The organism is Paenibacillus sp. 05T425 (assembly GCF_056396205.1).
Window position 1 is genome coordinate 403701 of record NZ_JBFTLA010000001.1, and the last position, 57671, is coordinate 461371.

Below are 57671 nucleotides of genomic sequence, written 5' to 3' on the forward strand. Positions count from 1 at the left end.
GTGTGCATTACCGGCGTATCGGGCTCGGGCAAAAGTACGCTCATTAACGAAGTCATGTGCAAGCAGCTCTATGCAACCTTCCATGACGCCCGCATCGTGCCGGGCGAGCATGACGCGCTGGAAGGACATGAGCAGCTTAGCGGCATTATCACGATCGACCAATCGCCGATCGGCCGCAGCTCCCGCTCCAATCCGGCCACTTACGTCGGCTTCTTCGACCGCATTCGCGAGATGTATGCCGAGGCGGCAAGCGCGGAAGGCAGTCCGCTCACGAAGCATGACTTCAGCTTCAATCAGAAGAACGGCGGCCGCTGCGAGCATTGCCAAGGCGAAGGAACGGTCACGACGCAGCTGCAGTTCATGCCCGACGTCGAAGCGGTATGTCCGGTATGCAAGGGCGCCCGCTTCAACGAAAGCGTGCTCGATGTACGCATTAAGGAGAAGAACATCGCGGAGGTGCTCGATATGAGCATCGAGGATGCCGTTGCCTTCTTCGACGATCAGCCTTATATCGCGCGCAAGCTGGCGGTGCTGAACGATCTTGGTCTTGGCTATTTGCAGATCGGCCAATCATCGGCTACCTTGTCCGGCGGCGAAGCTCAGCGTATCAAGCTCGCCACCGAGCTGAGCAAGGTGAAGCGCGGCTCGCATAACCTGTACGTGCTCGACGAGCCGACAACGGGCCTCCACCTGCGCGACATTCAGCGGCTCATCGACTGCCTGAACCAGCTCGTGGATGCCGGCCACACCGTCGTTATCATCGAGCATCATCTCGATATGATCAAGATTGCCGACCATATTATCGATATGGGGCCGGACGGCGGACATAAAGGCGGTACGGTCGTCGCCTCCGGTACGCCGGAAGAGGTTGCGGCCAGCAGCGACTCCTTAACGGGCCGCTACTTGCGCGAGATGCTTGCCCCTCAGCATACTTATGCGCGTTAGGGTGCTAATCTTAATCTAGTAACCAAAGAAATCCGTCCTTTTCCAAGTAACCTCACTAGGTTTGCTTGGATCGGGTCGGATTTCTTTTTTAGGAAGCGTTATTCATCCTATTCTTACAATCTTGCTAATTCGGCATCTAATAGGATGGATTCTTCTGCTTATTCTGCATGAAGCATCTCTCTTGGAGCTTCTGACACCTCATAAGTTCAGCAATAGGCTGAGTATCCATCTTATCCTTTCTACTTTTACTAGACTGGCTGCTGTAAGATGGATTTCACCGCTTATTATTAACACTGCTCGCGGCTGCTTCTGCCGCTGACTCAGTAGCTCTACTATATGAACTGCTTCGCCCCGCCGCTCCCCTTCCTGATCTTAAGCGTGTCGAACAGCCTGCCTTCGATATCGATTGCTCGAAGATCCAGGCAGTCGCCTGCCGCCGTCACCTGTACAAAATGCGGTACGGCGAGCGACTGCGACGTATGCCATTCCCGCTTCGGGAGCTGCCAGCTCGGCATGGCGCCCGCTCCTCCGGCCACGACATAGACAATCCCGTTGTCGAAATCCAGCTTCCCTTCCCGCAGCGGATGGCTTCGCTCGTACACGATCGTATGCGAGCTGAATACGACATCGACGCCGTACTTCTCCATGACCGGCGCGAGCTTCCGCAACGCCTCCACCTCATAACCTCCCGATACGAAAGGCGAGTAATGGATGAACACGATCCGCCATTTCAAAGCCTTATTCTCTGCAGCTGCCTGCAAATCACGCTCCAAAAAATCGTATTGCGCATGGCCGGGGCCAATCGATCCATCACCATCCGGATAAAAGTCATCCTTAATGAAATCGGTGCTGTCCAGCGCTATGAAATGGGCATCTCCATAGTTGAAAGAGTAATAATTGCCCGGATGCGGATAAGCGGAATAATCGTAAAACCACGAGCTTTGATACTCATGATTGCCTAAGCAGCTATAGAACGGTGTCGCTGCAAGCAATTCCTTTCCCGGCCCGAACAAGTACGTATGCCAGTCCTCCTGCCTGCGTCCATCGTCCACCATATCGCCGACGAATAGAGCAAAGTCGGGCCGATACTTGCTCATTTGACTGAACAGCGACCTATTAATATCTCCACCGCTCTGGTCAAAATAATGATAACCTCCCGTCTCGCTCGTCACGACGAACGAGAAAGGAACGCCGCCCGGCGCAGCTATGCGGAACGGATGCGGCCCTTCCTCCACGCTCCTCCCCTCGGCACTATCCGCATACGCCTTATAGAAATAAGTCGTTCCCGGCGTCAAACCATCCACGGTAAGCCGCTGAATCCGTCGATGCGATCCTTCTTCGCTATGCACGGTCATCATAGGGTGATCATGGAGCACGTAATTGCCCCGCTCCCCGCTATGTATACGATTCGCGGCATAGATCTCAAGCTTTCCAGTCGCCGGCTGCGACGTCTCCCACATCATCGTCATGCCGCGCTCGGTCGGCCATTGCAAATAAGGACCGTTCACGAACGTCAGCTCCGAAGCCAAGGAGCTGGCACTACGCTGCGTCTCCGCCGCCGCCTGTGCCCGAAGTACGAGCTCTCGCGCGCTCGCCGGGCTGTCTTCGCCCTCTTTGTTTTTGACAGGCGCGAACTCCCCTTCCCTCCCTGCCTTCAACACCGTCATTCCGTCTGACATCGGGAAGAAATCGAATATAAACCGCTCCAGCTTATAAGCGTTAGGCTCGGTTGGCTCCACATAACGCCCTTCCGCATCGATATAGTCGATTTTCTTCTTCGCGACATGGTAGGGAAGGTCGGTATCGGCATGCTTCTCTATGAAATCTAGCCGGAACAAATGAATTGAAATGTTGCCTAAATGATACGTAAGACTGCCGTCCAGCTCTCGCAATTCGAGCATGGCATGCGGAATTTCGGTATACTCAACAACCGCAGGTCTGCCATTCCTCGTACATAGAATGCCGATCTTCTCGTCGGGATTCGTCCTCTCCACAACTTTGGTCGCGATCGGATGCCCGCCGGCAACCGCTACCCCGATGAAAGCCGGATCAGCGATCTGGATGAGCGCGTTATCGACGTTATAATAAAACACCCATTGAATGCCCCGCCGCTTCATATCTTCAAGCGCCCCCGAGCTTCGCAGGGAAGAGAAGCATTCCCCGTTGCCGCTCGGCGCGAAGTTCAGCTCGGACTCCGACGAAAACAGCAGCTTGCCGCTGTAATCAACCGCCGGCATCGTATGCTGCTGGAAGAAGCAGCAATCCTGCTTCGGATAACCAAAAAATCCCGCTTCTTCGAAAAAAGCTCTCGTCTCCGCATCATTATCGGGACTTGTCATGATATACCAGGGAATAGTGACGCCTGCCCTGCGCGAGAGTTCCGCCAGCCGATCCGCTTGTAACTCGAACAGCGACTTGCCTGAGGGCAGCCCGATGTCGATTGTTCCTTTCGGACCGTCATGGCCTAACCTGCTGCCATGTCCTCCCGCTACGACGAGAGCGGCTATTTTGCCATTCCGTAATTGGTCCAAGCCTAGCTGTATATAGTCATCGCGCTCCGCTTGGCCAAAGCTGTCCCATTCTTTATAGGCGATTGGAGCAATCATTCCCATGTCATCGTTATTGGAAGCGCGATGCTGGTTCACTATTTTTTTCAACCGATCCAAATCCGCGCGAAGCACTTGCTCGCACAATCGCTCACGCTCCGGCATGTCCAAACTTTTCATGACATGAAGCACATGCTCCTGCTTATGCTGAATAAGCACAGCCTCCGCCTGCTGCAACAAATGATCCATTTTATCACCTCTTCGGCATCGTTCCGCTAGGGTATGTAGATTAAACTTTATATTTAACTTTTACCTTGCGCCTTCCATTGGTCTCCCCCTACTATTAGAACATATATTGGATGAATTTGTCTTCTTTGGAGGAAATCGCGTTGAACATACCTATCAAACAATATTGGCGCTTGCTCAGCTCCTACTTGCGGCATGAACGCGGTAAGCTGGCAGCACTCGCGCTATTGCTTATAGCCGGAATCGGCCTGCAGCTCTGGAATCCCCAGATTATACGCCAATTCATCGACGAAGCGACGAAGCCGGGCGTCTCGCTCGGCAGCCTCATCGGCGGCGCGGTCCTATTCATCGTGCTTGCTCTTCTCTATCAGCTCGTTACTGTCTGCTCCGGATATGTGGGCGAACAGGTCGGCTGGACGGCGACGAACGCGCTGCGGGGCGATCTTGCCAAGCATTGCCTTCATCTCGACCAGTCGTTCCATAAAGAACGAACGAGCGGCGAAATGATTCAGCGGATAGACGGCGACGTGAACGAGCTGTCCAACTTTTTCTCCAGCTTCGTATTTTCTTTGTCTGTCAATGTACTGCTCATATCAGGCGTGCTAGTCATGATGTTCCTTGAAGATTGGATACTTGGGCTGGGCATGACGCTCTTCGTCATAGCCGCCGTTATCGTGCTGCAGCGAATCCGTTCCTCTTTCTCGTCCGCATGGGTCAAATCAAGCGAGGCCTATGCCGAAATGTACGGTTTCCTTGGCGAGCATATGGCAGGCACCGAGGACACCCGCGCGAACGGCGCAAGCTCTTTCGTCATGCGCCGCTTTCACGGCATTTTGCGCAAGCTGCTTCCAATCCATATGAAAGCAAGCTTCGGCGGCTACACGATGTGGGTATCGACCATTTTCGTATTCGCGCTTAGCCGTTCCCTTGCCCTTATTTACTGCGGTTATTTGTGGGCTACCGATGCCATGACGCTCGGAACGATTTATTTGGTGTTCACTTATACGGAGCTACTAAACCATCCGTTGGAGCAAATCCGGACGCAAATTCAGGATCTGCAGCGTGCGGACGCCAGCATTGTTAGGGTCAGCCAGTTGTTCGCGACGAAGTCTGCACTCGTGGAAAAGCACTCGCCATCGCAGATGGCAGACGGCGCGCTGGCCGTTAAGTTCGAGGACGTCAGCTTCAACTACAGAGGGCAAGACAGCAGCGAGACCAGCGCTGCATCCGTGCTGCGCAATGTCAGCTTCGAGCTTGCTCCAGGCCGAGTGCTCGGCCTGTTAGGGAGAACGGGAAGCGGCAAAAGCACGCTTGCCCGCCTGCTTGTACGATTCTACGACGCAACGGAAGGCACTGTGCGCATCGGCGGCGAGGACGTCAGAGAAGTAGCCCTGTCTCAGCTCCGCGGCAAGATCGCCATGGTCTCGCAAAATATTCAATTATTCCAAGCGACTGTCCGCGACAATCTCACTTTATATGACTCTTCCATCCCGGATGCTCGCCTCATCGAGGTGTTGACCGATCTAGGCTTAGCTTCATGGCTGGCATCCCTTGAGAACGGGCTCGATACGACGCTCGCTTCGGGCGGCAGCGGTCTCTCGGCCGGAGAAGCGCAGCTGCTTGCGTTCGCCCGCGCATTTCTAGCCGATCCAAGCCTCGTCATTCTGGATGAAGCTTCATCCAGGCTTGATCCCGCGACGGAATCGCATATGGAAAGAGCCATCGATAAGCTGCTCGCCGGACGAACGGCCATCATTATCGCCCACCGGCTCGCAACGATAAAGCGCGCTGACGACATCCTCATCCTGGATGCGGGAACGGTTGTTGAAGCCGGATCGCGTACCGAGCTCGCGGCAGACAACAGCTCGCGCCTCTATCAACTATTAAGAACGGGGACCGAGGAGGTGCTTGCATGAACATGAATAGAAGTATGAAAAAGAACGGCAACAACATCCAACCTTCGACGCTGCAGTCGATGTGGCGGCTCATTCGCTATCGCCCGGTTCTCTATACGGCAAACGCGGTTTTATGGATTGGCGTTCACTTATTCCCGCTATTTCCGGGGTTAATTATACAGCAGTTTTTCGATAAACTGACCGGCCAGTCTACATGGACCTTGAGCGCTTATGGCTTGGCAGCGCTGTTGATGGCCATATCCGTCGCCCGGATCGTCAATATATACGGCGGCGCTTGGACCGATTCGCTCCATCGCTTCCATATGGGGGCACTGCTCCGCACGAATATGCTGCGCCAGATTTTGAAGCAACCGGCAGCAGCGGCGATTCCCGGTTCGCCGGGCGAGGCGCTCTCCCAATTCCGCGACGACGCCGGGCAAGCCGAGGATGCCATTAGCTGGACGCTTGATCTCATCGGCAAAATCGTCTTTGCAGCAGCCGCTATTGTCCTTCTGCTCCGTGTCGATGCCATGATTACCTGCTACGTCTTCCTTCCGATCATTCTTATCGTCTCGGTCACTCAGATCGCAACGAAACGGGTGCAGGCTTACCGCGCGGAAAGCCGCGAGGCGACGAGCAGGGTATCGGGACATGTCGGCGAAATGTTCGGCTCCGTGCAGGCGATTCAGCTCGCGGGAGCAGAAGAGCGATTCATCGAACGTTTCCGCGACCTGAACCTGAAACGCAGGCAAGCTGCATTGAAAGACCGGCTGTTCAGCTCCTTGCTCGCTTCCGTCTTCTCCAACATCGTCAATGTTGGAACAGGACTCATCCTTCTGCTTGGAGCAGCTTCGTTACAGCGCTCCGAGCTGACGGTCGGCGACTTCGCCTTATTCATCTATTACTTGGCGTTCGTAACGGACTTTACGTCGTTCTTCGGCAACTTCCTGTCGCACCTGCAGCAGACAGGCGTATCGTTCAAACGAATGTACGCATTGCTGCAAGGCGCTTCTTCCGACTCACTGACGGAGCATCGTCCCCTGCTCTTAGGGGGGGAATGGTCGGAAGAGTCCGCCGTGCCAATCGACATTGCTAATGGTCGAATAGACGGCGATGCTCCATTCCAGTCATTAACGGTAAGCCATGTTAGCTACCGCTACCCGGATTCCGGCAGAGGCATCGACGACATTAGCTTGGAGCTGCGACGAGGCGGCATTACCGTCATTACAGGGCGCATCGGCTCTGGCAAAACAACGCTGCTCCGCTCCATACTCGGACTTCTGCCGCTTGAGGCTGGCGACATTCGCTGGAACGGACATATCATCACGGATCCCGCTTCCTTCTTCGTTCCGCCGCGAAGCGCCTATACGTCGCAGGTTCCGAATCTCTTCAGTGAGACGCTGCTCACGAATATATTGCTTGGATTGCCCGCCGCGAACGAGGATAAACGCGAGCGCGCTATCCATACGGCCGTGCTCGATCAGGATATTCCAAGCCTGGAGCACGGACTGGACACCATGATCGGCCAACGAGGCGTGAAGCTGTCCGGCGGTCAAGCGCAGCGCACGGCAGCGGCCCGCATGTTCATTCGCGAGCCGGAGCTGCTCATCTTCGACGACCTGTCGAGCGCGCTCGATGTGGCGACCGAGCAGCTGTTATGGGAGCGCGTTGCCCATACGCCGCATGCGGCCTGCCTCATCGTCTCCCACCGAAGAGCCGCACTTCAGCGCGCCGACCATATTATCGTCCTTAAGGACGGCCGCGTCGAGGCGGAAGGAACTTTGTCCGAGCTGCTCGCACACTCGCAGGAGATGCGCCTGTTATGGAATCAAGAACAAGAGCAAGAACATGAAGAAGCAGCCCATTCTCGCTGAGACCAGGCTGCTTCGTTTTTTATTTATAGTTGAAATCAAATCGTACTGCCTTCGTCGCTTCTGTATTCTAAAATATCCCCCGGCTGGCAATCCAAAGCTTTGCAAATCGCCTCTAAAGTAGAGATCCGAATTGCTTTTGCTTTTCCGTTTTTCAGTATAGAAAGGTTAGCCATCGTAATTCCAACCCGCTCGGCAAGCTCGGTCACGCTCATTTTCCGCTTAGCCAGCATCACGTCTATATTAATAATAATCCCCATATCATTCACCTCAGACCGTCAGGTCGTTTTCTGATTTGATATCGATAGCTTCTTTCAAGAGCCTTTGGAGAACAGCGGCAAATACGGCAATCACCATGGAGGCAAAGACCAGCACCATTCCAATTACGATGACACCCGGCGCGTCGTCCCTCTCCGCAAAAAGATAGAAGATCGGCAAACCTAACACGAAGATGCAGCTGATGATGATCGCGCAATATTTGATATTTTTTAATACGCGTACGGATAGTTCCGAGAAAGCATTGTTCTTGTCGATATAGTTCAAAAGCTTAAATGCTTGATACAGGGCAACGTAAAACGGGATCGCCGCTCCATAAAAAACGATATAAACAAGATATTTCAAATACGAATGATCCGGATACATCTCTACTAAATAGTTCGCTATCTCCGGCACTGCAAATATGCATAAAGCAAGTATTGGCAGACCAATAACGATAACAGCCGCTTTCAAAAATAGTGTCGTTCCCCGTTCCATAAAAAAGCCCCTCGCTTTTTGTAAATTTCAATTCATTCAGACCGTTAGGTCATTTTCTATTTTGATTCTTATGGCATCTCGCAAAACCTTCTGCAGAAGCGCAGCAAAGGACGCAATGACGCTTGAAGCAAAAATGAATACGACTCCCAGCGTAATAATGTGCGTGACTTCATCGTCTATGAACAGAATGACGAACAGTTCGCCGAGCGTTATAAAGATACTTATCGTAATGCCGCAATGCTTGATCGTCCTCAAAGCTCTAACCGATGATTCCGAGAAAGCATACCCCCGATCAATGCAGCTTAAAAGCTGCAACGTCTGAACCAATGCTGCAAAAAACGGGATAGACAATACATACGAACACACCAAAAAAGGATATTGCAAATAACTGTCCTCCGGATGGGCTTCCGCATCTCCGCTCGCAATCCACGGCAACAAGAAGATGCATACTGCAAGTGCCCCAAGGCCAAGTAGCACGACAACCCCCCTCAGGAACAAGGTAGAACCTCGTTTCATCAAACACACCTCCCTTCGATATCTCGATATTGAATTTAACACATTATTTATCGTTTTACAATATATTTTGATTGTTATTAGATACTTAATTATTGTTTTGAATGGTTACACAAAAAAAGAGCAGCGCAAAAAACCGCTACGCAAGGATTTCTCCTCAAGTAGCGGCTTTCACATTTATGCCCTGCCAAACCAAACTCGCTGTTTTGAGTGGAATTTGTCCAGCCAAACAGCTCCTTTCGACGAATCATTGACTTTTGACTGGAAAATCTCCAATCTAATCGACCCAAATTACTCATTTCCTCCAAAACGCCATCATTAGCCTGTACGAAATCCAATCAGACTGTTGATTTCGCGTTCTTTGGCCTGTTTGGTTGGATGAAATCCATTCTCTAACTTGCCTTTGGGACAGCCTACTTATGCGTTATAGAATTTAACCAGTTCACTTACAACGTCCGGCAGCGAGCCGTCGACCCGAGTCTGACGCTGCTCCTTCTCGAACAATGCCGAGATTTGCTCCGGATATTGCTGCTCGATGCCGCAGAGGCGGATCGCCTCATCGAACTTAGCGGGATGAGCAGTCGCCAGCGATATCGTCACTACGCCGTCGCCGCTGTATTTGTTAGCTGCTGCAACGCCGCATGCGGAGTGCGGATCAAGCAGGTAACCCGTATCCGTTTTGTACGCCGATATCGTGTCGAGGCATTCCTGTCCTTGCACGCCATGCGCGCCGAACTCCGATTGCACCTTCGCAAGCGCATCTCCGGAAATGACGATTTGCCCTTCCGACTTGAATTGGTTCATGAGCTCGCCGATCTTCGCCGAGTCTTCGCCCAGCACATAATACAAGTAACGCTCGAAGTTGCTTGCTACTTGAATGTCCATCGACGGGCTGTAGGTCATACGGAAGTCGCCCGGCTTGTACACGCCCTCCAGCACGAAACGCTCCAAAATATTGTTTTCGTTCGTCGCCAAGATCAGCTTGCCTACCGGCAGGCCCATCCGCTTCGCCACGTAACCTGCAAAAATATCGCCGAAGTTGCCTGTTGGCACGCCGAAGTTCACAACAGCTGCACCCGTCTCCTTCTTCACTTGGAAGTAAGCATAGAAGTAGTAAACAATCTGCGCCATGATCCGAATGAAATTGATCGAGTTAATCGCCGCCAAATGATTGTTCGCTTTGAAGTCCAGATCGGCGAACAGCTCCTTGATCATGCCTTGGCAATCGTCGAAGTTTCCTTCAACCGACAAGTTCAGCACGTTGCTGTCCAATACCGTCGTCATTTGCAGCTCTTGCACTTTGCTTACTTTGCCATGCGGGTGAAGGATACAAATTTTGATGCCTTCCTTGCCCTTCACGCCCTCGATCGCCGATGCTCCCGTATCGCCGGATGTCGCGCCGAGAATGTGAATCTTTTTGCCCTGCTTGCGGGACACGTACGTGTACAGCTGGCCCATGAATTGCAATGCAATATCCTTGAACGCGAATGTCGGACCGTGGAACAGCTCCAGCAAGTACAGCTCGTCCGACAGCTTGCGCACCGGCGTCACTTCCGGATCGCGGAACGTCGCGTAGCTGGCGTACACCATTTCCTTCAAGTCCTGCTCTGGAATTTCTTCATTCGTGTAATAAGAGAAAATAGCAAGTACCAGCTCTTGGTAGCTAAGCTTCTCCCATTGTTCAAGCGTGCTTGCGGGAACTACCGGGATCTCGCTAGGTACGAGCAAACCTCCGTCATCGGCAAGTCCCATCAGGAACGCGTCCAAAAAGCCGATTTTCCCAATCTTGCCCCTCGTGCTTACATATTCCATCTGTCTATATCCTCCTACATCATAGTGCAACGTCAACTTTATTAGCTTTAATCATTATATGTAAGACAGGCCCTTCACCTCAAGCATATTCGTAAATATCCTCGTCTTTTTCTTTGTATTGTAAGCTTTCTAGTCCTCATTCACAACTAAACCGAACATGGTCGCGAACGACGACGCTTGAAGCGGCGATATCATACACCCTTGCAAATCTTCTATATTCACGCTCAAGCTTGCAAAATCGCAATTGCTGAGATCAACGCCGCGAAGCTTCGTTTGGGCGAATTGCACGCCATCAATATTGCATTCGTGAAGTGAGGTTTGAGCATGCGTCATATTGGACAAGTCCGCTTTGGCAAGCGAGCACTTCTCAAACTTCACCTGCTTCGTATTCGAGAACCGCAGCACCGCGTAATCCCCGTAACACTCATCGAACAAGACGTTGCGCAGCGTCGCTTCGGTCAAATCCATACCGAGCAGCTTGCATTCATGGAAAGTCACTCTATGCATAATAGCCCCGTTCAAATCGATGTTCGACAAATCGCAATTATCGAACCGGACGTCCGTCCATTCCGACTTCGGCAGACTCGTTCCTCGGAACGCGACATTTTGAAATAGGATACGATCCAAACAGATCCGATATCCGGTCTGATTCTCCACTTCGCAATCCCGAACGACGCAATCGCTGATCGCATATTCATCGCATAGCTCATAAGCATCGATCGTTCTAGACTCCAGCGCTGCAGGCAATTTCGGCGCCTCTACCTTCACTTTTGACCCTGACATCTCTTATCCAGCTCCTCTCACAGCGGCATCCCTCTTGATTGCTGTGCCGACCCTTATTATATAATGGATGGAGAGACTAAGCACATATCCGAAAATCATTTTACGAGGAAGGGGCAACGAGGGCGATGAGCTATGAACTTACGATTGAGCAGCGCGATGTCATAATGGCCCAACTGACCGAAGAGCAGCGGCAATTCATCCACCACGAGCTCGTGAGGGGCAGAAGAACGTTGTTCGCCAGGCAATTAGCCCGTGTTAAAGTCCAATTCATTCCCGAGGATGCCGAATTCGAGGAAATTCAAGCCTTTATAGAAGAATGGGACTACCAAGGTTTCACCGACAGCGGCGAAGTATCGCCCGAGACCAAATGCGAATGCGGCAGATCGCTGCGCTATCAGCACAAAGTACTTCACGTGCCAACGAATACAATCCGTTACTTCGGCATCGAGCATCTGCAGCTCCATACGGGCATTGATGCCAAGGCGGTAAGCGCGATTCTAAAAGGGTTCGACGTGCTCGACGGCGAGATGAACGAGGTGCTCGGCAAATATCGGGACGGCTGGCGAATCGAGCATCAGGTCTATTTGCCCTTCCCGGAAGAGCTCGTCGTGCCGCCGGACATTGAGGCTCATATGCGGGTGAAGCTGCCGCTGCTAGGACGACAGCTGATTCGGCTGCGCGCCAAGCTGCGCGGGCTCGAGAAGCAGGACAGGCTGGAACGTATCGCTGCGCTGCCGCGAGAAACAAGCGCCGCATACAGACAACCGTTCGGCACTGACTACAACACATCCGCTGCTATGGAAGAGCCTGCTCCATTGCCTGATCCGGAGCCTGAAGATTCTAGCTTCATGGCGGATGAACAAGGTCAAGGCATGTTCTTGTTCGATCTGTTCGAGGATGAACCAACACCCGCGGCGCCGCCCGCGACTGCGCCTGCTGCTGCACCCGGCTACGTTCCTGTAACCGAGCCTTCTAACGCCAACCTCTTCCGGTTAGGCGCCTCCTCGCAGCGCATCATCGACGACGCGCTCCATCGGGGCCGAATAAGCGCCCGTTCCGTATCCGAATTTCTGATCGAGCAGAAGCTGGTGAGCGATAAGCGAATGTCTTCCGGCAAGCCGGATATCTACATTGCCGTTGCCGCTTATTTGGACAAGCTGACCTTCGAAGGCCGTTGCAAGCTCGTTGACTTCAGCGCGGAGGACCGGACATATAGCTCCGCGTAGCTGGTCTGTGGCAGGGTGGAAAGAGAATAACAGCAAAGCCCGCCTACAATTAGGCGGGCTTTGCTTATAATTATTTCGAGCCTGCGAGAATTAAATCAGCTCGGACTTTTGCAAAAGCTTTTGAACCATTATAGCAGCCTCTGCTCGTGTCAAAGTCCCCTGAGGAGCAAGCTTATTCCCTGTTCGCCCGGACACAATTCCTGCTTGCAAGCATTCGGAAATGCTCTCTTGTGCCCATTTGGCCACGTTATCCGCATCTGTAAATGCACGTAAAAGATCGGCTGCATCGACAGGTTTAAGCTTCTCCTTCAGTCCGCTGAGCGTCATCGCTTTCGCAATAATCGTCATCGCTTGCTCCCGTGTAATGTTGTCCATCGGATGGAATCGACCATCGTTATATCCGCTGATCAGACCGTACGAAACCGCGGTTTGTACGGCAGAACTATACCAATCCGAAGCGTGGACATCCGAGAACGAACGGTTTCCGTCCTCCAGCTTTAACCCCAGTCCGCGAACGAGAATAGCGACAAACTCAGCACGTGTAACATCTTGATCAGGATTAAACAGGCCGTTGCTCGTTCCCTGGGCGATCATACGCGAGCCCATATCGTTGATCGCTGCTTGGGCCCAATGCGCGGAGACGTCCGAGAATTCCACCGGATGCCAGACGATGGAATAAACGCTGTTCGTCATACTCTTGATTACGGCATAGTACATGCCGTCCATGAAAACAATTTTGGTCGGCACATGACGAACATTGCCATCCGGGTCAATGACGATACCGGTCGTAATTTTCTTCGGATCGACGCCTTCCGGAATTGCAATGGTACGTTCCACATAGCCGCTGAACTTGGAGATTTCCACGGTTTGGTTGCCATAAATGGCACGCACCAGAAACTCAAGCGGCGGCACGACAATGACAAATTTTCGTTCAACTGCCGAACGTTCCACGACTTTCAAAACGTCATCTGTCGGTATGCCGATTTCAATTTGAATTTTGATGTCTTGAAGATCTTTCTTCCCTCCGAGTTGACCGGCAATCGCATCCATGTTGATTTGTTTAGAATCGATCTCATAGCCGGCACGCTTGGTGACAATTTTTAAAATGCCTTGCTTCTGTTCTATTTTTTTGATCATCTGACCGTTAAGCTCTGCGATAATAACATCGGATTGTGAACTAATCATAATCGTAATAACTGCACGTGGCCCTTCCGCTTCCAGTCTGCTGTCAAGCGCTGACTGATCGACAACCAGGGTCGTTACGATCTTCCCATTCACAGTCGTTGTTGTAATCTTACCGGCGGCAATCGGCTTGCCGTTGACCAACACTTCCGCTCCTGTATCGGGTTCAGAAGTCCCTTCTCCGGATGAACCTCCTGAATGTCTGCGTGTCGGCAAGTTCACGGCGGAGCTGACGATCTCTGTCAGTCCGCTCGCATTAAAAGCGAGCTGCGCCCCGTTCACTGCAGCCGCATTAGCTGCGGCCAGATTCGTAAACGCAACGATACCTGCGCTAGCCGTTTTCGTTGCCGTTCCTGATAGCGACCAGCTGCCGCCGTCTTTCTTCGACGCCGTCACGCTCGTGCTGTGGTCGTTTACACTAATATTGCCATAGGCGTCGAACAGCTTCACGACCGGCTGCTGCGCAAACTTGCCGCCATTAGTCGAAGGCGCGACTATGTTCGTCGTCAGCATCATCGAGACTGCGCTTCCAGCAGCAGGCGTCACAGTCAACGTATTCGTCGCGGAAGTGTTCACGCCCGCCACGCTGAAGCCGATCGTCTGCGACGCCGCGTAGTTCAATTGCAAGTTCACCGTGGCAACGCCGTTCGTAAAAGTAACGCTTATCGCATTCGGCGATGCCGTCAGCGCCGTACCGTTAAAGCTGCCGTACGTGCCGTCAGGCGCTTCCGTGTAGCCGGACACCGTCACGTCGTGTACTCCCGTATAGCTCGTATCCGTATTGCCGAGCTCATCCTTCACCGTCAACGTAATCACATCATCAACACCGACATCCGGTGTTAATGTAGCGGCTGCCGCACTTGCCGTCCACGCTCCCGCCGGAGCAGGCAAATTCACCGTGCTGCTCAGCACTTGCGTAAGCCCGCTCGCGTCAAACGCAAGCTGTGCGCCTGTTACCGCCGCTGCGTTCGTTGCGCCAAGACCGCTAAACGTCACGACCCCAGCGACCGCTGTTTCGGTTTTTGTTCCCGTTAACGTCCACCTATTGGCATCAGCCTTCGATACCGTTACCGAAGTGGTATTGTCGTTCACGTCAACATTGCCGAATGCATCGCGAAACGTAATGACCGGCTGCTGCGCGAACATCCCGCCATTGCTGGATGGTGCAGCAACACCCGTCGTCAGCACCATCGAAGTTATCCCAATTGCTGGCACAATAGTCAGCGTATTCGCCGCAGGCGTATTTACGCCTGCTACGCTAAAGCCGATCGTCTGCGACGCCGCTTTGTTCAATTGCAAACTTACTGTTGCAACACCGTTCGTAAAGTTCACGCTTATCGTATTCGGAGATGCCATAAGCGCCGTACCGTTAAAGCTGCCGTACGTACCGTCTGGTGCTGCCAAGTAGCCGGATACAATTACGCTGTGTACTCCGGTAAAGCTCGTATCCGTGTTGCCGAGCTCATCTTTCACCGTTAACGTTATTACATCATCATCACCGACATTCGGTGTTAATGTAGCGGCTGCTGCACTTGCCGTCCACGCCCCCGCCGGAGCAGGCAAGTTCACCGTGCCGCTCAGCACTTGCGTCAGCCCGCTCGCGTCGAACGCAAGCTGCGCATCCGTTACCGCCGCCTCGTTCGTAGCGCCAAGGTCTGTGAACGTCACAACACCGGAATCTGCTGTACGAGACAGCGTTCCTGTCAGCGTCCATGTGCCTCCATCAGCTTTCACTGCCGATACAACAGTCGTGCTGTCGCCTACGCTCGTATTGCCGAACGCATCGATAAGCGTAATGACCGGCTGCTGAGCGAACGAGCCGCCATTGCTGGACGGTGCGTTGACGTTCGTCGTCACTGCCATCGAAGCTGCGTCGCCAGCTGCCGGCTCAATCGTCAGCGTATTCGTAGCAGGCGTATTTACGCCCGCTACGCTGAAGCCGATCGTCTGCGACGCCGCTTTATTCAATCGCAAGTTCACCGTTGCTGCGCCGTTCGTAAACGTAACGCTTATCGTGTTCGGAGATGCGGACAGCGCCGTACCGTTGAAGCTGCCGTATGAACCATCAGGTGCTGCCGTATAACCGGACACGGTCACATTATGCGCTCCAGCAAAGCTCGTATCCGTGTTGCCGAGCGAGTTTTTGACCGTCAGCGTTATCGCGTCGTCAGCGCCGACAACGGGTGTTAATGTAGCGGCTGCTGCACTAGCCGTCCATGCCCCTGCCGGAGCAGGCAAGTTCACCATGCCGCTCAGCACCTGCGTAAGCCCGCTCGCATCAAACGCAAGCTGCGCGCCTGTCACCGCCGCCGCGTTCGTAGCGCCAAGGTCGCTAAACGCCACTACACCAGCGACCGCCGACACTGTTTTGGTTCCCGTTAACGTCCACGTATTGGCATCAACTTTCGATACCGTTACAGAGGTGGTATTGTCGTTTACATCAATATTGCCGAACGCATCGCGAAGCGTAATGACCGGCTGCTGCGCGAACGAACCGCCATTGCTGGAGGGTGCAGTAACCCCCGTCGTCAACCCCATCGAAGTTATCCCGATTGCCGGCACAATAGTCAGCGTGTTAGCCGCAGGCGTATTTAATCCCGCTACGCTGAAGCCGATCGTCTGCGATGCCGCTTTGTTCAATCGCAAGTTCACCGTTGCTGCGCCGTTCGTAAACGTAACGCTTATCGTGTTCGGAGATGCCGTCAGCGCCGTACCGTTGAAGCTGCCGTATGATCCATCAGGTGCTGCCGTATAGCCGGACACGGTCACATTATGCGCTCCAGTAAAGCTCGTATCCGTGTTGCCGAGCGAGTTTTTGACCGTAAGCGTTATCGCGTCGTCAGCGCCGGCAACGGGTGTTAATGTAGCGGCTGCTGCACTAGCCGTCCAAGCTCCCGCCGGAGCAGGCAAGTTCACCGACCCGCTCGACACTTGCGTAAGACCAACCGTATTAAAGGCGAGCTGCGCACCGGTTACCGCCGCCACGTTCGTAGCGCCAAGATCGCTGAACGTTACAACGCCGGAAGTCGCTGTGCGCGTCAGCGTTCCTATCAGCGTCCACGTGCCTCCATCAAACTTCGATGCCGTTACAGCAGTCGTGCTGTCGCTTACGCTCGTGTTGCCGAACGCATCGCGAAGCGTAATGACCGGTTGCTGTGCGAACGTACCGCCATTGCTGGACGGCGCGGTGACGTTCGTCGTCACTGCCATCGAAGCCGCGCTTCCCGCTACAGGCGTTATGCTCACCGTATTCGCCGCAGGCGTATTTACGCCAGCCACGCTGAAGCCGATCGCCTGCGATGCCGCTTTGTTCAATCGCAAGTTCCCCATTGCTGCGCCGTTCGTAAAAGTAACGCTTATCGTATTCGGAGATGCCGTAAGTGCCGTACCGTTGAAGCTGCCGTATGAGCCGTCCGGCGCCGCCGTATAGCCTGACACGGTCACGTTATGCGCACCGCTAAAGCTTGTATCCGTGTTGCCCAGCGCATCTTTCACCGTCAACGTAACGGCATCATCAACTCCGACATCCGGTGTTAATGTGGCGGCTGCCGCGCTAACTGTCCATGCCCCTGCCGGAGCAGGTAAGTTCACCGTGCCGCTCAGTACTTGCGTCAGACCGCTCGCATCGAAAGCGAGCTGCGCGCCTGTTACCGCCGCCACGTTCGCAGCGCCAAGGCTGCTGAACGTCACAACGCCGTTGGCCGCCGTGCGCGTCGCCGTTCCAGTCAACGTCCACGCGCCTCCATCGGACTTCGATGTCGTTACAACAGTCGTGCTGTCGCCTACGCTCGTGTTGCCGAACGCATCGCGAAGCGTAATGACCGGCTGCTGCGCGAACGAACCCCCATTGCTAGGCGGCGCGGTGACGTTCGTCGTCACTTCCATCGAAGCCGCACTTCCCGCCGCAGGCGTTAGGCTGACCGTATTCGTCGCAGGCGTACTCACACCCGCTATGCTAAAACCGATCGTCTGTGACGACGCTTTGTTCAGTTGCAGGTTCGGCGTTGCTACGCCGTTCACAAAACTTACGCTTATCGTATTCGGCGATGCTGTAAGCGCCGTTCCGTTAAAGCTGCCGTACGAGCCATTCGGCGCCGCTGAGTAACCCGACACCGTCACGTTATGCGCTCCGGTAAAAGTCGTATCCGTGTTGCCGACCGAGTTTTTGACCGTCAGCGTTATCGCGTCGTTCGCGCCAACTGCAGGGGTACCCGTCGCTGCCGAAGAAGTAGCCGTCCACGCCCCTGTCGGAGCAGGCAGGTTCACTGCCGAACTCAGCACTTGCGTTAGCCCGCCCGCATTAAAGGCGAGCTGCGCACCGGTTACCGCCGCCGCATTCGTAGCGCCTAGACCGCTGAACGTCACGACGCCGGAAGCCGCCGTCCGCGTCGCCGTACCTGTCAGCGTCCACGAGCCTGCATCGGACTTCGATACCGTCACAGTGGTCGAGTTATCGCCCACGCTCGTGTTGCCGAACGTATCTCGAAGCGTAATTGCCGGCTGCTGCGCGAACGAACCGCCATTGCTGGCTGGCGCGGCGACGTTCGTCGTCACGGCCATCGAAGCCGCACTTCCCGCCACTGGCGTTATGCTCACCGTATTCGTCGCAGGCGTATTCACGCCCGCTATACTAAAGGCTACCGTCTGTGCCGAAGCTTTGTTCAGTCGCAAGTTCGACGTGGCAACGCCGTTCGCAAAACTTACGCTAACCGTAGTAGGAGATGCAGTAAGCGCCGTACCGTTATAACTTCCGTATGAGCCGTTCGGTGCTGCTGTATAGCCCGACACCGTTACATTGCGCGCTCCAGAAAAGCTCGTATCTGTACTGCCTGTCGAGTCTTTCACCGTCAGCGTAATCGCGTCATCTACGCCAACTGTAGGAGTCGCCGTCGCTGCAGAAGCTGTAGCCGTCCACGCCGGCGAAGCTGCCTGCACGTTAGAAATCGTAATATTTTCGATATTCAAATTGGAAGGTGCGCTAGTATTATTGAAGTGCCAGTTAAATGTCAATGACGCAACGTTCGCATCATTGTACGCACTGCCGCCATTCAGCAGCGATCCAAGCTGAACAACGCTAGTGGTCAGAGCTATGTTTTGCCCCAAGCCGCTTGAGATAGTCCTTATTACACCCCCGCTGCTGTTATACAAGGTTACGGAAATCGACTCCAGGCTTAGTCCAATGTTATCGTAAGCACTGATGCCGAGGTTTTGAAACGTAAACGTTTTGTTCAAGACCCCGCCTTCCGCCTTGATCGTCAAAGTTCCCGTTGTATTGGCAGTCTGCTGATTTTCCGACCATATCCTAGTTCCATCTTGCGCAAAGCCGTTGCTAACGACGAATAGCCCATTGCTAATCTTACTGAAGCCTGATCCTCCGCTATCCGTCCCGGAAATCCCGCTAAAATCATACGTCCCGTCTGCCGCCGCCGCATCGGCCGTGCGCGGTGCGACTTGATAAATCAGCGATAACGCCAACAAAAGCGATAAAAAAATGCGCGCGACAGCCATAGGCTGCCCGCGCAAAGGAACGGCGCTATCGCTATCACGAATTATGCTAGCGATTGGTTTCATAATTAGTCCTCTCTCCTATAACTTGCATCATTTTTATAGTTAAGTCCCTATTAAGGCCGCGGCGGAAAAATGCCGCTCAAACAAATGATGTAGTTCAAAACCAAATATGGCTGCATGTTGTTGTGCGGCCCTGAACCGCCTGTCACTCCTATAGCCTGCGGAGACATCGGCACATTAGACGCCGCATCATAAAGCGGCCTTGCTACTGGAGGCCTTCCTGCCGGAGAGAGCTCTCCCCAATAGTTGTTGGCTGGACTTTCTGAATTGCCTACATTGGTAACGGCCGTCGGTATGTGAATATGAGCAGGCATTTCCGTGCTAAGCAACGTCACGCTTGCATTTCCTACCGGTTCCCCGACATCGCGATGGGTTAATCCAGGACCGGTTCCTTGCCCCATCGGTGCGGTTCCTCCCAAGTTAGGCAAAGCAAACGTCCTCTGTCCGTCTCCGCCATATCTATTGCCTATAATGGAATATAGCGTTGTATTTTGAGCTATATTCATAATCTGTCCGTTACAGAACGCCCAGTCTTTCGGAGCAAAGCTCCCTGCAAACAAACGAATTTCACCAGTATACGGATCTGCCATCTCTTATCGCCCCTTTTAGCTTCGACTTGGGTAAATTCCCGTTGTTGCAATACAAAAAGACATGGCCAAATACGGCTGCATGTTGTTATGAGGCTGACTGCCGCCCGAGTTCGCAAGCGCCTCCCGATTCATCGCCACAGGTGCTCCCGTCCCGATTGTATAAGGGCTTGTTACTGCAGCCCACACGTTATCGGTAGGCGCATTTAATAAGTTTTTATCGTTCGAAGAGGCGCTCACCCCATGATTATGGGCTGGCATTTCATTAACAGTCAGCGTGTGTGCTGCCTCTCCCGCCGACTGGCCTTGCAAATAAACCGTACCTTTACCGGGATCAAGGTTGAAACCTATCGGTACGCGCCCCCGTAAATCGGGAAGATTGAACGTCGTTGTTCCATTTCCGCCATATGTCACTCCGAGCAACGAAAACAACGCCGAGTTGCTGGCGATCGAGTACGTTTGCCCTTCGCAATAGACCCAGCCTTTTGGAGCAAACCCGATCGGAAACAAGCGAATCTCGCCAAGAAATTGCTCTCCCATTATTAAATTCCTCCTTCATACGAAAAGTAGTTGATTAAAAGCTGCTAGTTCGGTTGCGGAAAAATGCCGTACAGCGCAATAATATAAGTAATCGTTAAGGACGGCATCATATTGTCGTGCGGCAAATTACCGCCCGCAACGCCAATCGCCCGGCCGCTCATCGGTACTTTATTGATAGGGGGTAATGGTGCCGGGGCAAGGCCGTCCGAATACGTTTTCAACGGAGAGGCGGCCCACACCGCATTCGCCGGCGATGAAGCTTCGCCTGTCGTTGAAGAGCCGATGACATCATGCGTATGTAACGGAAGCTGAGTCTGCGTCAACGTGACTTGTTCCGTTCCGCCAATGAGGCCAATAGGAGTCGTGTTGCTCTTATGAATCGGAACACGGCCTCTCAAGTCCGGCAAAGCAAACGTCATTTGACCGTCCCCGCCATATGTCGTGCCAAGAAGGGTATACAAAGCCTCATTGTCAGAAATTCTTATTAGAGAGCCATCACAAAGCGCCCACCCTACAGGAGCATAAGCACCCGCAAACATGCGAATTTCACCTAAATACGGTTCAGCCATTCCTTCATCTCCTCGTTAAAATTTTGACTGCTCCCACTGCATTTCAAGCTGAAAGCCGTTGTCACCTGTCGCGCGAAACCCTAATCTCTCATACAGTCGCCTAGCTGCACTTGTCGCCACGACATGAAGGACAATCGTTTTGCCCGATCTTCCGGCTTCCCGCTGCAGCTTCTCGATGAATGCCGTACCGATTCCGCCACCGCGAAAGTCCGGCAGCAGCGCGATATCGACCAATACCATCCGTTCTACCTGCTCCGCCACCAGCATGTGACCTACAGGTTGATCGTCAACCAGTATAATCTGATAACTCGACTCGGGATAATTCGTCTTATAAGACTGTTGCTGCATTTCGAACTGCATACGTAAAAAAGTTTCCAACTGTGATGTCTCCCAGTTCAAAGCAGAGAACTCCTCAAGTCTCGTACTCGCGTACACTTGAAATCGAAAAACTTCTTCCTGCGGAGCTGCCTCTTTGATGTGCAGAGAGCTTTGAGTATAATTTTGAACTGGACGCACCCTCCCAACATCTTCATAGAAAATCTTGGTATAAATTCTCCAAAAATATCTATTTTCCTGCTAAGGTTTTACAATTTTCATTCTTCGCTTAAGGCATAGCTCATACAATTCGGTCCGTGTATCAAATCGCAATAAACCCTTGCCGGGTATCGTTTCTCAACCCCTACGCCAAAATAATTGCATACCTTCCCAAAAATTTCATTGCAACAATTGTCGAACCTTGCTCGTTTGAGGCTATGAGATAAACCTCTATCGAGGTCTTTCGAAGATGAGCGACCGCGTTTAAAGGTTGGTTTATTCGCCAATAGGAAAGTTTAAGTTCGCTTTGACGCTTCAGCGAACTTAAACTTTCCTAAGTGGTAAGAAATTCAAAAAAAACAGACAACAAGGAGATTCCACACATGAAAAAAATGTACATGGCACTGCTGCTCACGATCGTATTAGGACTTATGCTTACTGCTTGCTCGGGCGGCAACGGAGGCAATAACAACGGCGCGAATGACGGATCGGGCAATAATACACAGCAAGAAGAGAAAGTCGTTGAACCGACGCAAACGACGAAAGAAATGATGGATGCATTGCTGGCGAAGGTCGAGCAACCGGCACTTATGGAGCTGCAAGGCGACATGCTGACGCAATTGTATTACCTCGACGCTGCATTGCTTGACCAATTCACGATAATGACGCCGATGATGAATGTGAAAACGAACGAAATTGCGATTATTAAAGTGAAGGATGCTAAGGATGTTGCAACGGTAGAGGAAGCAATCAAGAAACGTGCCGGCGACGTACAGAAGCAATTTGAGACTTATCTCCCAGACCAATACGAGAATGCCAAAAACTATAAGCTGATCACGAAAGGCAACTACATCTTCTTCGTGATTGCCGATAGCGCGGATGTAGATAAGCTAACAGCTGAATACGAAACCTTCTTCGCTCAAAAATAACCGTTATGGTATTTAGCAGCCTATTATTCCTATTTATCTTTCTGCCTGCGGTACTGCTGCTCTACTTCAGCTCGCCATGGCGCATCAAAAATTTAGTTCTGTTCGCCGCAAGCCTTATCTTCTACGCATGGGGCGAGCCGATCTACATTGCGATCATGCTGCTGTCGACGGTCACCGACTACTGCTTCGGCCTGCTGCTAAGCAGGCCGAATATGAGCGCAGGCAAGCGCAAAGGCATCGTCGTATTCTCGATCATTATCAACCTGGCGCTGCTCGGCTTTTTCAAATACGCCGACTTTCTGATTCATAATGTCAACGCATTGCTGGGTACGAGCATTCCGCCGACTGACCTGCCGCTGCCGATCGGCATTTCGTTCTATACGTTCCAATCGATGTCCTATATCATCGACATCTACCGAGGCACGGCGAAAGCGCAGCGCAACTGGCTCGACTTCGGCACATTCGTTGCTCTATTCCCGCAACTGGTGGCTGGCCCGATCGTTCATTACAAGACGGTCGCCGAGCAGTTGAAGCATCGTACCGTCACGATGGACATGTTCGCTGAAGGCGTTCAACGGTTCATCATCGGTCTTGCCAAGAAGGTGCTGCTGGCGAACAATATCGGCCTGCTCTGGGACGGCATCTCAAGCAGCAGTCCAGGCTCGCTGCCCGCCTTAACCGCTTGGATCGGCATTATCGCCTTTGCGTTCCAGATCTACTTCGACTTTAGCGGTTATTCCGATATGGCGATCGGACTCGGCCTTATGTTCGGCTTCCGCTTCAACGAGAACTTTAACAAGCCGTATACGGCGACAAGTATTACCGACTTTTGGCGGCGCTGGCATATCTCGCTCAGCACCTGGTTCCGCGATTACGTGTACATCCCGCTTGGCGGCAATCGCCACGGCATTTGGAAGCAGCTTCGCAACATCATGATCGTATGGCTGCTGACGGGTATCTGGCATGGCGCAAGCTGGAACTTCCTGCTGTGGGGTCTTTATTTCGGAGTCGTGCTTATTTTCGAAAAATGGATCGGACTGCGGTTATTGCAACGCGTACCTGCCTGGGTTCGGCATACGTACGCGCTTGTATTGATCCTAATCGGATGGGTGTTCTTCGCCTTCGAGGATTTAGGGGAGATGGGTGCTTATTTCGCCGCGATGGTCGGCGCGGGCGGGCAGCCGCTGTTGGATAACAACAGCTTGTACTTGTTGTACACGAATGCGATCTTATTAATACTGCTAGTCGTAGCATCGCTGCCTGCAAGAAAAAGAGAAAGCAGCAGCGGCGGTGGCGTTCGCCTCGTCTGGCACGGCATTTTATTTTTCTTGTCCGTCGCTTATTTGGTCGATGCAACGTTTAATCCGTTTTTATATTTCCGCTTCTAGGAGTTGTTACAGCAATGAAGAAGACAAATGCCGCATACGTATGGGGGTTCACCGGCAGCTTGCTCGTCATGTCGGTCCTGTTCTTCTCCCTGCCGATGCAAGCTTTCTCCGACATGGAGAATCGGAGTTTGCAGGGCAAGCCTGAGCTTACTTGGGACAATATTTGGAACAAGAAGTTTTCGGAGCAGACGGAGAGCTACATCACCGACCATTTTCCGTACAGGGATAATTGGGTATCCGTCAAATCTGCAATGGAGCAGCTTCGTCTGCAGCAGGAAAACAACGGCATATACAAAGGCAAGGACGGCTACTTATTCGAGAAGTTCGACAAACCTGACTTCGAGCAAATCAAGCAGTTGACCGATGCCGTAGCCGCTTTCGCCAAAGCTCATCCGGAAGCGGATATGTCCTTTCTGCTTGCTCCGGGCTCTGTTGGCATCTACGGAAAGAGACTGCCATGGCTCGCTGAAGCGTACCCGCAGACGATCGTTAACGGCTACATTGAGAAGCAGCTCGCTGACAGCTTACATTTCATGAACGGCTTTGACATTCTAAAGCCGCATGCTGCCGACGAGAAACCGATCTATTACCGGACTGATCACCACTGGACTTCATACGGTGCCTACTTGGCCTATGCGGCATATGCGGAACAGATGGGCTGGGCACCGCTGCCTGAATCCGAATTCCGCATCGAGACGGTTACGAGCGATTTTCTCGGAAGCTACCATACACGCAGCCAATTCAGTGGCCTGAAGCCGGACTCGATCCAAGTGTATAAACCGCTCAATGAGGCGTCTACGCAAATGTACGTCGCTGATTCAGAAGAGACGTTCGATAGCATGTACGACGCAAGTTACTTGGAGAAGAAGGACAAATATTCTTACTTCCAAGGCGGCGTCCACGCGCTTATGACGCTGACAACGAATATTGATCCAGCCTATGCAGATAAAGAGAAACTGCTCGTGATCAAAGATTCGTACGCGCACAGCATGCTGCCTTTCCTGACGCAGCATGTCTCCGAAATCCATGTCATCGACATCCGTTACTACAACGGCAGCATCGCCGACTACATGGAGCAGAACGGCATCGAGGATGTCCTGCTGCTGTTCAACACCTCAACCTTCATCACCGAGCGCAACATGCTGAAGTTGAAGTACTGATGCAGTCCGCTGAGACCGCACCTTGTCCAACTCACTTTCATGGGCGATAGGTATATTTTCTATACCTATTCCCCTCGAACACACTCGAATTTGTGATATACGTATACTTTCTATCCTTATGTAGGCGCGCGAGGCTGGGTTGGAGCACTTGGACGTTACTTTCATAGGAGGTAGGTATATTTTCTATACCTATTCTCCTCCAACACACTCGATTTTGCGATATACGTATACTTTCTATACTTATATCGGCGCGTGGTGACGGGCTCGAGGACATGGGCGACCGTCAACGCCACAATAGCGAAAAGTCTTTTCGCTATTTGCACCAATTGATGCCCTTTCTCAGAAATAGTGAAACAAGCTTTCTCTATTTCCCACCAATCGAGCTCCAACCACTATTCAAGCACTCTCCCGCGCCACCATAGCGAAAAAAACTTTCGCTATTTGCACCAATCGCCGCCTCTACTCTAAAATAGCGTAACAAATTTTCGCTATTTCCATGCAATAAAGGGCTGTGCCAGCTAATGGCACAGCCCTTGTTATGTTATTTGTAGAATAGCAGCTTAGATTCGGCTGCTTCCAGTGTAACGACGTGCTCGGCCGTGCCCGGCGTCAGACTGTATTCGTCGCCCGACCATAGGTCGCGGACGAATAAGCCGTTAGCGGCGTCAATGCCGACGCGAGCGAGATCGATTGTCTTCGACTGGCCGCTCTCGGCGTCGAAGTTGAATACGGCTACGTATACGCCGCCGTCGCCGGCCAGCGTGAACAGGTGCTCGCCCTTTGTACCGCTGCGGCCTTCCGCAGGACGGAATGTCTCGCCGCGGCGGGCGAGCGTCATGACCGCCGTGTTCGTCATCCATTCCTTCGCGCGGCGAGCGGCCTCCTCCATGCGGTAGTCGTCGCCAAGCAGCAGCGACGTGCCTGCGATGACGCCCGCATTCAAGCGGCTGCGACCCTCATGCTCCGAGGTGGCGCGCTGGTTGTCGCTCTTGTACAATACGATATGGTCGGGATCGTTGAAGCGATATAAGTTGTCGCTAATCCACCAGCCATACGTCAACGCGTTCAGCATATATTCCGTATCATCGATTGTTCCGAACGCATCGCAAGATACGCGTCTGCTATGCGCATAGCCATGAGGGAAGAGCGGAGCAATCGACAGGTTAATAAGGAACTCGCGGCCGATTCGATCTGGACTGAGCGCCTCTGCAATGGCAGCCATGCCAAAGTTGTACGCTTGAATGCCGGTCCGCACGGCCGAATCGTAATGAACGCCTTCCATCGCGCCATGCGCGAGGAAGTCCATTTTCAAGTAGTCGAAGCCCGCGGCAACAACCTCATCGAGCTTGCGCATAATCCGAGCGATCGCTTCCGGATGCGACGGATCGATGGGGAATGCGCCATCCAGCTTCGGCAGCGGGTTGCCGCCGGCGTCCTTAAGCAGTATTTCGCGGTACAGCACAGCGCCGTCCGTTCCTTCCACCGGCGTATCCGGGTTGCTTCCCCAGAACGCGAACGGCGTATAATACGTGCCCGGCTTCTGACCGTTCGCCTTCACCCGGCGCACCGCATCCGTAAGCTGCTCCGCCGGCAAATTGTCCGAGAAGGCGTCGAAGTTTACATACAAGCTGCCGCTGTCGTCGGCGAAGCCTTCGCCTTGAAGTGCCGATGCGAAGAAGTCCGACGTATGCGTGTATACGTCGTAATCGAGCTTCGCCATAACGGCCGACCAGCTGTTCCAGCCCATCGGCACGCCGCTGGACCAGCCCAGCGCCGGCTTCACGATAGCGTTCGCCTTGCCGTAGGCTTCCATGCCTTCGCGGTAATCGAGATACGCGCCAACGAATATCGTCGGCGAGACGATGCTCGTTCCGCGCAGCGAGCCGTGCGGAACGGTATCGCGAGTCTGCAGGTCCGCAGCACCGGCTTGCACACGCACCCTGCCAACCGTCGAAGTGAATGTACCCTCCACGTCGATCGCCGTTTTCCAAGTATCATGCGTCACCGAACCGAAGACGAAGCCGCGGCGCGATTCCGAACGGTAGACCGCCGTCACTTCATAGCTGCGTACGCTGTTCTGATTCGCATGCGAGGCGAAGCGCACCCACTTGTCGTTATCGTACGGAATGAACAACGCCCGAACTTCCGCCTCTCCGGCGTCATCGCCGAAGTCCAGCACGCCGCCGTCATTCAAATAGGCGGCAAGCGGAGTCAGCTCGTTCGTCTCCCACTCATGCTCACTCACCGCCTCCAGCTCGACAAGCGCATACGGCAGCCCTTCGTACAACCGAATATGCTGACGGAGCTGCGGTTTACCCAGATCCTCATGCACGAAGCTGAAGCGCACGCCTTCGCCGAAGCCGTCCGCAATCGGCTTCACCGATTCAGCAGGCACGTCATGCTTGCTATACAGCGAAGAACGCACCGTCTCCCAGCCATAACGTGCTTCAGCGTAAGTAGCGCTTAACGACTGTCCATCCTTCCATGCATACGAAAGCGTACCGTCCGCAACATTCGCCGTTACTTTTACGATGCCGTTATCCGCCACGTAAGCGTTGCCATCCTTCTCCAACTTAATTTGCCCAATAACCGTTGTCATGTGTAATCCTCTCCCCGTTGCCCGTATTCGTTAAGTTATGAAGTTTCATCACTGTAAGGAATCGTTGAAACCTTAATTGCTATTTCACGCTGTAATCCGTAGGTTAGCGAATCCAGAACACCTTATTTCACTCTTATACTTACATTTGGACGCTATTTCGATTAAATAAGATTACCTAAGTTCCTAAGAAAGCTCCCCGCTCCCGATAGTCACTAATAAGCGCTTCTTGATTTCTTTCGGAGGCAGGCGAAAGCAAGATATAATCTTCTAATAGAAAAGGCCAGCAATGCTGGCCTCCCATTCGTACGTTTGCTCCTTGCCGCTCGCTTCTTACTTCCACAGCTCCGAACGAGATGCGAAGTTCGTCGTATAGACCGCTTCTACTTTCTCGTCGCCGGCTGCTTTCATGTCGGACAACATTTTGTCGAAGATCGCTCCCGCTTCTTCAGCAGAAGGCGCCATGATCGCTTTCGTGATCGCCTGCTTCGTAATGTCGTTGATCTTCTGCTCGTTCAGCGCTTCCGGCGTGCCGCCTTGCGGGCTTAAGCCGTCATAAATCGCCGTGTCGAAAATCGAATCCGACAAGTTCTTGATCGCCATTTGGTCGATCGGGGAACGCTCGTAACGGCCAGGAAGATCGTACGGCGTACCGTCGGCGCCTGGTCCGTTCTTGATGAACCAAGTCCATTTGCGAATGCCTGTTTCTTTCGTATAAGCAGCCCAGTCGTCCTTGAAGCTTTGCAGCACTTCCGGACGCGGCGTATGCTTGCCGTCCTTCATATCCCAATGCGTGCCTTCAATGCCCCACATGAGCAAGTATTGGCCTGCTTCGCTGGCGAGGAAGTTGATGAACTGCATCGTGCGTTCCGGATTTTTGTTTTTCTTCGTAATCGCGATCGCGTCCCAGCCAAGGGAACTGCGGCCGCCGTACGTTGTTTTCGACGGGTCGAGACCGTCTGCAACGACTTTGTAAGCGAACAGCTGCGATTCCTCGCCGATGTCCTTTTTAATGATTGTATTGGAGTTGCCCAGATCCCAGTACGCGCCTGTCGAGGAGAAAATCGTGCCTGTCGCAATTTTTTGCTCCCATACTTGACGCTTGTTGATTGCCCATTCTTTATCCATCAAACCCGAGCGGTACAGATCGTTCATGTACAGAATCATGTCGCGATATTTCGGATTTTTCACGTCGTATTGCAGCTTGCCGTCCGTCTCATAGTAGTTGGTCAGACCGAACATGCCTTTGAACGTTCCCATCGTGCCGCCGAAGTTCTCGCCGTCCATCGTCAGGGCAATCGTATCCTTGCCTTCGATTTGCGGATATTTCGCTTTGAAGTCGCTCAGCAGCTGCTTGAATTCCGTCGCCGTAAACGGCACGCCGCCGTCGGCTTTGTCCGGAGCAAGCTCCTTCACGATATCTTTGCGCATATTGAAGCCGAATACCGGCTCATGCTCAAGGCCGTACCAGTTGGATAAGTAGTAGTTGTTGCCGTCCTTGTAACGCGTCTTGTTCAGCACATCGCCGTACATTTCGGATACGTCATGGCCGTAATCTTCGATTAGTTTATTAAGAGGAATGATAGCTCCTGCCTCGATATACTTTGCTACCAGATCGCTGGAGCGGTCGAACATGATCATATCCGGCAAGTCTTCGCTCGCCAGCATCAGGTTCAGCTTTTCTGTCGGGTTGCCGGTAGGCTGCTGAATTTCGATCGTCACACCAGTCTGTTTCGTAATCTCTTTGGCAATCAGGTTATCGAATTTGTCGCCCGTGTTTTTATCGAAGAACGTAATCGTGATCGGATCGGTACCCGGTTCCTTCGTTCCTTCGGCACCGTTCTCCGTGTTGTTGCCGTTGCTAGGTTTATTAGATGAGTTCGAAGCGCATGCGGACAATACGGATACCAACATTACAGCCGTAAGCATCGAGAGCAGCCATTTCTTTGCGTTCATGCAAAATCCCCCTTGTTCGTTGTCGTCATTTTAACAGATAAACGTTCCGTACTCCTAATACTAGTAGCCGCAACACCTCCCAAAAGAAATTCGCATTGATTAGCTCTTAACCGCGCCTAACGTCATGCCTTTGACAAAATATTTCTGCAGGAACGGGTACACCATAATGATAGGCAGCGTAGCGACCATCGTGGCCGCCATCCGGATCGTATCCGGCGATACGGCAAGCCGCTTAGCGGAGTTGGCCATCTGCTGCGCGTCTCCAACCATCGAACCCGTCTGATATTGGTTCAAAATCTTCACGAGCACGGCCTGCAGCGTCTTCAGCTCCGGATCGTAAGTAAAGACGTACGAGTCGAACCACGAGTTCCAGTGGCTGATAGCGGTGAACAGACCGATCGTTGCCAGTACAGGCGTCGTGAGCGGAAGGATGATGCGGAAAAAAATTTGCAAGTAGTTCGCGCCGTCGATTTTCGCCGATTCGTCCAACTCCTGCGGCAGTCCCTGCATGAACGTCCGAACGATGATCATATAGAACACGTTCATTAGCCCAGGTACGATGAAGACCATGAAGTTGTCGATAAGGCCATAGTTTTTGAGCACCATATAATAAGGGATCAGGCCGCCGCCAAAATACATCGTGAACACGAAGTACAGCGTCCAGAAGCGGTTCGCAACCAGCTCCCTCTTACTCAGCGCGAACGACAGCATGCTGATCGTCATGACAGCCAGCGGCGTACCGACTGCCGTCCGCAGCACCGTCACCTTGATCGCCGTCCATATTTCGCTGTCGGTCAGGATCTGCGCGTAGCTTGCCAAGCTGAATTCCCTCGGCCATAAGTACAAGTTGCCCCGCAGCGTATCCTCCGCGCTGTTCAGCGAAATAATGAATATATTCCAGAATGGATAGAAGGTCACGACGAACACCGAAACGATAAACGCATAAACGGCGGTCATAAAGAGAAAATCTTTTTTGTCTTTCACCATGGCGCGTTCTCCTCTTCGTTTTTGCTAGAACAGTGACTGTTCGTTCATTTTTTTGGCCATCTGATTCACGCTGATGACGAGTATGAAAGCGACGACTGATTTGAATAAGCCGACGGCCGCCCCGTAGGAGAACATGCCGTTCTGCAAGCCATACTTGTACGTGTACGTATCGATGACTTCGGAATATTGCAGTACCGTATTGTTTTGGAGCAAATATTGCTGATCGAACCCGGCATTCAGAATGCCGCCAACCGCTAGGATGGCCAGGATAATGATCGTCGGCCGGATCGACGGAAGCGTAATATGCAGCATCTGCTTCAGCCTGCTCGCTCCGTCCACCTTGGCTACCTCATACAGTTCGGGGTTGATCGCCGAGATCGCGGCCAAATACATAATCGCATTGAAGCCCATATCCTTCCACGTATTCGAGAAGGCGATGATCCACCAGAACAATGGCCCCTTCTGCATGAATTGAATCGGCTCGTCGACGATTCCCAGTCCCGTGAGCAGGTTGTTGATAACACCGCCGGAGGACAGCATCGTGACGATAATGTTCGCCGCGATGACCCATGAGATGAAGTGCGGCATGTAGGAGACGGTCTGGAACGTTCGCTTGAACCAGCCATTGCGCAATTCATTAATCATGAGCGCCAGTATGATCGGCATCGGGAATCCGAACAGCAGCGACAGGAAGCTCTGGGCGATCGTATTGCGCATGATTCGAACGAAGTCGCCGTTCGTGAAGAAATATTCGAACCATTGCAGCCCGACGAAGTCGGTTGTAAAAAATTGCTTGAAGAACGACCCGCCGCCCGGCTGATAATTAATGAATGCCATATACAGCCCGAACATCGGCACGTAGGAGAACATTAAGGTCAGAATGATCGCCGGCAGCATGAGCACGTACAGCAGCCGCTGCTCCTTCAGTCTGGCAAGCAGTCCGCCCCTTTCGGGCTTACGGACGGCAGGTGCGCTGCGCTGGTTAGGTTGCGCTTTCGATAGCATGTTCATCGTGTTGCCTCCCGTAAATTGATTGCGCTTTCTTTGCTTCGTGTCCTCATTATAGGTCCGGTACTAAAGCCGTTCTATATAAGGATTTAACAATTCGTGCTCCAAAAGCACACACTTCCTCTCCTTCCGTTGTTGAATAACGGCATTGCCGTTACACTGGAGGAAAGAGCATCATTTTCACAGAAAGGCGGTGGCTAGATGTACAGTGTGCTGCTGGTCGACGACGAAACAATCGAGCTGGAAACGATGGTTCAATACGTTCCTTGGGAGCAAGCGGGCATTCGAGTAGCCGGAACGGCACGCAACGGCAAGGAGGCGCTCGGCAAGCTCGCCGAGCTCAAGCCCGACATCATCGTTACCGATGTCCGCATGCCGATTATGGACGGTCTTGAATTCGGACGCCGGGCGAAGCAGATCGACAAAAGCGTCAAGCTTATCTACTTAAGCGGTCATAATGAATTTCAATATATTAAGTCGGCGCTTAACATTGAAGCGGCCGGCTACGTGCTGAAGCCGATCGATATGGAGGAGCTGCTAGCCCTCCTTGAGAAGGTGAAGAAGAAATGCGACGAGGAGCAGCTTGCCGGGCAAGGCGGCGGATGGCTGCTGGAGAAGCTGCTGCTTCGCATCGTGCGAGAGCCTTTGGAGGAGCGAAGAATCGAATGGACTCGCCAGTGGGAAAGCCAGGCAACGGGCTTCACGGCTCACCTGCCTTACGGCGCTGCCTATATAACGTTCGAGCCGCCAGCTTTCCCGGACGGCATGAGAGCCGCCGTCGCTGCCATTCGCGTGGCCGCTGGCGATACCGACACGGAATCAGCAAATGCAGCCTACGAGCTTGCTTACGATGCGGCTGAATATGCACGAACCGTACTTGGACCCCGCCTCGACGCCTCCATTGTGCTGGAGACCAGTCCGAATACGCTGTTCGTCCTCTTCCAAGGCAAGCCCCAGCAATGGGAGCACGCTTATTGGGAGCTTCTGCGAGAAGAGCTGTCGCGAGCAATAGGCGGCAAGGCAGACTTGTCGATCGGCTTGTCCAGTCCATACAGAGGCTTCAACCTGCTGAGGGAAGCTTACGAGGAGTCGAAGCGTTGCAACGACGAGAAGCTGTATCGGCAAGCAGGAGCCGTCATCAACCCGGGAACGGTGACGCCCGTGAAGCAATCGGAGGAGCTGAGCGCGGAGCATGCCGCCGCCGCTCTCATCGGAGCGATTCAAGCGTCCGACTCGGATCGGACCGGACAGGTGCTGGGCGACTGGTTCGCCGCCATGCGGCAAGAGCGAATCGAGCGCAACTACGCCGTCAGAGCTAATATTCAGCTGCTTACCGCTTTGGAGCAGCACTTCACGACGCTGATGGCCGGAACGTTCCGCGACCATCTGCTTGCCGACCATTGGAAGGAGCTGTCGCAGCTTCCGACGATCGCCCACTTCCATGCCTATACGCTGCGCTTCTGCGGAGAGCTTCTGAAGGCGGCCAGCGAACGCGATCTCGACCGCAATCAATCGGTCGCCGACCAGATCGCGAAGCTCATTGCCGATCGTTATCATCTGCCGATAACGGTCGAGGACATTGCGAAGGAGGTATTCTTGTCGCCGAACTATGTTCGCTCTATTTTCAAAGACAAGACAGGTGAAACGATCCTCGATTACCTGACCCGCATCCGCATGGGGCATGCCTCCGAGCTGCTCAAGGACCGGTCGCTCAAGGTACGCGAGATCGCTCATAAGGTCGGTTACGAGAACGTATCCTATTTCTGCTCTGTGTTCCAGAAGCATAAGGGCAGCACCCCAAACGAATATCGCAAAATGCATCTATAGGCTGGAGTGGAGTGAACGCGCATGAGAAAACTGTCCGGCTGGCTAATAAAGCCGTTATACAACTGGCGGCTCCGCGAGAAGCTGTTCGTCATGTTCCTGCTCGGCGGCATTCTGCCGCTGTTGTTCTTCGTCCTGTATTCCTATACGACGATTCGCGGCGAGCTGTCCGATCAGATGGTGACGAATAGCGCTTCTACCGTGGCACAGATTAACTCGAACCTTGAGAACAAGCTCGACACGTATACGAAGCTGTCCGCCACGTTTTATTTGGATAGCAATATGCGCGCCTATCTGACGAACGACTATTCGAAGGACGCGTCCTTGTTCGTCGATGCTTACAAATACATCAATAACTCGTTCGTTAATATGCTGACGACGAATCCGGATATTGATTCCATGACCATCTATATTAACAATGACACCTTGCCCGCGGACGACCTTTTTATCAAAAAAATGGACAAGACGTTTCGCGAATCGCTTGCCTACAAGTCGCTCAGCGGCAGCTTCGGCAACGTTCGCTTCGTGACGTCGCCCTCCGAGCCGGATAAGCCGCCTATATTCACGCTCTCGCGCATGCTGAATATCAACAGCATGAACAACGCGTACGGCGTACTGACGATTAATATTTTGGAATCGGATATTTTCCGGCTTATGGAGAAGGAATCGTCGGACAAGACGGTGCTCATCATTAACGAGCAAGGCATCATCATGTCCGCCAAGGACAAGAGCCTGCTGAATCAGCCGCTCGCCCTGCCGGACTCCTTCCCGGTAGATAGCGGAGGGAGATTCGACAGCACGTATAACGGAGAGAATGTGCTCGTCGTCTACAACACGACCAAGTACGGATGGAAGAGCGTATCGCTCATCCCTTACAGCAGCTTCCTGTCCAAAGCGAACTTGGCCGCCAAGCGGATCTTTATCTACGCGATCGCCAGCCTTGGCGTTATGGCGCTGCTGATCTATGTTACGGCGCGGCTGTTCACGAAACGGGTAGAAACGCTCGTCGGCATGATGAGGCGCATCGAGAAGGAAGAGTTCGAGCTCGCCGACATCCGGCCGCTCGGCCGCGACGAGATCGGCCAGATCGGCAATGCGCTGCGCAAGATGGGCCAGCGGCTAAGCTCGCTCATCTCCGACGTCTACAAGAAGGAGATCGACAAGCGGGAAGCGGAGCTGAACGTGCTGCAAGCGCAGATTAATCCGCATTTTCTGTACAACTCGCTCGCGTCGATCTCGTCTCTCGCCATCCGCAACGCAGACCCGCGCATGAACAAGATGGTGACCGATCTGGCGAAGTTTTACCGCATTTCATTGAACAAGGGCAAGAACACGTTATCCATTCACGAAGAGCTGCAGTTGACCCGTTATTATATTTCAATCCAGCAAGTGCGATTCGGCAACCTGCTTCGCGTTCACTTCGACGTCGATGAAGCGGTGCTGCCATGTCCGATCATTAAGCTCACCCTTCAGCCCTTCGTCGAAAATTGCATCAATCATGCGATATGGGATCATGAGCTTGGCGTGAACATTACGATCCGCGCCTGCCGCGACGGCAGCGATATCGTGCTCAAGGTGATCGACGACGGCATGGGCATGCGCCTTCGGGGCGATAGCGAGCTGCCGCAAAGCGGCGACAAACTGTCCGGCTACGGCATTCGCAACGTCGACAACCGGATCAAGCTGCTGTATGGCGAATCCTACGGCGTCTCGATCTACAGCAGGCTCGGCATCGGGACGACCGTGATGATTCGAATTCCGGGCAGATGAACAATAAGCTAAGAAGTTGTGCAAGTCCCATAGGCTCCCCTTACGGTAGACAGGTGAAATCAATGAACCTACTGCTGCAAGGGGAGCTTTTTCATGGTGAGAAATCCTCTATCGAGGCCTATTCAGGATGATCGACCGCGTTTAGAGGTAGGATTTATCGCCAAATAGAATTTCAGATTCCTGTACCTCGAAAACCTATAAATTCTATTGTGGGCAAACAACCATTTTTCAAGCAAAGTATTTTATTTAAAATACTACCTTGACAGTCATGGTAGTATGCCGTATTATACAGACATGGAGGTTGATTACATGAGCGAGAACAAAATAACATCCGACTTGCTGCGAGGACATACCGATACGATGATTTTACGACTCTTATCCGAAGCTGACCGCTACGGCTACGAGATTGTAAAGCTGATTGCGGAACGTTCGGACGGCGAGTATGAATTAAAGGAAGCCACCATGTACTCGAGCGTCCGGCGGCTTGAAGCCGACGGTGATATCGAGTGGTATTGGGGCGATGAATCACAGGGCGGCCGGCGTAAATATTTTCGGATTACCGAAAAAGGCAAAGGTGCTTACGTCCGCAACAAAAGCAATTGGGAGTACGCGAAGCGCGTGCTCGAAAACTTACTATAGGGGGATTGAATGTTATGAATGAAAAGTTGACTAGCTACTTGAACGGCGTTTTCGCACCATACGATGGGGTTAAAAGCGTCACCGAATTAAAGGCCGACCTGCACTCCGATTTACAGGAGCGCTTCCGCGATCTCAAAGCCGAGGGCAAGGACGATGAAACGGCTTTTGAGATGACCGTTGACAGCATAGGCGATATCGAGCAGACGGTACTGGAGGTCGCTAACCTCTCCCGCTCGCTGGAGCGGCAGCTCGTGACGAACTTTAACGCGAGCGACCTGTCAGAGAGCGATTTTGCCGGCGTTACGGCCCATAAAGGACAATTTAACGCTAGCGCGTTACGCGGTGCCTACTTTGCGGGCGCAGACTTGACTGGCAGCTCGTTCAAGGCCAGCGACGTACGCGAAGCCAATTTTGACGGCGCGAATCTGACGGACTGCACCCTATCCGTTGTTGACCTTGCGAATGCAAGCTTCAATAAATCGATCCTTGTACGCACCAACTTCAGCAAGTCGGGAATGGAAGGAACAACATTCACGGGCGTCAAACTGACCGACGTTACGCTAAGCATGATCGACCTTAGAAAAACGATCTTTGAAGGTTGTTCCTTTGACGGCGTAGACTTCGAAAAATCCGACCTTAGCGGGCTGTGTTTTGACGGTCAGACCTTTACTGGCGTTAAATTTGACAAGTCGGCAGTAAACGACGTCTCGTTTAGAGGCGCTACACTCAAGAATGTATCTTTTCAGGCGTATTTTTCGTTGACCAATAAGTATTACCGTACCATCAAAACGATCTGCTTTGACGGTGCATTGATGGATAAACTGACCTACGCCGGGCTTAAAGGCATGGGAGCCGATTTATCGAAGGTTACGATTATTAAATAAGGAGTGGTTCCTATGCAAACGAAGTCGATTCAAGTGACTGGACTGCAAAAGTCCTACAAACAGCTTCATGTGCTGAAGGGCGTAGATTTCGAGGTGGAAAAGGGCAGCATCTTCGCCCTGCTCGGCTCTAACGGAGCTGGCAAGACAACGGTTGTCAAAATCCTCTCCACGCTGCTCAAACAAGACGGCGGCACCGCCACCGTAGGCGGATTCGATGTTGCGTCAAAGCCCGACCATGTGAAGCAGGCGATCAGTCTGACCGGACAATTCGCCGCCGTAGACGAGATACTGACCGGTCGGGAAAATCTGATCATGATTGCCAAGCTGCGACACCTGGGCAATCCGCGTCAGATTGCAGACGATTTGCTTCAACGCTTCGGCTTGACCGAAGCCGCCGACCGCAGGGCTTCCACTTATTCGGGCGGCATGCGCCGCAGGCTCGACATCGCCTTGAGCCTTGTCGGCAAACCGCAGATCATTTTCCTAGACGAACCGACCACCGGGCTTGATCCCGAGGCGCGCATCGAGGTTTGGAAGGTAGTCAAGGAGCTCGCCGACGGCGGTACGACGGTACTTCTAACGACGCAGTATTTGGAGGAAGCCGAGCAGCTTGCCGACCGAATCGCCATTCTGCACGAGGGAAGAATTATCGCGAACGGCACGCTCTCGGATCTTAAAAAGTTGTTCCCGTCCGCAAAGGTGGAGTATGTCGAGAAACAGCCGACCTTGGAGGAAATATTCCTCGCGATCATCGGCAACAAGGAGGGAAAGTAAATGGAGCGGATAGAGAAACATTTTTTCAGTGATATGGGCGTTATGCTTGGACGTTCCATGCGTCATATTACCCGCAGTATGGACACCATCGTCACGGTCTGCATCACTCCGATTGCAATGATGCTGCTGTTCGTCTATGTATTCGGCGGCGCAATCCAAACCGGTACGGATAACTATGTGAACTACCTGTTGCCCGGCATTCTGCTGATTGCGATTGCTAGCGGTATATCCTATACGGCTTACCGCTTGTTTTTGGATAAGCAGCGAGGCATATTCGAACGGTTTCACACCATGCCGATTTCACGTTCCACCTTACTGTGGGGGCATGTGCTGACCTCTCTGGTATCCAACGCCATCTCGGTTGTCGTCATCATTCTCGTAGCGTTGATTATGGGCTTTCGTTCGCCGGCAGGGATATTGCCGTGGCTTGCAGTGGCCGGCATCCTCATGCTGTTTACGCTGGCATTAACTTGGGTCGCAGCAATTGCCGGACTGACGGCCAACACGGTGGAGGGCGCAAGCGCCTTTTCCTATCCGATCATCTTCCTGCCATTCATCAGCTCGGCGTTCGTGCCGACCGATTCGATGCCGTCAGTCGTTCGCGCCTTTGCCGAGAACCAGCCGGTAACCTCGATCGTGGAAGCCATCCGTGCCCTGCTGTCGGATCAGCCGGTAGGCAATGATATTTGGATCGCTCTTGCGTGGTGCGTCGGCATATTGCTCGTAGCTTATTTCTTCGCAATGAGGGTGTATAAAAACCGGGTTTAATAAATATGGTTTATAGCTAACTATCGCAGCATCTCTATGCAATATGACAAAGGAACCGCCTACAGCGGTTCCTTGTCAGTCCCAACATTATTTAAGCAACTCGTCAACTTTGGCTCTCATTGAGGATATTGTCGTTTTTTTATATTGGAGTCCCAATCGGAGAACTTTGATTTGCTGCGACCGGGTTAAGTTTTTGAAACGAGGATCTTGTTTGAGAAATCTTTTTATAATCGACCAGCTGCTTCCAACGAACCGTTCAGGTTTAATGTGGGGAACTTGATCAAGCAGCTTTTGCTTCCGGAAGTGTTGCATAAACGGGAATAGCCTTGAGGATACCTTGCTTTCATCAACCAGACATGCCGCGGTCATTTTTTTCGTATGCTTTTTGAGGTAATCCAGGTTACTGTGCCCGCTTACTACAATATACCCGCCTTCTGATTTGCTTTTGCGAACAATGAGCATGTGCACGCAATCCTGGGCTGTTTTACGCAATTCCTTGATCCGCCGAGTAAGCTTGGACGAGATGCCGCCTTCTTTTATTGTGTTGAGAGGTATATACCTTACTGTATATCTCATAGGGTAAATTCGCCTCCTTTTTAACATTTATGTAGCTTATGCCGATCCTTCGCTTTCGAACACTCTATCTTACACTCCCCTTTACTCAGCATCAGACTTAATCCGGCTTATTCAACCATTGGAATTGTCCGATCTTACGGACTGTATGGACCTTAGCAGTGAAATATACCTCTTGTTTGTTCCGTTACGGACTCCAGAGTGTTTATACGTATGTTTTTGGCATTCTGAAGACTAGTATGGCGCGGTAAAGGTCTCCTCGGTCCGTTAAATTTGTCACAAAAGCATTTTAAGCCTAATAGTGTCGCCTAAGTCCGTAACCAGGTTTCGCATACTAAAATAGGCCAACCAGTATTAACTGGTTGACCCATTCTAACCACGGATCTCATCTCGATACTTTGTACAACTTCGATTGCGCGCCTTCTAGGCTGACTTCAAGTGTTCCCTTCGCTTCCAGTTTCGCTCCTGTCCACGCATCCGTCAACTGCAGCTTCGCCGCCAACTTTACGCCGAGCGCGCGCGTCAGATCAATGGACTTCACTGCCGCTTCGTTCGTGTAGTTGAAGACTGCGATATAGAATTCGTCTTTATCCTTCATGACGAATACGTCGGCTGCTGCCGAACCCGTATTGCCTTCGACCGGCTGGAATGCCTTGCCTATTGTCGCAATGTCGATCACGCGCTTGTTCGTAAGCAGCGAATTCATAAGCTGCTGCGCGTTCGGATCATTAACGTCGTCCGAGCTCATGAAGACCGTTCCCGAGATCGCCGCGGCGTTTACTCTCGTCTGCGCGGCGTTATACGAACCGCCTTTCACAAGCGTCATATAATCCGGATCGGTGTAGCGGTAGATCGTATCGTTCTGCCACCAGCCGTACGTCAGGTTGTTCAACTGATATTCGGTGCGGCCAAGCGAGCCGTCGATGTCGCAGGATATGCGTCTCGCATGAGCGTATTGGCTTGGGAACAGAGGCGCGATTGACGCGCTGATGAACATGCGGCCTCCGAGCACTTTGTTGATGTGCGCCATGCCTTGATTGTACGCTTGAATACCGGTCTGCGCCTTCGGATCGTAATGCTGCCCTTCGAACGAGCCATGGCTCAGGAAGTCGATCTTAATGTATTCGAAGCCGTAATCGATGAACTTTTTGAAAATATATTCGACGCGCAGCTTCGAGCCCGGATGCGTCGGATCGATGGCATAAGCGCCGTCAACCTTCGGCAGCGGATTGCCGTTCGCATCCCGGAGGATGATGTCGCCATACGTATACTTGCCGTCCGTTCCTTCGACCGGCTGCGCCATATTGTCGCCCCAATAAACGAACGGCCCATAATAGATGCCGGCCTTCTGACCGTTCTTGCGGATCACCTTAACCGCGTCGCGCAGCTGTTGCTCGGTCAAGTTGTCCCAATACGAATCCATGTTAATATAGACTGTTCCTTTGTTCGAGAACGACTTCTGCAGATTGGCCTTGAAGAAGTTCGATACGCTGACGACCTTATCGTAGCTCAGCGAGCTCTCATACGCGCCCCAGCTATTCCAGCCGACAGGTACGCCCGATGGAACGCCGCGGTCGAACTTCAGCGGTGGCGCTACTGCAGCATTCGCCTGCCCATAGCTCGTCAGTCCGCTGCGATAATCTTTGTAATAACCGACCGCGATCTGCGGCGACGTTATCGTCTTACCCGACACTTGGCCATGCGGCAGCGTGTCGTGGGTAGAAGTCTGCGAAGTAAATCCGCCGTATACCTTCAGCTTGTTCAAACGATCATTCGACCCGCTCCAGTAAATGCCGGTCTTCCACGTATCATGCGTCACAGAGCCGATCACTAGACCGCCGCGGCTGACGTTGTCATAGATCGCCGTCATCTCCGAGCTTACGTAATTGTTGTTATTCAACGGCGTATTGATCGTCCGCGCTTGGTAACGGGACCACATATCGTTGTCGAAAGGCGTGATGAGTACGCGGTTGTCGCCATAGCTGCCGATGTCCACGCCGCCCTTCGCGTTAACAACGATTGGCGCTATATCGCTAGCGCTTACCGTCGTACCGCTGACAATCTGCTGCGATACGAGGAAATAAGGCTGATCCTCGTACAGCTGATACGTCTGCTTCATCGTCGGCAGTCCTTCGCTGCGGTTCTCTACCGTGATGCGAACGCCTTTGCCGTGTCCATCCTTAATCTTCGCGACCTCGCTAAGCTTGAAGCGATGCTCGCCGTACTTGCGGCTGTCGAGCAGTTGTTCATTCAATTGCGCGGTTGCATAAGCGCCCTTAACGAGCGTCTTGCCTCCCCATGCATAAGCGGATAAGCCCGATTCCGTATTGTACGTAATGCTGTACGACTTGGTCGAGAACACGGCTCCTTTCTCATGCGCGCTCACTTTAATCGATCCATGCTTTGCCGAACCGATAACAGCACCGATGAGTCCGATATCGTCGATCGGTCCTGGATCCTCTCCCGAACCGCCCGTCTTCGCGAGCTCGATCTTGTCGATGTCCGGCGACCAGCCGCCGTCGTCATCGAACGTGATCGTATTCATGCCGGCCTGCAGCTCCACTTCGACGGTAAATACGCCAAGCGTGTCCCAATCCGCCGTCTTCGGCAGCGCATAGTTCTCGGACTGTCCTTCGTTCACCTTGATGGACACCGGACGAGGATCGCCCGATACGTACGAGACGCTGAGCGTATAGATGCCGGCTTCCTCTGCGGCTATATCTCGGAACTGCAACGTCGATCCGCCCCATAGATTGCCTACCTTAAGGCCTCCCGAACAGCCGGTAGCAGGTTGACAGCCGGATACTGCGGCGTTGCCCGTCCGCACGTTCACGGCAGCTTCCGCTTCGTAACCGGTGGCCGGTCCACCAGGCTCGCCCGTGCCGGATTCGCTGAGTACGATTCGATCGATATCCGGCGAGTAACCGCCCTCGTCATCGAAACGAATCGTATTGCTGCCCGCCTGAAGCTCAATCTCGATCGCATACGTGCCAAGCGTCTCCCAATCCGCCGTGCGCGGAAGATCGTAATGATCGCCTGCACCGCCGTTCACGCTGACGGCGAACGACCTCGGATCGCCCGAGATGTAATGCACCGTCATCGTATAGATACCTGCTTCCTCCACCGTAATGCCGTTCATCGTTACCGACGAGCTGTCCCATAGCCCTCCAACGACCCCGGCGCCCGAACATCCGGTAGCTTCCGCGCATGTTTTGCGCTCCGCTCTCCCTGACAGCACATTGCCTTCCGCCTCTGCTTCGAACGAGTAACCGTCAGTAGCCAGCGCAGCCGACAAGTCTTGCGTTTCCTCGGCAATCGGAGCAGCAGCTTCAACGTTCGAATCGGCACTCTTCCACGGAGACAAATACACGGTCTGCATAAGCAATACAGCCGCGAGTAGTACGAGCCAGCCTCGCGCGAAACGCACCCTATCGTTCTTAACCATTCATCATTTCCTCCTATTCGCCGCGTCAATTGGTAAAGCGCTTTCAATCGCACTTCCAATGTAAAACAGCGGACAGGCCCGAACAATCCCAATATTTAACGATCAATAGCTCAAACCGCCGTATTTGGGGGCAATGCTTCATATGCCCCCAGATTCAGCGCACCATCCATTTAGTCGATCTTTGCTGCCATATCCATTACGACGTTAAGTCCGCCATCCACTCTGCGTCTTATTCCAGCTTCAAGCGTCAGCTTAACGACTTGGCCGCCGTATCTTACGCTCACCTCGCATGCTTGGTTTGCCGTAAGGGCAGCCTCCGTTAGCCTGCCGTTCTCCCAAGCCGCATTCACCTCTATACCGCCCTTCGCGCGAAGACCGCGATAGGAGCCGATAGCCCAGTCTTGAGGAAGCGCCGGCAGCAGATGAACCTCGCCCGTATGGCTTTGCAGCAGCATATCGGCGATTGCGGCCGTACCGCCGAAGTTGCCGTCGATGACGAAGATGTTCGTCTCCGCCCCGGCCACGCCCGGCTTGGAGTACGAGAGCAGATTGTCGAAGCACAGCTCGCCGATCAGATGGCGGACATGACTCGCGGCGCGATCGCCGTCATGCAGACGCGAGAAGCCCGACGCGAACAAAGCTGCCGTGAACTCGATATCCTCCAGCTCGCCTTGCTGCATACGCCCGATCAGCGTGTTGCGAGTAGCGTCAGCAAGCTCCGGCGTCTGAAGCGGATCGATCTGGCTTCCCGGATACAAGCCGTACAGATGAGATAAGTGACGATGCTCCGGTTGCGCTTCCTCGTAGTCTTCCAGCCATTCCTGCAGTTGTCCCCGCTTGCCGATCATAAGAGGCGGCAGCAGGCGGATTGCTTCCCGCAGCTGCGTACGAAGCTCAGCATCGACTTGCAGAAGCTCTGCTGATTCCAGACAGAAGACGAACAGGTCATGCACCAGCATTTGATCCATTGTGCTGCCCATCGACAGCTGCTGCGCTCCGTTCTCCTGCGCGCCCGGGTAGAAGCTGTTCTCCGGCGAATTCGAAGGCCCGGTAACGAGCCAGCCATACTCGGGATGCACGATCATATAGTCGAGGAAGAATAGAGCCGCCTGCTTCATGACCGGATAAGCCTGCCGAGCGAGAAAATTTCGATCCTGCCCGTATTCGTAATGCTCTTTCATATGCATTGCAATCCAGAGGCCGCCGGTTACGTTAAGCCCCCACGACGTTTCCCAGCCTGGAGACGCGAAGCCCCATGCATTCGAGAACACATGCGCGACCCAGCCCTCGGCGCCATAGAAATCTTCTGCCGCTGCCCGTCCCGCCACCGACAGGCGTTCGATATAATTCATCAACGGAACATGGCATTCGGCCAGGTTGCTTATTTCTGTCGGATAATAGTTCATCTGCGTATTTACGTCGAGGTGATAGTCGCAGCTCCAGGCCATCCGATTCGCTTCCCCGTCGTTCCAAATGCCTTGAAGATTAAGCGGCAGCCGCGAATCTTCGCGTGATCCAGCGATCGTCAAGTAACGCCCGTATTGATAAAACAGTGCAATAAGCGCCAGGTCGTCCGTCTGTCCGTTCCGCAGTCGGTGAACCCGCTCGTCGGTATGCAGCTCGGCTGCCTCTTTCGATCCGCCAAGCTCCAAGCTCACGCGTCCGTATAGCGCCTGATAGTCGGCAATATGTCTCTCCTTCAGCTTATCGAAGCCTAAATGTATCGCGGCATCGACCTTCTCCTCACTCTCCTTGAGCCAGTCTTCATCGCCTTCTCGTCCATAATCCGTTGCAACCGCAAAATAAATGACTGCCGCATCGGCTCCCTCCACCGTCAATTGCCCGTCTTCGCTGTGCAGCCTTCCGCCTTCGATGACAACTCTCACCAACCCTTGAGCCAATACGCCGCATGTTCCGTCGCTATGAATATTTTCCGTCGCTTGGGACCGAAAGCCGATACTCTCTCCGTCTTCGCCGCTCCACACCGTGAACGTATCCGACCGTCCCTGCAATCGCAAGGTAAAGGATACGCTTCCGTTCCGTTCGCCCGCGATACGGGCAGCTACGAGGCCATCGGCATGGGAAGCGATATATTCGCGCCTCATCGGCTTCGCATCCTGATCACGATACGTAACGGCTGCTACCGCCGTATCGAGATCCAGCTCGCGTACCAAGTCTTCGCCCTCATTCCCATAAGCAAGGAGGACGTCGCAAAGCGACAAGTTCGTTCCGAAGTTTCCTTTCTTCGGCTGCAGCGTCTCCTTGGCCAGCTTGTCTCCTTCGGCATAATCGCCGCGAAAGAAAGCTTCCCGCATCTGAGACAGCTTCTCTTTGGCGTCCGGCGTTCCGCCGAAACGCTCGCTTTTGCCCGACCAGAACGTGATCTCCGTCATATTCCACGTTTCGCTGCCAATTCCGCCGTGCAAAACAGCTCCTAGTTGTCCATTGCCAAGCGGCAGCCCTTGCGACCAGCCTGTTGCCGGTCCGTTGTATCGTAATTTCATATCTCGTATCCCCTCACTTATTTGATTGATCGTCCTTTTCCATGAATCAGCCACTATCACAAAATTCGCCATTATTGTACCATTGAAGAGCGATTGCGTATTTGACCCCACATCCTATAAGTTGACGAATAATCCGCTATCATAAGGAGAAGTTTGATGAAGACATTGAACGAATTGAAGCCTTTTCTCGGGGATTCCATGCGCTATCTGTATGACGGGAGCTGGAACGAGAAGCTGCGCGTATGCAGCGTTTACGCCTTTCATCTCTTCGAAGACGGCCCCGGCGAGATGGAAGTGAACGGCAAGCTGTACCCGATCGAGCGTAAAACGCTTATTTTTTTGCGGCCCGGAGAGCCCCATGCCTTTCATGTAAAAGCAGGACAGCCGCTCTCTTCTTATAATTTGTATTGCGATATGTGGACAACGGACGCGGCGAGCCCCGTCTCGCTTAACCGGCATTTCATTCATGCGCCCGAGCCGTTCTCGTTCGAGACCGTCTCCACCGAGGAGGATTGCCCCGAGCTTGCCATGCTGCCAAGCCGTTTCTCGCTGCAGCCGTTCCCATGGCTATTCGATTCGTTCGTCACGCTTGCCAAGCTATTCGAAGAGACACGTTACTACCGCGCCGAACTGGCGAACAGTTTGCTATACGCCTGGATGCTCAGCTGGTATAACGCCGTTCATACCCGTCAGCCGAGCGATTACCGGATCGTCAAGCTGCTCGCCCATCTGGACGCGCATCCTGAAGAACGCTCATCGGTTGATGCATGGGCGGCCATGTGCGGACTGAAGCGCTCGTATTTCCACGCTCTGTTCCAACGCGAGACCGGCTACTCACCAAGCGTCTACCGGCATCGCCTGCTCATGAAGAGGGCGGCTCATCTGCTCATCGAGACAAGCCTCTCCGTAACCGACATCGCGGACAAGCTCGGTTACACATCTATCCATCCGTTCACTCGCCAGTTCGGCGCCTTCCACGGCATCAGCCCGCGCGCTTACAGACTTCAGTCGGGAGCGGATCGGTAGCCAATAGCTGTCGTGGCGCGATTAGCGTCCTTTTGGGCAACTATTTGTCTGACCATGACAAAAAAGCTTTGAATAGCTCCATTTCGGGAAGCTATTCAAAGCTTTTTTCGCACAATGCTATTTTAAGCCGATTTAGTTGCCTGAAAGAACACTATTCGGCCTCATTACGCATACAACGTCCGATTAGTTGCCCAAAAAGACACTACGGCTTCCGCCATCACGAATTATTCAAGTCGAATAAATCTAATTGCTCTAGAGCAGGCAACTCCCGCTCCTTCGGTTCGAGCGGATCGCCGCCGTCGGGACGGCGCTGGCCCAGCATCGCCATGAGCTGCTTGGCGTTGTCGGCGGCATCCCCGCCGGAATTGTTGTTGAAGATAACGCTAACGTGACGGCTGCCCTGCTCTAACAGAAGAAGTCGCTCCGCCCACTCCGTAAGCTCGGCCTCGTTATAGCAATACAAATATCTCACGTCCCGCCAATTCGGCGCGTTGCTCTGCTTCCAGCCGGACGCGTTGCGCCCGTGCATCCGCACAATCGTCACTTCTTCATCCGTCGTCTCAAGGACGGTCGGCACCGAGCCCGGATGCACCTGCGGCTCATCGCAAACGCTGTGAATCCATTGCTCCTTCTGCATGAATTCAATCGTCTTAGCACGCATCTCCGGCGCGAACCAGCTTTGATGGCGGAACTCAAGCGCGCAAGGAATGCCCTCCATCCGACGCTTCGCTTCACGAAGCAGCTGTACGTTCTCGCGCGTGCAATCGAACCACGGCGGATACTGGAACAGCGCTGCCCTTAATCGCCCAGCCTCAATCGCCGGCTCCAGCATATGGCGGAACGCGCCGAACATGCCGTCCTGCAGCGCCCCGTTCTTGGCGACGGCTGCTGCCGCACCCGCTCCGCGCAGATGCCCCGTCATCCCTTGATACGCCTTCACCACGAAGCGAAGCGTCTCCGGAGTATCGGTCACCCACTTGGCGAACCGCTCCCTAGGCTGAATCGCGTAGAAGGTACTATCCACCTCGACGACCGAAAAATGCTTCGCATACACGCCCAGCTTCTCATTGACTCTCGTGCCGGACTTGTACAGCCGATCCTGATCGCCCCAGCCGGCCAGTCCGATTTCAATCGGCATTCCCTTCACCTCAACCGTTTTTTCTTTTCCCTTTACTATAAATGGAAATAAGGACGCAATCAAATTTCTAATTCCCCACTTTACAGGTAGGAATTATTATGATATTTTATTTTTACATCAAAATAAATTTGGAAACAGGAACGCCTACTGGACCACCAATGGCTTCCGAACAGATATCGGTATGAGGCTTGCTTGCGCACAAAGCGCTGCTTCCTATACCCGATGCGTTCGGAAGCCTTTTTTGTTGGGCTTTTCTGGAGGAGGGACAATGACCGCTAAGCTACCGTTGGACATAGAACTGGACGAGACATTCCGCAAAATGATCCGAAAATTCGTTGTCGAGCGCGATAAGGTACTCATTAACGACGAAATATCGCCGCCTCAGCTTGTCGTACTATCGAAGCTGTACATGGAAGGACCGCAAAAGGCGGGGGCACTATCCGAAGCGCTCGACTTCTCGCCGGGAGCGACGACCGCGCTATGCGACAAGCTCGTAGACGGCGGATACGTCTTCCGAACCCGGCCCGACAGCGATCGTCGCGTTATGATGCTGCAGTTAACCGATCGAGGAATACAGTTCATTGAGCGATTGCATGGCAGCAAATCAGACTCGAGAGGCATCTTGTTCCAAACCTTCTCGGAAGACGAGAAACTACTGATGCTCGATTTTTGCAAAAGGGTCGTCGGGCAGCTGCATGGCTATTCCGATGTGCTCATGAAGGAATTCAATGAAATTTTTAAGGAAGAGACCGTCCATGAGTGAGCAGCTTCAGCCATCTTGTTGCTCGGCTAAGCGGGACGTTGTCACCCCCTTGCCCAAGAAACTGTCCGTATCCGCCGCAGCGACGATTGCCTCACCTGCCCGCAAGCCTGAAACGTCGCAATCGATGATTTATTTGGCAGGCGGCAGCTTCCTGATGGGAACGGACAGCAAGGAAGGTTTTCCCGCCGATGCCGAAGGACCTGTCCGCGAAGTGACGGTTAAACCGTTCTACATCGATGCAATGACAGTAACGAACGAGCAATACGCGGCGTTCACGGACACCACAGGGTATGTCACGGAAGCAGAGCAATACGGCTGGTCGTTCGTCTTCCATCTATTCGTATCGAAGACAACGGCAGCGAAGGTAGACGCGGCCGTGCCAGGAGCGACTTGGTGGTGGAAGGTCGACGGGGCCGATTGGCGCCATCCGGAGGGACCCGATTCGGATATCGAATCGCGGCAAGACCATCCCGCCGTTCATCTTTCTTGGAATGACGCGGCTGCCTATTGCGAATGGGCTGGCAAACGCCTTCCCACCGAAGAAGAATGGGAATACGCCGCCCGCGGCGGGCTGGAGCAGAAGCGGTACCCATGGGGCGACGAGCTTACCCCTGGAGGCGAACATCGCTGCAACATTTGGCAGGGGCAATTCCCGGTCAACAATACGGCCGAGGATGGTTATGGGAGCACTGCACCTGCCAGCTCCTACATGCCGAACGGTTACGGCCTCTACAATATGTCGGGCAACGTCTGGGAATGGTGCTCGAATTGGTTCGATGCAGGCAAGCAGCAGAAAGCGGTTCGCGGTGGTTCCTATCTCTGCCACGAATCGTATTGCAACCGGTACAGAGTCGCGGCGAGAACGTCTAATACGCCTGACAGCTCGACGGGGCATATGGGCTTCCGCTGCGTGCGGGATAGCTAATTTTTATATAACAAATAAACGGAGTGATCGATGATGAAACCATTTAACCGATTCAAATGGAAACAAACGGCCGCAGCCATCCTATTGGCTTCCATAACGCTCTTAGCAGCAGCTTGCGGCAATAATGCCAATTCGGCAAGCGGCGATGCCGCGGACGGCAAACCGGTCAAAGTGCGCTTCGCGCTTGACACGGCGGCAGGCGGCTCGCTGCAATTCCGGGTTGCCGAGGAGCAAGGCCTCTTCGACAAATACGGCATCGACGCCGAAATAGCCAACTTCGCTTACGGCATCGATACAATCAACGCCATGCTCGTAGAACGATCGGACACGGGAACGGCCGCCGATTACGCCCTCCTCAACTCGCTCAGCAAAGGCGACTTCAAGGTCGTAAGCACGCTGACCCGCGAGACCGAGAATCAAGCTGCAGCTACCGTGCTAATCGCCAAGGGCGACGATATTAACGAGCCGAAGGACTTGGTCGGCAAGAAGCTCGGCGTGGCCAAAGGTACGGTATACGAGTACATTTGGTACAAATTTCTAGAAAACGAAGGGATCAATCCCGATGATATCAAGTTCGTTCCGTACAGCACGCCGGACGAAGCGCTTATCGGGGTACAGAAAGGACAGATCGACGCCGTATGGGCAGCAAGCATCTTCATCGACAAGTTCCTTGCGCTCGACGGTGCCAAGAAGATCGCAGACCTCTCTTCAGCCGAAGCGAACATCTCGTCCTACTTCGTTCTTCAAACCAAATTTATCGAGGAGCATCCGGAAGCGGTCGAAAACATTTTAAAAGCGGTATCCGAAGCTATTGGTTACGTTGAAGGCCACAAAGAAGAAACGGCCGAGCTCGCATTTAAGGAGCTAAAGCTGCCTAAGGAAGGCGTCTTGAAAGATTTGGAGCAGCTCACCTATACGATCGGATTTACGCAGGAGGATTTCGCCCATTTGGAGGAAATGAAGCAGTTCATCAAAGACAAAGGCATCCTACAGCAGGATTTCGACCTAAAAACAAAGTTGTCCCTGGAGCCGCTTAAGCAAGCATTCCCTGACTCCGTTACCTACAAACCGTGAGAGGATGATCACCGTGCAGCCATTAAGACAGTCAGAAGCGATTCATATCGAGAACCTGCGCAAATCGTTCCATGCTCCCGTCGCCAACAAGGAGCCGCATTATATTATCAAAGACATCAATCTGACGATCAAGGGCGGCGAGTTCTTCATTCTGCTCGGCCCGAGCGGCTGCGGCAAGTCGACGCTGCTTAATCTGATTGCCGGCTTCATCGGCAAGACGGAAGGAAAGATCGCGCTGGGCGGCAAGGAAATCCAACGCCCCGGCAGCGAGCGGGCGATGGTGTTCCAGCAAGCCGACGCCTCGCTTTTCCCTTGGCTTACGGTGCGCGAGAACGTCGAGTTCGGCCTGAAAATGAAAAAGATCAAGAAGGCTGAACGCCATGAAATCTCGAGCCGGTATATCGAGCTCGTCGGACTCGGCGGCCATGCCGACAAATTCCCGAAGGAGCTCTCCGGCGGCATGAAGCAGCGCGTGCAGCTCGCAAGGGTGCTGGCGAATGATCCCGCGATCCTGCTCATGGACGAACCGTTCGGCGCTCTCGATGCGATGACGCGGCGCACGATGCAGAAGGAATTAATCCGCATCTGGAGACAGACGAACAAGACGGTTATTTTCGTCACGCACGACATTCAGGAGGCGATTCTGCTCGGCCAGCGAGTCGGCGTCATGTCCGTCGGTCCTTCCTCCCAGATTACCGACCTGCACGATATCCCGCTTGAATACCCGAGAGATCTGTCCGACCCGAAGGTGCTGGAGCTGCTCGGCACGATTCAAAATCATTTTGACGAATAACGTTCTTCCCCAAGGAGCTGCATGAAGATGACAATATTCAAACAACTGCTGAAGCTGGGCATTCTGCCATGGCTCGGAGCGCTGCTTATTTGGCAGCTGGCGGCGATGGCCTCCAATCCTGATTTTTTACCCGGGCCGTATCGTACGCTGAAGGCGGCCGTCGAGCTTTCACAAGACGGCTCGCTGTTCACTTATATCGCCTACAGCTTCTACCGCGTGCTCGTTGGATGGCTGCTCGGCAGTCTGATCGCGATTCCGATCGGCTTGCTGATGGGACGAATTCGAGGCATTCGCGCCGTTACCGAACCGATCTTGAACTTCATCCGATTCATACCGCCGCTCGCGTTCATTACGCTGTTCATGCTTTGGTTCGGCATCGGCGAGCAGTCCAAAATCATTCTGATCATGTACGGCACGATATTTACCGTTATCCTGAACACCTTGACCGGCGTGATGGCGATTGAAGAGGATAAAATCCGCTCCGCCCGAAGCATGGGCGCATCGGAGACGCAGATCATGTTCCATGTCGTCATTCCAGCAACTATCCCTTATATCTTCACGGGCGTCCGCCTCGCGATGAGCACTTCCTACATGGCTATTATTGGCGCCGAAATGGTTGCGGCGAACGAAGGCGTCGGCTTCCTTATCTGGAATTCGCGCCTGTACTTCAAGACCGACTGGATCTTCGTCGGCTTGATCATCCTTGGCCTAATGGGCTTCCTGACCGACCGTTTGCTCGGCTTGACCGGCCGGAAACTTCTCGGCCGCTACGGCATCGTGAATACGGGCGGCTCCCGCGTTCGCCAATTCTAATCCATACGTAAATACGCTCGTACTATCCTTTAGGAGGAATCTATTATGTCTAACTGGAAAAAAGAAAAATTCCAAGGCCGCATCAGCGCAGCCGTCGAAGACTCCGTCCCCCATTGGCCGCAGCCCGCGAAGCCGCAAGACGGAGCTCCCAATATCGTCGTCATCTTGCTTGACGATCTTGGCTTCGCCCATCTTGGCTCATACGGCTCCGACATTGCGACGCCGCACATCGACGCGTTGGCTCAAGGCGGCCTCCGATACAACAACTTCCATACGACAGCTGTCTGCTCCCCGACGAGAGCGGCGTTGCTGACCGGGCGTAACCCGCACGCGACCGGCGTCTCCTTCGTATCCGGCTTCGACAGCGGCTTCCCGAACACGCGCGGCAAAGTAAGCAAAGAAACGGCGCTTCTGAGCGAAATATTAGTTGAAGAAGGCTACAATACGTTCGCCGTGGGCAAATGGCATCTCGTTCCGGCAGCCGAGCATTCCGCCGCCGGACCGTTCGACAATTGGCCGCTCGGACGCGGCTTCGAGCGCTACTACGGTTTCCTGGAAGGCGCTACGAGCCAATGGAACCCGGATCTGGTCGAGGATAACCGTCCCGTCCAGCAGCCGAAGACCGTCGAAGAAGGTTATCATTTGACCGAGGATTTAACCGATCGCGCGATTCAGTACATCCGGGACCAGAAGTCGGCCGCTCCGGATAAACCGTTCTTCGCTTACGTCGCGTACGGCGCGACTCACGCCCCACATCATGCGCCTAAGGCGTATGTCGACAAGTACAAAGGCAAATACGACAAGGGCTGGGACGTTGCCCGTACGGAATGGTTCGAGCGCCAGAAGTCGCTTGGCATTATTCCGCAGGATGCGGTATTGCCGCCGCGCAATCCAGGCGTGAAGGCATGGGCCGATCTAACGGCCGACGAACAGAAGCTGTTCGCGCGTCAACAAGAAGCGTTCGCCGGCTTCCTCGAGCATACGGATGAGCATATCGGCCGGCTTGTCGATTTCTTGAAGGAAATCGAACAGCTCGACAATACGCTGCTCGTGCTGCTCTCCGACAACGGCGCATGCGCCATGGGCGGCGACGAAGGAACCGTTCATAGTTGGGCGGAAGGATTCGGACTAAAGGAATCGTTCGAGGAGAAGCTCCAGCGGATCGACGAGATCGGCACCCATCTCGCTAACAACCACTACCCGGCAGGCTGGGCGCAAGTAGGCAACACGCCGCTGAAATGGTACAAATCATTCGTCCATGCCGGCGGCGTGCAGGACCCGCTCATCATCCATTATCCGAACGTCATCAAGAAAGGCGGCACGGTTCGCAGCCAATTCCACTTCGTGACGGACATCGTGCCTACCGTGCTGGAACTGCTCGGCATCGAAGCGCCGGATACGTACAAAGGCGTAAGCCAGCAGCCGATTCACGGCACCAGTCTAGCTTACACGTTCGAGGATGCGGACGGCCCGTCGCGCAAGCCTGCCCAATATTTCGAAATGATCGGCAACCGCGGCATTTGGAAGGATGGCTGGAAGGCTGTCGCTATCCATAAGCCGAATACGCCATTTGCCCAAGATGAATGGGAGCTGTACCATGTCGCCGAGGATTTCACCGAATCGCGCAATTTAGCTGCCGAGCAGCCGGAAAGACTGCGCGAGCTTGTCGACCTATGGTGGGCGGAAGCCGGCCGCAACGGCGTGCTGCCGCTTGACGGCCGCTCGATTATCGCGAAGGTAAGAAGCATCGAGTCCGCTCGTCCGGCTAAGCAAGATGTCGTATCGCGCACGTTCTATCCAACATCATTCGGATTGCCGTTCGCCAAGGCGCCTGATATTCGCAATAAGCCTTTCGAAATCAACGCCAGCTTGGATCGTTCCAGCACCCGGGACGAGGGCGTAATCGTCGCCCAAGGCGGCCGCTTCGGAGGTTACTCGCTATATGTGCAGCATAATCGGCTAACGTTCTTCTACAATCATTCCTACGGTGTCCAGTATGTCGTTACTTCGGACTCCGAGCTGCCTGCCGGCGCCGTTACTGTGACGTTCCGGTTCGCCAAAACTGGCGACAATGTAGGTGTCGCGACACTGTATGCGAATGGCACCAAAATCGGCGAAGGCCATGTTGGACATACGGGCTATCTCGGCTTCTCGAACGAGCAATTCCACGTCGGCGAGAACAACCCGACACCGGTCAGCCCGACCTATGCGTCGCCGTTCCGCTTCAGCGGTAAGCTGAACAACGTCGTATATACGCTTGGCGGCTATTCCGCCGACCTGGAATCGCTTCTTGCCGTAGAGCTCGCTACAGAATAATAACTAGGTTCGGCCCCATGAATAGTTTCCATATTTATACACATACTAGAGATGCTCTGCTTAATCAAGCAGTTGCAAATCATGATCCATATGTGGAGGGAAAAGATTCACGATGAAAATTTTCGCGATTACGACGGCACTGCTGCTCCTGCTTCAAACGCAAACGTTCGGAGCCGTATCTGCACATGAAGGCAATGAGGCGCACGGCGCTTCGATAACGATCGTAAATGCCGACAATCAGGCGATCGGCAAAGCGACGCTGACTCAGAAAGACGATAAGGTGCTCATCCACCTTGAAGCAGAGAAGCTTTCGCCGGGCAAGCATGGCATCCACATTCATGCGGTCGGCAAATGCGATGCTCCGGACTTCAAGACGGCGGGCGACCATTTCAACCCGACGCAAAAGCAGCATGGCTTCAATAATCCGAAGGGCTTCCATGGAGGCGACCTACCGAATATCGAAGTCGGCGCGGACGGCAAAGTGACCGCCGATCTAGAGACTGCCGTTGTCACCCTCAAGCAGGGACAACCGAATTCGATCATTAAGGCCGACGGCGCAGCGCTTGTTATCCATGAGAAAGCGGATGACTATGTAACCGATCCATCTGGCAATTCCGGCGCTCGGATTGCTTGCGGCGTCGTGAAGTAATTGTAGGTTTACAGCAAAAAAAAGCATATCCCCCTGCCGCCACGGCTAGGGGGATATGCTTTTTATATGCCTTTAAAGCCTATTGAATCGGAGCCAGATGCGCACCATCAATGACCGAGTACGTGGAGCTGCCCGGCGTTTTCCAGCCTACCGCCACATGGTCGCCGCCGCTCTCTTCCTTATGCAGCACTTCTACATAGTAGCGTTGCCCTGCCGTTAGCGTATTTTGGCCGGATTGCTGGTTCGTGTAGGATGTAAAGCTCAGCTCGCCCACCCAATCTACGACTTCGCCGATCTGTACTTTATTGCCCGCCGTATTGTCGGTGCTTAAGTAAAGCACGCTGTTGTTGTCGCCCGCGATCGAGAACTGATAGGTTCCCGTTACTGTCGGCACGATATAGCCGCGGATACGCGTACCGTAATTGTCGCCCCAGTTCGAAGGCGCCTGGAAGCTCGTTAGCGAGGACGTGCCAGATGGCGTTGTCGATACCGGAATGCTGCCGATCGTCGGTCCCGTTATATTCGTCCAGTATTCTCGCGTTATCGATCCTGTCGACGTCTGACCGCCCGATGCGCTAGTCGTTACGTTAACGGAACTGCTTGCAGCCGATACGTTGCCCGCCGCATCCTTCGCTTTTACCGTGAAGCTATAGGCTGTGCTTGCCGACAGCCCTGTTACCGTGTAAGTCGTAGCTCCTGTCGTCGTACCTGCAAGCGAAGATCCATTGTAAATCTCGTAACCTGTCACACCTACATTATCCGTCGATGCCGTCCACGAAAGGCTTACACTCGATGCCGTTGTTGACGTCGATGTTAAACCTGTCGGTGCTGTAGGAGCCTGCGTGTCGCCTGCAGGCGCATTCGTCGTCACGTTAAGCGCGGAGCTTGCCGCCGATACGTTGCCCGCCGCATCCTTCGCTTTCACTGTAAAGTTGTATGCCGTGCTAGGCGAGAGCCCTGTTGCCGAAAAGGTCGTAGCCCCCGTCGTTGTGCCGGCCAATGTCGTACCTCTATAAATCTCGTAACCCGTTACGCCTACGTTATCCGTGGATGCCGTCCACGATAAGTCTGCGCTTGTCGAGGTCTTAGCCGGTGAAGTTAATCCGGTTGGAGCCGTCGGTGCCTGCGTATCTCCGCCGCCACCGCCGCTTGATGCCGTGTTCACGAAGCATGATTTATATTGCCCCGGTGCCGGGTCGCCGAACGTATTGTTGGAGCACATAACGCCGTTCGTGTACGTGCCGTAATTGAAGCTGCTGCCCGCTCCGTAGCGGACTTCCTTCGTGCCGGTGAAGCTGCACATATTGTTCTCGCCCGCGCACAGCTCCCAATTTGCAACCGGCGTCTGGTCTGTTGTAACGCTTAGCGCGCTGCTCGCTGATGACATATTGCCGGATGTATCCTTCGCCTTCACGGTGAAGCTGTATGCCGTGTTCGGAGTCAGACCCGTCACGGTATACGAAGTAGAGCTGCCGCCGATCGTCGTACCGGCAAGACCGCCGTTCGCGTAAACCTCATAACCTGCGATGCCGACATTATCAGTAGAAGCGTTCCACGTAAGCGTTACGCTAGTGTTCGTCTTCGCAGGCGATGTCAGATTAGCAGGAGTGGATGGTGCCGTCGTATCCGGCGGCCCGGCTACAACCGTAATCGTCTGCTCCTTCACATGCGCTCTGCCGCCGTTATCCCAAACGCCGAGAATAACTTGATACGTACCCGGCTTCTGATACGTGTATGTCGGGCTGACCGTCGTAACCGGCAGACCCTCGCCCAGATCCCATAAATGCTCGACGATCGTACCATTGTCCGTGGACGTGTTCGTGAACGTCACCGACTGACCGAGTTGAACCGTCATTGGCGCCGTGAAGTTCGCTACCGGCTTCGGATCGCTGAAGCCGCGGCTCGTAAGCTGCGTATTCGTGCCATTGCCGCTGACCGTATTGCCGCTCCACTCGAGATCCGCCGCCGAGGACGGATATTGATCGATGGAAGGACCGCCGTTGCCCGTAATCGTATTGTTCACGAAGCTGAGACGATCCGTTCCGCCTGCCGTCGTAATCTCAATCGCTTTTCGCCCATTGTTAATGATTTGGTTGCTGTCGAATGTAATGTTCTTCGTATTGCCGTGGATACGAACCGCATTCCCGTCATAGCCCTGATAGGCTGCCGAAGGATGCCCGATCGGTCCGTTCTCCCATACGTTTTTATAAAAATATTGGAACTGCTCCGTTTGTCCCGTTCCTTCGCCCTGCAGCTGCATCCCCCACATGACGATGTTTTTGACGGTGTTGTAGTTCCAGAGCTGATAGCCCGTGCCCGGCGATTGCTGCATGCCGACCTGCTGACCGCCGTCGACGAGGTTGTTGCTCGTTACGCCGTGGTCAACCATGACTTCCAGCCCCATGTTGCCTACCGTTCCGTCCGTTGCCTTCACGATATTGTTGCGTACCGCGATATAAGAGGAACGTACCGCGCTGATCCAGTGATCGACGTTATTGTTCTCGATTATGGAGTTGTCTACGTTCGTATGAAGCTCGATGCCGAGACCTTCCATCTTTTTGCCTGTACCGGTAACGGTGTTGCCGCGGACGATCGCCCCCGGACTATTGTCGTTTACGAAAATACCGCCGCGACCTGTAAGATGAATAACGTTGTTCTCGATCAACGCATTGTCCGATCCCCAGCCGACGCGAACTCCGCCGCCCCAGTCGGAGTTGACGCCGATATTCGTGACGATATTGCCCGAAATGGTCAGATTATCCGTATTGACGCCGTATAGGGCGAATGGACCGAAGCCCGATGACGTGCCTATATCCTTCACTTTGAGATTCAACATTTTGTTGCCGCTGCCGTTTTCCGAAACGACTACGGACTGCGGGACCGTGCTATTGTTCGCGTCCAGCGTCATGTTGGACACTTCCGCGCCGGTCAGATTGTACATGGAGAAGAAGGTTAGCGCCGAAGACGAATTGAATTTAATGATCGACGTATCGCGGTTCGCACCCGTTATTTTCACGCCAGACTTGCCGTTAACCGTACTCGTTAAGTAAAACGTGCCTGCAGGAATAAGGACGGTATCGCCGCTCGATGCAGCGTCGACGGCGGCTTGTATGGCGGCGCTGTCGGACACCGTGTCGTTGCCGGCGGCTCCATAAGAAGTGATATCGAGCGTTGCGGCGAATACGGCCGGTACTGGCAAGATCGGCAGCAGCATAGACAATGCGCACAAGGCGCTGAATATGCGCGTCTTCATCCTCGGTCGCTTGCTTAATTTGGTCATTAGTAATCCCTCGCTTCAATTAAATTGGATTTGTTACAGAATGGTTTCTGTCTTTATCCCCGTCATGATGCGATTACCCCTTGGTATATCTGCATGACATGTCCGTAAGCCTCACCTCC

Annotated in this window: 41 protein-coding genes (1 of these 41 only partly in view); 21 read left to right on the plus strand and 20 right to left on the minus strand. The window is 53.4% G+C overall.

The annotated features are described in order from the left end of the window. Positions 1-945: the 3' end of an excinuclease ABC subunit UvrA gene (gene uvrA, locus AC1DF0_RS01760; RefSeq protein WP_442048680.1), read on the plus strand. The gene continues 1953 nt to the left of window position 1, outside the view; 945 of the gene's 2898 nt are visible here — the last part of the coding sequence; its start codon lies beyond the left edge, outside the window; it ends in the stop codon at positions 943-945. A 332-nt stretch (positions 946-1277) separates the two neighbouring features. Here the strand turns inward: uvrA and AC1DF0_RS01765 are convergent, their stop codons facing one another. Continuing rightward, positions 1278-3740 (minus strand): UTP--glucose-1-phosphate uridylyltransferase, encoded by a 2463-nt coding sequence (locus AC1DF0_RS01765; RefSeq protein ID WP_477572877.1) that lies wholly within the window; start codon positions 3738-3740, stop codon positions 1278-1280. 140 nt (positions 3741-3880) lie between these two features. On the opposite strand from AC1DF0_RS01765, the gene AC1DF0_RS01770 reads away from it, so the two are divergent. Next, the gene (locus AC1DF0_RS01770) at positions 3881-5653 is read left to right on the plus strand and encodes an ABC transporter ATP-binding protein (RefSeq protein ID WP_477572878.1); all 1773 of its coding nucleotides are present in this window, start codon (positions 3881-3883) and stop codon (positions 5651-5653) included. Beyond that, complete coding sequence (locus AC1DF0_RS01775) at positions 5650-7506, plus strand: ABC transporter ATP-binding protein (RefSeq protein ID WP_477572879.1); 1857 nt, start codon at positions 5650-5652, stop codon at positions 7504-7506. Before AC1DF0_RS01770 ends, AC1DF0_RS01775 begins: the two co-directional genes overlap by 4 nt. A 35-nt stretch (positions 7507-7541) precedes the next feature. On the opposite strand, the gene AC1DF0_RS01780 is transcribed toward AC1DF0_RS01775, so the two are convergent. The 5 genes from AC1DF0_RS01780 to AC1DF0_RS01800 form a co-directional block, all read right to left on the minus strand. Beyond that, positions 7542-7763 (minus strand): helix-turn-helix domain-containing protein, encoded by a 222-nt coding sequence (locus AC1DF0_RS01780; RefSeq protein ID WP_477572880.1) that lies wholly within the window; start codon positions 7761-7763, stop codon positions 7542-7544. Between the two features lie 10 nt (positions 7764-7773). Then, entirely contained in the window at positions 7774-8256 is a 483-nt protein-coding gene (locus AC1DF0_RS01785) for a DUF2975 domain-containing protein (RefSeq protein WP_477572881.1), read from the minus strand. A gap of 36 nt (positions 8257-8292) precedes the next feature. Beyond that, positions 8293-8772: a DUF2975 domain-containing protein gene (locus AC1DF0_RS01790; RefSeq protein ID WP_477572882.1), complete on the minus strand. Its 480-nt coding sequence runs from the start codon at positions 8770-8772 to the stop codon at positions 8293-8295. A gap of 414 nt (positions 8773-9186) precedes the next feature. Then, a complete protein-coding gene (gene thrC / locus AC1DF0_RS01795; RefSeq protein WP_477572883.1) occupies positions 9187-10581 on the minus strand; it encodes a threonine synthase in 1395 nt (464 codons plus the stop codon). 129 nt (positions 10582-10710) lie between these two features. Continuing rightward, on the minus strand, positions 10711-11364 hold the full coding sequence (locus tag AC1DF0_RS01800) for a pentapeptide repeat-containing protein (protein WP_477572884.1): 654 nt from the start codon (positions 11362-11364) through the stop codon (positions 10711-10713). A 125-nt stretch (positions 11365-11489) separates the two neighbouring features. Here AC1DF0_RS01800 and AC1DF0_RS01805 point away from each other — a divergent pair, with 125 nt between their 5' ends. Next, the gene (locus tag AC1DF0_RS01805; RefSeq protein WP_477572885.1) at positions 11490-12590 is read left to right on the plus strand and encodes a DUF3895 domain-containing protein; all 1101 of its coding nucleotides are present in this window, start codon (positions 11490-11492) and stop codon (positions 12588-12590) included. A 90-nt stretch (positions 12591-12680) separates the two neighbouring features. Here AC1DF0_RS01805 and AC1DF0_RS01810 read toward each other — a convergent pair whose 3' ends face one another. Genes AC1DF0_RS01810 through AC1DF0_RS01830 form a run of 5 tightly spaced genes read right to left on the minus strand, consistent with a single transcriptional unit; the run spans position 12681 to position 21414 of the window. Next, positions 12681-19343, minus strand: coding sequence for an S-layer homology domain-containing protein (locus tag AC1DF0_RS01810; RefSeq protein ID WP_477572886.1), 6663 nt, complete (start codon positions 19341-19343; stop codon positions 12681-12683). A 50-nt stretch (positions 19344-19393) separates the two neighbouring features. Then, complete coding sequence (locus AC1DF0_RS01815; protein WP_477572887.1) at positions 19394-19930, minus strand: phage tail protein; 537 nt, start codon at positions 19928-19930, stop codon at positions 19394-19396. A 15-nt stretch (positions 19931-19945) separates the two neighbouring features. Further along, positions 19946-20467, minus strand: a complete 522-nt coding sequence (locus AC1DF0_RS01820) for a phage tail protein (RefSeq protein WP_477572888.1) — start codon at positions 20465-20467, stop codon at positions 19946-19948. Positions 20468-20511: 44 nt separating this feature from the next. Then, on the minus strand, positions 20512-21036 hold the full coding sequence (locus tag AC1DF0_RS01825) for a phage tail protein (RefSeq protein WP_477572889.1): 525 nt from the start codon (positions 21034-21036) through the stop codon (positions 20512-20514). A gap of 15 nt (positions 21037-21051) precedes the next feature. Beyond that, on the minus strand, positions 21052-21414 hold the full coding sequence (locus AC1DF0_RS01830) for a GNAT family N-acetyltransferase (RefSeq protein WP_442048694.1): 363 nt from the start codon (positions 21412-21414) through the stop codon (positions 21052-21054). A 539-nt stretch (positions 21415-21953) separates the two neighbouring features. Between AC1DF0_RS01830 and AC1DF0_RS01835 the strand changes: the two genes are divergently transcribed. From AC1DF0_RS01835 to AC1DF0_RS01845, 3 genes are read left to right on the plus strand one after another with little or no spacing between them, the layout of a single operon-like run. Beyond that, positions 21954-22499, plus strand: a complete 546-nt coding sequence (locus AC1DF0_RS01835; protein ID WP_477572890.1) for a DUF4358 domain-containing protein — start codon at positions 21954-21956, stop codon at positions 22497-22499. Between the two features lie 5 nt (positions 22500-22504). Beyond that, complete coding sequence (locus AC1DF0_RS01840; protein ID WP_477572891.1) at positions 22505-23887, plus strand: MBOAT family O-acyltransferase; 1383 nt, start codon at positions 22505-22507, stop codon at positions 23885-23887. 14 nt (positions 23888-23901) lie between these two features. Further along, positions 23902-25047 carry a DHHW family protein gene (locus AC1DF0_RS01845; protein WP_477572892.1) on the plus strand — a complete coding sequence of 382 codons (1146 nt, stop codon included), beginning with the start codon at positions 23902-23904 and terminating at the stop codon, positions 25045-25047. 541 nt (positions 25048-25588) lie between these two features. On the opposite strand, the gene AC1DF0_RS01850 is transcribed toward AC1DF0_RS01845, so the two are convergent. The 4 genes from AC1DF0_RS01850 to AC1DF0_RS01865 all read right to left on the minus strand — a co-directional run bounded on the left by AC1DF0_RS01850 (position 25589) and on the right by AC1DF0_RS01865 (position 31597). Next, positions 25589-27646 carry an alpha-galactosidase gene (locus AC1DF0_RS01850; protein WP_442048698.1) on the minus strand — a complete coding sequence of 686 codons (2058 nt, stop codon included), beginning with the start codon at positions 27644-27646 and terminating at the stop codon, positions 25589-25591. A gap of 330 nt (positions 27647-27976) precedes the next feature. After that, positions 27977-29599, minus strand: a complete 1623-nt coding sequence (locus tag AC1DF0_RS01855; RefSeq protein ID WP_477572893.1) for an ABC transporter substrate-binding protein — start codon at positions 29597-29599, stop codon at positions 27977-27979. A gap of 99 nt (positions 29600-29698) precedes the next feature. Continuing rightward, positions 29699-30586 carry a carbohydrate ABC transporter permease gene (locus tag AC1DF0_RS01860; RefSeq protein ID WP_442048700.1) on the minus strand — a complete coding sequence of 296 codons (888 nt, stop codon included), beginning with the start codon at positions 30584-30586 and terminating at the stop codon, positions 29699-29701. 24 nt (positions 30587-30610) lie between these two features. Further along, positions 30611-31597, minus strand: coding sequence for an ABC transporter permease (locus tag AC1DF0_RS01865; protein ID WP_442048701.1), 987 nt, complete (start codon positions 31595-31597; stop codon positions 30611-30613). Positions 31598-31795: 198 nt separating this feature from the next. On the opposite strand from AC1DF0_RS01865, the gene AC1DF0_RS01870 reads away from it, so the two are divergent. The 6 genes from AC1DF0_RS01870 (at position 31796) to AC1DF0_RS01895 (ending at position 38253) form a co-directional block, all read left to right on the plus strand. Next, on the plus strand, positions 31796-33421 hold the full coding sequence (locus AC1DF0_RS01870; protein WP_442048702.1) for a response regulator transcription factor: 1626 nt from the start codon (positions 31796-31798) through the stop codon (positions 33419-33421). A gap of 21 nt (positions 33422-33442) precedes the next feature. Next, positions 33443-35188, plus strand: a complete 1746-nt coding sequence (locus tag AC1DF0_RS01875; protein ID WP_442048703.1) for a sensor histidine kinase — start codon at positions 33443-33445, stop codon at positions 35186-35188. A 309-nt stretch (positions 35189-35497) separates the two neighbouring features. After that, positions 35498-35827, plus strand: coding sequence for a PadR family transcriptional regulator (locus AC1DF0_RS01880; protein WP_442048704.1), 330 nt, complete (start codon positions 35498-35500; stop codon positions 35825-35827). 14 nt (positions 35828-35841) lie between these two features. After that, positions 35842-36711 (plus strand): pentapeptide repeat-containing protein, encoded by an 870-nt coding sequence (locus AC1DF0_RS01885; protein ID WP_442048705.1) that lies wholly within the window; start codon positions 35842-35844, stop codon positions 36709-36711. 12 nt (positions 36712-36723) lie between these two features. After that, positions 36724-37485, plus strand: a complete 762-nt coding sequence (locus AC1DF0_RS01890; RefSeq protein WP_442048706.1) for an ABC transporter ATP-binding protein — start codon at positions 36724-36726, stop codon at positions 37483-37485. Further along, a complete protein-coding gene (locus AC1DF0_RS01895) occupies positions 37486-38253 on the plus strand; it encodes an ABC transporter permease (protein ID WP_477572894.1) in 768 nt (255 codons plus the stop codon). Positions 38254-38340: 87 nt separating this feature from the next. Here the strand turns inward: AC1DF0_RS01895 and AC1DF0_RS01900 are convergent, their stop codons facing one another. From AC1DF0_RS01900 to AC1DF0_RS01910, 3 genes are all read right to left on the minus strand, one after another. Continuing rightward, complete coding sequence (locus AC1DF0_RS01900; protein WP_442048708.1) at positions 38341-38829, minus strand: hypothetical protein; 489 nt, start codon at positions 38827-38829, stop codon at positions 38341-38343. 382 nt (positions 38830-39211) lie between these two features. Then, positions 39212-42271: a CBM35 domain-containing protein gene (locus tag AC1DF0_RS01905; protein ID WP_477572895.1), complete on the minus strand. Its 3060-nt coding sequence runs from the start codon at positions 42269-42271 to the stop codon at positions 39212-39214. A 170-nt stretch (positions 42272-42441) separates the two neighbouring features. Then, positions 42442-44775 (minus strand): glycoside hydrolase family 95 protein, encoded by a 2334-nt coding sequence (locus AC1DF0_RS01910; protein ID WP_477572896.1) that lies wholly within the window; start codon positions 44773-44775, stop codon positions 42442-42444. 156 nt (positions 44776-44931) lie between these two features. Here AC1DF0_RS01910 and AC1DF0_RS01915 point away from each other — a divergent pair, with 156 nt between their 5' ends. Next, positions 44932-45801 (plus strand): AraC family transcriptional regulator, encoded by an 870-nt coding sequence (locus AC1DF0_RS01915; RefSeq protein ID WP_477572897.1) that lies wholly within the window; start codon positions 44932-44934, stop codon positions 45799-45801. A 217-nt stretch (positions 45802-46018) separates the two neighbouring features. On the opposite strand, the gene AC1DF0_RS01920 is transcribed toward AC1DF0_RS01915, so the two are convergent. Next, on the minus strand, positions 46019-46939 hold the full coding sequence (locus tag AC1DF0_RS01920) for a DUF72 domain-containing protein (RefSeq protein ID WP_477572898.1): 921 nt from the start codon (positions 46937-46939) through the stop codon (positions 46019-46021). A 268-nt stretch (positions 46940-47207) separates the two neighbouring features. Between AC1DF0_RS01920 and AC1DF0_RS01925 the strand changes: the two genes are divergently transcribed. From AC1DF0_RS01925 to AC1DF0_RS01955, 7 genes are all read left to right on the plus strand, one after another. Further along, positions 47208-47702, plus strand: coding sequence for a MarR family transcriptional regulator (locus tag AC1DF0_RS01925; protein WP_442048713.1), 495 nt, complete (start codon positions 47208-47210; stop codon positions 47700-47702). Beyond that, positions 47695-48627: a formylglycine-generating enzyme family protein gene (locus tag AC1DF0_RS01930; RefSeq protein WP_442048714.1), complete on the plus strand. Its 933-nt coding sequence runs from the start codon at positions 47695-47697 to the stop codon at positions 48625-48627. Before AC1DF0_RS01925 ends, AC1DF0_RS01930 begins: the two co-directional genes overlap by 8 nt. Before the next feature lie 30 nt (positions 48628-48657). Continuing rightward, positions 48658-49701: an ABC transporter substrate-binding protein gene (locus AC1DF0_RS01935; protein WP_442048715.1), complete on the plus strand. Its 1044-nt coding sequence runs from the start codon at positions 48658-48660 to the stop codon at positions 49699-49701. A 4-nt stretch (positions 49702-49705) separates the two neighbouring features. Then, positions 49706-50494 carry an ABC transporter ATP-binding protein gene (locus AC1DF0_RS01940; protein ID WP_442048716.1) on the plus strand — a complete coding sequence of 263 codons (789 nt, stop codon included), beginning with the start codon at positions 49706-49708 and terminating at the stop codon, positions 50492-50494. A 27-nt stretch (positions 50495-50521) separates the two neighbouring features. After that, entirely contained in the window at positions 50522-51307 is a 786-nt protein-coding gene (locus AC1DF0_RS01945) for an ABC transporter permease (protein ID WP_337100177.1), read from the plus strand. 45 nt (positions 51308-51352) lie between these two features. Further along, positions 51353-53623: a sulfatase-like hydrolase/transferase gene (locus AC1DF0_RS01950; RefSeq protein ID WP_442048717.1), complete on the plus strand. Its 2271-nt coding sequence runs from the start codon at positions 51353-51355 to the stop codon at positions 53621-53623. Between the two features lie 112 nt (positions 53624-53735). Beyond that, positions 53736-54272 carry a superoxide dismutase family protein gene (locus tag AC1DF0_RS01955; protein WP_442048718.1) on the plus strand — a complete coding sequence of 179 codons (537 nt, stop codon included), beginning with the start codon at positions 53736-53738 and terminating at the stop codon, positions 54270-54272. Positions 54273-54351: 79 nt separating this feature from the next. Here AC1DF0_RS01955 and AC1DF0_RS01960 read toward each other — a convergent pair whose 3' ends face one another. Then, positions 54352-57552, minus strand: coding sequence for a fibronectin type III domain-containing protein (locus tag AC1DF0_RS01960; RefSeq protein ID WP_477572899.1), 3201 nt, complete (start codon positions 57550-57552; stop codon positions 54352-54354). Positions 57553-57671: the final 119 nt, after the last annotated feature.

Excerpts from the sequence above, each read along its gene's own strand:
- AC1DF0_RS01810 (WP_477572886.1), bottom strand. The coding sequence starts at position 19,343 with ATGAAACCAATCGCTAGCATAATTCGTGATAGCGATAGCGCCGTTCCT.
- AC1DF0_RS01785 (WP_477572881.1), bottom strand. The coding sequence starts at position 8,256 with ATGGAACGGGGAACGACACTATTTTTGAAAGCGGCTGTTATCGTTATT.
- AC1DF0_RS01875 (WP_442048703.1), top strand. The coding sequence starts at position 33,443 with ATGAGAAAACTGTCCGGCTGGCTAATAAAGCCGTTATACAACTGGCGG.
- AC1DF0_RS01910 (WP_477572896.1), bottom strand. The coding sequence starts at position 44,775 with ATGAAATTACGATACAACGGACCGGCAACAGGCTGGTCGCAAGGGCTG.
- AC1DF0_RS01885 (WP_442048705.1), top strand. The coding sequence starts at position 35,842 with ATGAATGAAAAGTTGACTAGCTACTTGAACGGCGTTTTCGCACCATAC.
- AC1DF0_RS01840 (WP_477572891.1), top strand. The coding sequence starts at position 22,505 with ATGGTATTTAGCAGCCTATTATTCCTATTTATCTTTCTGCCTGCGGTA.
- AC1DF0_RS01855 (WP_477572893.1), bottom strand. The coding sequence starts at position 29,599 with ATGAACGCAAAGAAATGGCTGCTCTCGATGCTTACGGCTGTAATGTTG.
- AC1DF0_RS01835 (WP_477572890.1), top strand. The coding sequence starts at position 21,954 with ATGAAAAAAATGTACATGGCACTGCTGCTCACGATCGTATTAGGACTT.
- AC1DF0_RS01775 (WP_477572879.1), top strand. The coding sequence starts at position 5,650 with ATGAACATGAATAGAAGTATGAAAAAGAACGGCAACAACATCCAACCT.
- AC1DF0_RS01825 (WP_477572889.1), bottom strand. The coding sequence starts at position 21,036 with ATGGCTGAACCGTATTTAGGTGAAATTCGCATGTTTGCGGGTGCTTAT.
- AC1DF0_RS01820 (WP_477572888.1), bottom strand. The coding sequence starts at position 20,467 with ATGGGAGAGCAATTTCTTGGCGAGATTCGCTTGTTTCCGATCGGGTTT.
- AC1DF0_RS01880 (WP_442048704.1), top strand. The coding sequence starts at position 35,498 with ATGAGCGAGAACAAAATAACATCCGACTTGCTGCGAGGACATACCGAT.
- AC1DF0_RS01800 (WP_477572884.1), bottom strand. The coding sequence starts at position 11,364 with ATGTCAGGGTCAAAAGTGAAGGTAGAGGCGCCGAAATTGCCTGCAGCG.
- AC1DF0_RS01945 (WP_337100177.1), top strand. The coding sequence starts at position 50,522 with ATGACAATATTCAAACAACTGCTGAAGCTGGGCATTCTGCCATGGCTC.
- AC1DF0_RS01890 (WP_442048706.1), top strand. The coding sequence starts at position 36,724 with ATGCAAACGAAGTCGATTCAAGTGACTGGACTGCAAAAGTCCTACAAA.
- thrC (WP_477572883.1), bottom strand. The coding sequence starts at position 10,581 with ATGGAATATGTAAGCACGAGGGGCAAGATTGGGAAAATCGGCTTTTTG.
- AC1DF0_RS01805 (WP_477572885.1), top strand. The coding sequence starts at position 11,490 with ATGAGCTATGAACTTACGATTGAGCAGCGCGATGTCATAATGGCCCAA.
- AC1DF0_RS01955 (WP_442048718.1), top strand. The coding sequence starts at position 53,736 with ATGAAAATTTTCGCGATTACGACGGCACTGCTGCTCCTGCTTCAAACG.
- AC1DF0_RS01860 (WP_442048700.1), bottom strand. The coding sequence starts at position 30,586 with ATGGTGAAAGACAAAAAAGATTTTCTCTTTATGACCGCCGTTTATGCG.
- AC1DF0_RS01905 (WP_477572895.1), bottom strand. The coding sequence starts at position 42,271 with ATGGTTAAGAACGATAGGGTGCGTTTCGCGCGAGGCTGGCTCGTACTA.
- AC1DF0_RS01815 (WP_477572887.1), bottom strand. The coding sequence starts at position 19,930 with ATGGCAGATCCGTATACTGGTGAAATTCGTTTGTTTGCAGGGAGCTTT.
- AC1DF0_RS01870 (WP_442048702.1), top strand. The coding sequence starts at position 31,796 with ATGTACAGTGTGCTGCTGGTCGACGACGAAACAATCGAGCTGGAAACG.
- AC1DF0_RS01960 (WP_477572899.1), bottom strand. The coding sequence starts at position 57,552 with ATGACCAAATTAAGCAAGCGACCGAGGATGAAGACGCGCATATTCAGC.
- AC1DF0_RS01950 (WP_442048717.1), top strand. The coding sequence starts at position 51,353 with ATGTCTAACTGGAAAAAAGAAAAATTCCAAGGCCGCATCAGCGCAGCC.
- AC1DF0_RS01930 (WP_442048714.1), top strand. The coding sequence starts at position 47,695 with ATGAGTGAGCAGCTTCAGCCATCTTGTTGCTCGGCTAAGCGGGACGTT.
- AC1DF0_RS01790 (WP_477572882.1), bottom strand. The coding sequence starts at position 8,772 with ATGAAACGAGGTTCTACCTTGTTCCTGAGGGGGGTTGTCGTGCTACTT.
- AC1DF0_RS01765 (WP_477572877.1), bottom strand. The coding sequence starts at position 3,740 with ATGGATCATTTGTTGCAGCAGGCGGAGGCTGTGCTTATTCAGCATAAG.
- AC1DF0_RS01865 (WP_442048701.1), bottom strand. The coding sequence starts at position 31,597 with ATGAACATGCTATCGAAAGCGCAACCTAACCAGCGCAGCGCACCTGCC.
- AC1DF0_RS01845 (WP_477572892.1), top strand. The coding sequence starts at position 23,902 with ATGAAGAAGACAAATGCCGCATACGTATGGGGGTTCACCGGCAGCTTG.
- AC1DF0_RS01940 (WP_442048716.1), top strand. The coding sequence starts at position 49,706 with ATGATCACCGTGCAGCCATTAAGACAGTCAGAAGCGATTCATATCGAG.
- AC1DF0_RS01915 (WP_477572897.1), top strand. The coding sequence starts at position 44,932 with ATGAAGACATTGAACGAATTGAAGCCTTTTCTCGGGGATTCCATGCGC.
- AC1DF0_RS01900 (WP_442048708.1), bottom strand. The coding sequence starts at position 38,829 with ATGAGATATACAGTAAGGTATATACCTCTCAACACAATAAAAGAAGGC.
- AC1DF0_RS01920 (WP_477572898.1), bottom strand. The coding sequence starts at position 46,939 with ATGCCGATTGAAATCGGACTGGCCGGCTGGGGCGATCAGGATCGGCTG.
- AC1DF0_RS01780 (WP_477572880.1), bottom strand. The coding sequence starts at position 7,763 with ATGGGGATTATTATTAATATAGACGTGATGCTGGCTAAGCGGAAAATG.
- AC1DF0_RS01895 (WP_477572894.1), top strand. The coding sequence starts at position 37,486 with ATGGAGCGGATAGAGAAACATTTTTTCAGTGATATGGGCGTTATGCTT.
- AC1DF0_RS01925 (WP_442048713.1), top strand. The coding sequence starts at position 47,208 with ATGACCGCTAAGCTACCGTTGGACATAGAACTGGACGAGACATTCCGC.
- AC1DF0_RS01935 (WP_442048715.1), top strand. The coding sequence starts at position 48,658 with ATGATGAAACCATTTAACCGATTCAAATGGAAACAAACGGCCGCAGCC.
- AC1DF0_RS01850 (WP_442048698.1), bottom strand. The coding sequence starts at position 27,646 with ATGACAACGGTTATTGGGCAAATTAAGTTGGAGAAGGATGGCAACGCT.